General features: G+C 45.1%; 45 protein-coding genes and 1 pseudogene. 7 read left to right on the forward strand and 39 right to left on the reverse strand.

The genetic code is table 11. The annotated features are described in order from the left end of the window. Positions 1-246: 246 nt before the first annotated feature. The 13 genes from rpsR to G5B12_RS12875 all read right to left on the reverse strand — a co-directional run bounded on the left by rpsR (position 247) and on the right by G5B12_RS12875 (position 9,531). On the reverse strand, positions 247-510 hold the full coding sequence (gene rpsR, locus G5B12_RS12815; RefSeq protein WP_021651398.1) for a 30S ribosomal protein S18: 264 nt from the start codon (positions 508-510) through the stop codon (positions 247-249). A 48-nt stretch (positions 511-558) separates the two neighbouring features. Continuing rightward, positions 559-1,017, reverse strand: a complete 459-nt coding sequence (locus G5B12_RS12820) for a single-stranded DNA-binding protein (RefSeq protein WP_021977098.1) — start codon at positions 1,015-1,017, stop codon at positions 559-561. An 80-nt stretch (positions 1,018-1,097) separates the two neighbouring features. Continuing rightward, entirely contained in the window at positions 1,098-1,385 is a 288-nt protein-coding gene (rpsF, locus tag G5B12_RS12825; protein ID WP_021977097.1) for a 30S ribosomal protein S6, read from the reverse strand. A 115-nt stretch (positions 1,386-1,500) separates the two neighbouring features. Continuing rightward, complete coding sequence (locus G5B12_RS12830) at positions 1,501-1,695, reverse strand: DUF951 domain-containing protein (protein WP_021977096.1); 195 nt, start codon at positions 1,693-1,695, stop codon at positions 1,501-1,503. 103 nt (positions 1,696-1,798) lie between these two features. Continuing rightward, a complete protein-coding gene (locus G5B12_RS12835) occupies positions 1,799-2,521 on the reverse strand; it encodes an NAD-dependent protein deacylase (RefSeq protein WP_021977095.1) in 723 nt (240 codons plus the stop codon). A gap of 37 nt (positions 2,522-2,558) precedes the next feature. After that, positions 2,559-3,380: a class B sortase gene (srtB, locus tag G5B12_RS12840; protein ID WP_021977094.1), complete on the reverse strand. Its 822-nt coding sequence runs from the start codon at positions 3,378-3,380 to the stop codon at positions 2,559-2,561. Positions 3,381-3,555: 175 nt separating this feature from the next. Beyond that, on the reverse strand, positions 3,556-4,428 hold the full coding sequence (locus G5B12_RS12845; RefSeq protein WP_021977093.1) for a phosphoribosylaminoimidazolesuccinocarboxamide synthase: 873 nt from the start codon (positions 4,426-4,428) through the stop codon (positions 3,556-3,558). A 124-nt stretch (positions 4,429-4,552) separates the two neighbouring features. Further along, entirely contained in the window at positions 4,553-6,073 is a 1,521-nt protein-coding gene (locus G5B12_RS12850) for an ATP-binding protein (RefSeq protein ID WP_021977092.1), read from the reverse strand. Next, entirely contained in the window at positions 6,070-7,356 is a 1,287-nt protein-coding gene (locus G5B12_RS12855; protein ID WP_242996937.1) for a vWA domain-containing protein, read from the reverse strand. The genes G5B12_RS12850 and G5B12_RS12855 overlap by 4 nt, the downstream gene beginning before the upstream one ends. Before the next feature lie 144 nt (positions 7,357-7,500). Next, entirely contained in the window at positions 7,501-7,932 is a 432-nt protein-coding gene (locus tag G5B12_RS12860; RefSeq protein ID WP_021977090.1) for a hypothetical protein, read from the reverse strand. Between the two features lie 156 nt (positions 7,933-8,088). Then, a complete protein-coding gene (locus tag G5B12_RS12865; protein ID WP_021977089.1) occupies positions 8,089-8,745 on the reverse strand; it encodes an SdpI family protein in 657 nt (218 codons plus the stop codon). Next, a complete protein-coding gene (locus G5B12_RS12870) occupies positions 8,735-9,013 on the reverse strand; it encodes an autorepressor SdpR family transcription factor (protein ID WP_021977088.1) in 279 nt (92 codons plus the stop codon). Before G5B12_RS12870 ends, G5B12_RS12865 begins: the two co-directional genes overlap by 11 nt. Before the next feature lie 287 nt (positions 9,014-9,300). Beyond that, on the reverse strand, positions 9,301-9,531 hold the full coding sequence (locus G5B12_RS12875) for an HPr family phosphocarrier protein (protein WP_021977087.1): 231 nt from the start codon (positions 9,529-9,531) through the stop codon (positions 9,301-9,303). Positions 9,532-9,687: 156 nt separating this feature from the next. Between G5B12_RS12875 and G5B12_RS12880 the strand changes: the two genes are divergently transcribed. After that, the gene (locus G5B12_RS12880) at positions 9,688-10,914 is read left to right on the forward strand and encodes a 6-phosphofructokinase (protein ID WP_174088449.1); all 1,227 of its coding nucleotides are present in this window, start codon (positions 9,688-9,690) and stop codon (positions 10,912-10,914) included. Positions 10,915-11,060: 146 nt separating this feature from the next. Here the strand turns inward: G5B12_RS12880 and G5B12_RS12885 are convergent, their stop codons facing one another. The 13 genes and pseudogenes from G5B12_RS12885 to G5B12_RS12945 all read right to left on the reverse strand — a co-directional run bounded on the left by G5B12_RS12885 (position 11,061) and on the right by G5B12_RS12945 (position 20,906). Continuing rightward, complete coding sequence (locus G5B12_RS12885; RefSeq protein ID WP_118062763.1) at positions 11,061-12,149, reverse strand: class II aldolase/adducin family protein; 1,089 nt, start codon at positions 12,147-12,149, stop codon at positions 11,061-11,063. 142 nt (positions 12,150-12,291) lie between these two features. Next, positions 12,292-12,888: a GIY-YIG nuclease family protein gene (locus G5B12_RS12890; RefSeq protein WP_118062762.1), complete on the reverse strand. Its 597-nt coding sequence runs from the start codon at positions 12,886-12,888 to the stop codon at positions 12,292-12,294. A gap of 18 nt (positions 12,889-12,906) precedes the next feature. Beyond that, a complete protein-coding gene (locus G5B12_RS12895; protein WP_021977083.1) occupies positions 12,907-13,101 on the reverse strand; it encodes a hypothetical protein in 195 nt (64 codons plus the stop codon). An 8-nt stretch (positions 13,102-13,109) separates the two neighbouring features. Then, positions 13,110-13,333: pseudogene (locus G5B12_RS18370) on the reverse strand (hypothetical protein). A 182-nt stretch (positions 13,334-13,515) separates the two neighbouring features. Next, a complete protein-coding gene (locus tag G5B12_RS12905; RefSeq protein ID WP_174088450.1) occupies positions 13,516-15,354 on the reverse strand; it encodes a S8 family peptidase in 1,839 nt (612 codons plus the stop codon). Positions 15,355-15,516: 162 nt separating this feature from the next. Further along, positions 15,517-16,281, reverse strand: a complete 765-nt coding sequence (locus G5B12_RS12910; protein ID WP_021977080.1) for a prolipoprotein diacylglyceryl transferase — start codon at positions 16,279-16,281, stop codon at positions 15,517-15,519. After that, positions 16,278-17,105 (reverse strand): arginase family protein, encoded by an 828-nt coding sequence (locus G5B12_RS12915; RefSeq protein WP_118062760.1) that lies wholly within the window; start codon positions 17,103-17,105, stop codon positions 16,278-16,280. Before G5B12_RS12915 ends, G5B12_RS12910 begins: the two co-directional genes overlap by 4 nt. 43 nt (positions 17,106-17,148) lie before the next feature. Further along, positions 17,149-18,255, reverse strand: a complete 1,107-nt coding sequence (locus tag G5B12_RS12920; RefSeq protein WP_174088451.1) for a DUF308 domain-containing protein — start codon at positions 18,253-18,255, stop codon at positions 17,149-17,151. 164 nt (positions 18,256-18,419) lie between these two features. Then, on the reverse strand, positions 18,420-18,611 hold the full coding sequence (locus G5B12_RS12925) for a small, acid-soluble spore protein, alpha/beta type (RefSeq protein WP_015527205.1): 192 nt from the start codon (positions 18,609-18,611) through the stop codon (positions 18,420-18,422). Between the two features lie 97 nt (positions 18,612-18,708). Continuing rightward, a complete protein-coding gene (locus tag G5B12_RS12930) occupies positions 18,709-18,891 on the reverse strand; it encodes a PspC domain-containing protein (protein ID WP_021977077.1) in 183 nt (60 codons plus the stop codon). 13 nt (positions 18,892-18,904) lie between these two features. Next, positions 18,905-19,822: a GIN domain-containing protein gene (locus G5B12_RS12935; RefSeq protein WP_174088452.1), complete on the reverse strand. Its 918-nt coding sequence runs from the start codon at positions 19,820-19,822 to the stop codon at positions 18,905-18,907. After that, a complete protein-coding gene (locus tag G5B12_RS12940; RefSeq protein ID WP_118062757.1) occupies positions 19,819-20,586 on the reverse strand; it encodes a DUF1700 domain-containing protein in 768 nt (255 codons plus the stop codon). Before G5B12_RS12940 ends, G5B12_RS12935 begins: the two co-directional genes overlap by 4 nt. Before the next feature lie 2 nt (positions 20,587-20,588). After that, complete coding sequence (locus G5B12_RS12945; RefSeq protein WP_015527209.1) at positions 20,589-20,906, reverse strand: PadR family transcriptional regulator; 318 nt, start codon at positions 20,904-20,906, stop codon at positions 20,589-20,591. Positions 20,907-21,129: 223 nt separating this feature from the next. Between G5B12_RS12945 and G5B12_RS12950 the strand changes: the two genes are divergently transcribed. Beyond that, positions 21,130-22,590, forward strand: coding sequence for an RsmF rRNA methyltransferase first C-terminal domain-containing protein (locus tag G5B12_RS12950; RefSeq protein ID WP_174088453.1), 1,461 nt, complete (start codon positions 21,130-21,132; stop codon positions 22,588-22,590). A gap of 120 nt (positions 22,591-22,710) precedes the next feature. Here G5B12_RS12950 and addA read toward each other — a convergent pair whose 3' ends face one another. Together addA and addB are read right to left on the reverse strand one after the other, a co-directional pair. Next, positions 22,711-26,433 (reverse strand): helicase-exonuclease AddAB subunit AddA, encoded by a 3,723-nt coding sequence (gene addA / locus G5B12_RS12955; protein ID WP_174088454.1) that lies wholly within the window; start codon positions 26,431-26,433, stop codon positions 22,711-22,713. Further along, on the reverse strand, positions 26,434-29,763 hold the full coding sequence (gene addB, locus G5B12_RS12960) for a helicase-exonuclease AddAB subunit AddB (RefSeq protein ID WP_174088455.1): 3,330 nt from the start codon (positions 29,761-29,763) through the stop codon (positions 26,434-26,436). Positions 29,764-29,928: 165 nt separating this feature from the next. Between addB and G5B12_RS12965 the strand changes: the two genes are divergently transcribed. After that, positions 29,929-30,366 carry an FMN-binding protein gene (locus G5B12_RS12965; RefSeq protein WP_118071226.1) on the forward strand — a complete coding sequence of 146 codons (438 nt, stop codon included), beginning with the start codon at positions 29,929-29,931 and terminating at the stop codon, positions 30,364-30,366. Between the two features lie 75 nt (positions 30,367-30,441). Here G5B12_RS12965 and G5B12_RS12970 read toward each other — a convergent pair whose 3' ends face one another. The 4 genes from G5B12_RS12970 to G5B12_RS12985 form a co-directional block, all read right to left on the reverse strand. Beyond that, on the reverse strand, positions 30,442-32,391 hold the full coding sequence (locus G5B12_RS12970; RefSeq protein WP_174088456.1) for an NAD(+) synthase: 1,950 nt from the start codon (positions 32,389-32,391) through the stop codon (positions 30,442-30,444). A 19-nt stretch (positions 32,392-32,410) separates the two neighbouring features. Continuing rightward, positions 32,411-33,292: an Hsp33 family molecular chaperone HslO gene (hslO, locus tag G5B12_RS12975; protein WP_021977069.1), complete on the reverse strand. Its 882-nt coding sequence runs from the start codon at positions 33,290-33,292 to the stop codon at positions 32,411-32,413. 18 nt (positions 33,293-33,310) lie between these two features. Further along, entirely contained in the window at positions 33,311-34,084 is a 774-nt protein-coding gene (locus G5B12_RS12980; protein WP_021977068.1) for a class I SAM-dependent DNA methyltransferase, read from the reverse strand. A gap of 176 nt (positions 34,085-34,260) precedes the next feature. After that, positions 34,261-35,394 (reverse strand): hypothetical protein, encoded by a 1,134-nt coding sequence (locus G5B12_RS12985; protein ID WP_244096093.1) that lies wholly within the window; start codon positions 35,392-35,394, stop codon positions 34,261-34,263. Between the two features lie 401 nt (positions 35,395-35,795). Between G5B12_RS12985 and G5B12_RS12990 the strand changes: the two genes are divergently transcribed. After that, positions 35,796-36,353, forward strand: coding sequence for an ECF transporter S component (locus tag G5B12_RS12990; protein WP_118169179.1), 558 nt, complete (start codon positions 35,796-35,798; stop codon positions 36,351-36,353). Between the two features lie 28 nt (positions 36,354-36,381). Next, positions 36,382-37,512 (forward strand): pyridoxal-phosphate-dependent aminotransferase family protein, encoded by a 1,131-nt coding sequence (locus G5B12_RS12995; protein ID WP_174088457.1) that lies wholly within the window; start codon positions 36,382-36,384, stop codon positions 37,510-37,512. 105 nt (positions 37,513-37,617) lie between these two features. Here the strand turns inward: G5B12_RS12995 and G5B12_RS13000 are convergent, their stop codons facing one another. The 5 genes from G5B12_RS13000 to G5B12_RS13020 form a co-directional block, all read right to left on the reverse strand. Next, on the reverse strand, positions 37,618-39,753 hold the full coding sequence (locus G5B12_RS13000) for a HelD family protein (protein WP_174088458.1): 2,136 nt from the start codon (positions 39,751-39,753) through the stop codon (positions 37,618-37,620). Positions 39,754-39,758: 5 nt separating this feature from the next. Further along, a complete protein-coding gene (locus G5B12_RS13005; RefSeq protein WP_021977063.1) occupies positions 39,759-40,079 on the reverse strand; it encodes a putative heavy metal-binding protein in 321 nt (106 codons plus the stop codon). A gap of 190 nt (positions 40,080-40,269) precedes the next feature. Beyond that, entirely contained in the window at positions 40,270-42,111 is a 1,842-nt protein-coding gene (locus G5B12_RS13010; RefSeq protein WP_118071230.1) for an ABC transporter ATP-binding protein, read from the reverse strand. After that, the gene (locus G5B12_RS13015) at positions 42,108-44,270 is read right to left on the reverse strand and encodes an ABC transporter ATP-binding protein (protein ID WP_021976919.1); all 2,163 of its coding nucleotides are present in this window, start codon (positions 44,268-44,270) and stop codon (positions 42,108-42,110) included. The genes G5B12_RS13010 and G5B12_RS13015 overlap by 4 nt, the downstream gene beginning before the upstream one ends. After that, positions 44,263-44,781 (reverse strand): MarR family winged helix-turn-helix transcriptional regulator, encoded by a 519-nt coding sequence (locus G5B12_RS13020; RefSeq protein ID WP_242996935.1) that lies wholly within the window; start codon positions 44,779-44,781, stop codon positions 44,263-44,265. The genes G5B12_RS13015 and G5B12_RS13020 overlap by 8 nt, the downstream gene beginning before the upstream one ends. A gap of 514 nt (positions 44,782-45,295) precedes the next feature. Between G5B12_RS13020 and G5B12_RS13025 the strand changes: the two genes are divergently transcribed. Together G5B12_RS13025 and G5B12_RS13030 are read left to right on the forward strand one after the other, a co-directional pair. Further along, positions 45,296-46,723, forward strand: coding sequence for a helix-turn-helix domain-containing protein (locus G5B12_RS13025; protein ID WP_174088459.1), 1,428 nt, complete (start codon positions 45,296-45,298; stop codon positions 46,721-46,723). 33 nt (positions 46,724-46,756) lie between these two features. Next, positions 46,757-52,153 (forward strand): leucine-rich repeat protein, encoded by a 5,397-nt coding sequence (locus G5B12_RS13030; RefSeq protein WP_174088460.1) that lies wholly within the window; start codon positions 46,757-46,759, stop codon positions 52,151-52,153. A 92-nt stretch (positions 52,154-52,245) separates the two neighbouring features. On the opposite strand, the gene G5B12_RS13035 is transcribed toward G5B12_RS13030, so the two are convergent. Next, positions 52,246-52,419 carry a DUF4250 domain-containing protein gene (locus G5B12_RS13035; protein ID WP_118064036.1) on the reverse strand — a complete coding sequence of 58 codons (174 nt, stop codon included), beginning with the start codon at positions 52,417-52,419 and terminating at the stop codon, positions 52,246-52,248. 101 nt (positions 52,420-52,520) lie between these two features. Then, positions 52,521-53,159, reverse strand: coding sequence for a type I phosphodiesterase/nucleotide pyrophosphatase (locus G5B12_RS13040; protein WP_021976924.1), 639 nt, complete (start codon positions 53,157-53,159; stop codon positions 52,521-52,523). Between the last annotated feature and the right edge of the window lie 82 nt (positions 53,160-53,241).

Below are 53,241 nucleotides of genomic sequence, written 5' to 3' on the forward strand. Positions count from 1 at the left end.
TAATAATTCCTGCATAAATAACACCCCTTTTTCTTTTATTTTACTAGAAAAGGGGTGTGTTCACAATTTATTTACTCATGCGTTTGTCGTGTAAAATCTGTTACAGCCGGAAAACGCTGCCATACACTGCATGACTGGAAACGTCTGTTTTATAGCTTTATGTCGTCACAGAAAATAAAAAAACAGGACCGCTGCCATCCAGATGACTGCTCATCTGTCTGACAACGATCCTGTGGATGATCGGAATTAGTCCTGAACGTATGGCATCAGGGACATATGACGTGCTCTCTTAACAGCAACTGTCAGTGCTCTCTGATGTTTTGCACAGTTACCTGTAATTCTTCTCGGGAGAATTTTACCTCTCTCGGAAACATACTTTCTTAACTTTGCTACATCCTTGTAATCGATCTCGTTATTCTCTTTACCGCAGAATACACAAACTTTTTTTCTTCTGCGTCCGCCTCTTCTCTTCATCGGAGAATCTGGTCTCTCGCCTCTATTGTAAGCCATGATTGTTTCCTCCTATCTTATTCGTCTCATCTGTCTTGATCAGATGTTCTAGTTGAACGGCAGCTCCTCATCAATTCCATCTGGAATATTCATGAAGCCGTCGGCGCTTGCTGCGCTCGGACTTGGCATAGACGGTGCAGGTGCTGCTTCTGTTCTCGGATGAGATGCTGCATAGCTGTCGCTTGACGCTTTGCTCTCAGCAAATTCCTGATCCTCAACAACAACCTCTGTCGTATAAACCTTCTGTCCCTCACGGTTCGTATAACTTCCTGTCTGAATACGTCCCGTAACTGCAATTTTCAGTCCCTGTCTGAAATACTTTTCCGCAAACTCTGCTGTCCGTCCGAAAGAAACACAGTTGATAAAATCAGCATTTGCTTCTCCGTCACGACGGAATCTGCGGTCAACTGCCAGTGTATATCTGGCGATTGCCAGGGCATTTTCTCCTGCGGAATATCTTACCTCAGGATCTCTTGTCAAGCGTCCCATTAATATTACTTTGTTCATCGTTCTACCTCTCTTATGATCTCAGATTTCACTTAACTGAACAGGTTCTTAATGGTGTTTTCGAAAATCCGCTGCAAAAATTATGCCTCTTTCTTGACAACCAGGTATCTTAATACATTGTCCATGATGCGGACATGTCTCTCGATCTCCGCCGGGCACTGAGAATCTGCTTCAAACTGAATAAAATAGTAGAAGCCTTCATGCATTTTCTGAATCTCGTAAGCTAATTTCTTCTTACCCCATTCTTCAACTTCTGTGATCACGCCGTTGTAACGTGTAATATAGCTTTTTGCTTTCTCAACTACAGCGTCACGTGCTTCGTCCTCAAGCTTAGCGCTCACAACTAATGCTAACTCGTACTTGTTCATGCTTGTCTTAACCTCCTTATGGTCTTTTGGCCCTTTGCCTGTCAAAGAGCAAGGATATGAAATATATCACGATTGTTGATTCTAGCATATCTTTCCCGTGATGTAAAGCATAAATTTAATTTTTTTCGAATTTTTTCAAATCTCGTGTATTTTTCTCCACAAGCTTGCGCGCTACCATGATCTGGTGTCCACAGCCCATGCATTTCAGACGAAAATCCGCTCCTACACGAAGGATCTCCCATTCTTTGCTGCCACAGGGGTGCGCCTTCTTCAGTGTGACAATATCTCCTACTTCATAATTTAATCCCATTTGATACTCCTCATTTTTCTTTTTTCCGGATATTTTAGTCAAACGGATAAAAATATCCGCATTCACTACGTAGCCCTGCACCGGATAACTGCTATGCAGTTTATCAGATCCGTATCTGAGAGAACACCTTTCCGATCGGTTCTTTAATAAGAAGATCCGCATATTTGTCTCTCGGTGTCGGCGCCTTGTTGATCACCACCAGATGATTTCCCCGGAAATAATCGATCAGTCCTGCTGCCGGATACACAGCCAGGGAAGTTCCTCCGATGATCAGGACCTCCGCCTCTGAAATTGCTCTTACAGATTCCTGGATCGTATAGTCATCCAGACCTTCCTCATAGAGAACCACATCCGGTTTGATCATACCACCACAGGTACATTTCGGAACTCCTTCTGACTCCTTCATATACTTAAAATCATAGAATTTCCCACACTTCATACAATGATTGCGGTAAACACTTCCGTGAAGTTCCAGAACTTTTTTGCTTCCTGCCATCTGATGAAGATTGTCAATATTCTGAGTGATCACCGCTTTCAGCTTGCCTGCCTGCTCCATCTCTGCCAGTTTCAGATGTGCCGCATTGGGTTTTGCAGTATCACAAAGCATCTTATCTCTGTAAAATTTAAAAAATTCTTCAGGCCTGCGCATAAAAAATGTATGGCTTAAGATCGTCTCCGGCGGATAATCATACTTCTGGTTATACAGCCCGTCCTGGCTTCGAAAATCCGGGATCCCGCTTTCCGTGGAAACTCCTGCTCCGCCGAAAAATACAATATTATTGCTCTCATCAATGATCTTCTGTAATTTTCCTATTTCATTTTCCATATGAATCTTCCTCCCTTATTTTTCACATAAAAAATGGCTACTGTGGATCCACTGCGTTTACTCTTTTTCCCTGCACAACAAAACGTGTTGCCTGATTACCGGTGCATGTAGACAATGTAACGATCTTATCTTTCACATTCGCCTCACCCTCACCTGCTTCTGTTTTAATCTCGGAATTCTTGAACATTTTTTTCTCATATTCCAGGAATTCCTTACCAGGCCCTTTAAACAGGGTATACGTATCACTGTTCACCGAAGTTGTGTATGCGGCAATGATCTCATAGCGGTAGTTCTTCTTCGGGGTAAGTATCCAGAAATATTTGCTGGTATTGTAAAGCGTTTCATCTGCCCTGTATTTTTTCAGCATTCCAAACATGGAGCCATTCTTCATATTATGTCCGTACACCAGCGTGTTGCAGTCACTGAAATCCCTCTTATTCTCATAATCAATAAAGATTGTTCCTGCAAAATTATAATTTTTCTCATAAGTCTGGTGAAGATACATATTATTATCCTTGCCCTGTACCATCGGATAACTGATCTGCGGAAGTGCCTCCATATAAATCCAGCCGATCACATCATCATTAATACTTTTAAGAGATGCAAAATCAACATTTATAGGAGCCACCGGCTGTTGTTCCTCCGGCTGTCCCAGATCTTCCGATGCATCCGGATCACGCTCCGTCACTGCCATTTCTGAAATGCTGTTATACTCATCTGTGCCTTTTTTATACTCTGTATAAATATGATAAAGGTTAAAGGCAGCATAGCAGAACACCACAACTGCCACGATCAGCACCAGAGTCAGAACATAATCTCCTGCCGTTTTTTTCTTTTTCGCCTTGTCTTTCCTGCTCATAATCACACTCCTTTGATCTGTCAGGATTTTCTGGTTTCTGTATTTATTATAAATACCCCTCTGTTTTCTTGCAACTGTTTTGTTTTTATCACATTTTATATAGAAAGAAACCGCCTCGGAATGGGCGTCCGGGGCGGTTTGTAAGGTATGTTCTATTTCAGAGCTGCTGTTATTTTCAGTCCAGTTCTTTGCCTGTGAGCATTTTGTATGCCTGGAGATATTTCTCGATGGTCTTGTCCACGATTTCCTGCGGAAGTGTCCAGTCATTGTCCGGATTGGCTTTCAGCCAGTCACGTGCAAACTGTTTGTCAAAAGATGGCTGGCCATGTCCTGGTTCATAGCCTTCTGCCGGCCAGAAACGGGAGCTGTCCGGTGTCAGCATCTCATCACCGATGACCATGTTGCCGTCCTCATCAAGACCAAACTCGAATTTTGTATCTGCAATGATGATTCCCTTGCTGAGTGCATACTCTGCACATTTTTTGTAAAGAGCGATGGTGTTGTCACGAAGTTTTTCTGCGTACTCGCGTCCTTTTCCAGGGAAGTATTTCTCAAGATGATCGATACTCTGCTCAAAAGAAATATTCTCATCGTGATCACCGATCTCAGCCTTGGTAGATGGTGTGTAGATCGGCTCAGGCAGCTTGTCGGATTCTTTCAGACCTTCCGGAAGCTTGATGCCGCATACAGTACCGTTCTCCTTGTAGCTTGCCCAGCCGCTTCCTGTGATGTATCCACGTACGATACACTCGATCGGCAGCATGTTCAGCTTACGGCACATCATGGATTTTCCTTCAAATTTCTCCTGCTGGAAAAACTCCGGCATATCCTTGGTATCTACAGAAATCATGTGGTTTGGAAGAATGTCCTCAGTCATGTCAAACCAGAATTTGGACATCTGGGTCAGTACAGCACCTTTCTTTGTAACTTCATTATTCAGAATTACGTCAAAGCAGCTGATACGGTCTGTTGCAACCATGATCAGACTGTCGCCATTGTCATAGATCTCACGTACTTTACCTTCTTTGATTGGTTTTAATTCCTGCATGTTCTCACACCTCATCATTCGGTTATTTGGTTTTTGTTTTCGACACCGTTACCGTATCACCACTCAAGCCCTCCTGTCAAGATGCCAGGCCCTTTTCAGTCATAAGTATTCGTTAAGGGATCATTCATATTTTTAATAGCGACTCACATTCCTCCTGAAGTTTTTTCTCCTGTTTCCGGTAAAGAAGCTTCTCACTGCAGGCAAAATAAGGGTCACATCCATACTCCCGGATAAAAGCAGCTGCATGACTGTTCCTGGTCAGTCCGGTGACAAAAAGCACCGTTTCCTGTCCGTCTCCGAAACATGCTTTCATAAAGGCAAATGCCCGTTCCAGCTCTCTGCTGATCTTTTTAGCACAGTCTTTTCTCTTCTCTACCATTTCCGTAAACAGCTGCCGGATCCGTTCAAAACCAGTCTCTGTATCTGTGATATGTTCCTTTCGGATAGTAAGGCTGAATTCCTCCAGAGTACGGATCACAAACTCTTCCGTGGTCTGCTGTTCCAGGTTAAGAAGCTCCGCCTCCAGACGGACAGCCAGACTTTTCTTCTTCACATCTGTAAATTCATCCAGCGCCGTCATGTCCTTTTTATCATGAAGAAAAGCTTTCAGATGCAGGAGTTCCTGATAAACAGCGCCTGTCTCTTTATCCAGCTTTTCATAATCCAGAAAACTTCCGTTGAGTCCGCTAAGCAGAAGGCCAGTTACCAGAAAACGTTCCTCAAACGAAGCACCTTCCGCCATTTTTACTTTTTTCTGCTGTTCTTCCTCCGCCATTTCTCCGGAAAGCAGGCGTTTCAGCCCATAGTCCTCTCCGTACTTCCGATACAGCTGATAACTGGCAAAAAAGCTCCTTGCGATCTCATCCCGACAAAGATACTCCCCGATCAGATTCTCCGTGATCTCAACGCCTAGTTCCTCATAAGCTTTCAGAATTTCGGACAGATCTTCCCATCCTCTTGCCGTCACAAAGAACTTCCCGTCCACTGTATTCTCCACGGAATAAAAATGATCTTTTTTCATGCCAAGATAAGCAAGGATCGATCCGTGGATCTCCTTTTTCCAGGCATACTCCATCCACACATCAAGATCTGCCTCGATATCCATCCTACGCACACGGTCCAGGGTTACGATATCAAATTCCCGGACCGACTTATTATATTCCGGAGGGTTTCCCGCTGCAGCGATCAGCCATCCCTCCGGTACGCTGTGGCTTCCGAACGTCTTATTCTGAAGAAATTGCAACATGGTCGGCGCAAGTGTCTCGGAAACGCAGTTGATCTCATCGATAAACAGGATCCCCTCTTTTTTTCCGGTACGTTCCATACAGTCATACACAGAGGCAATGATCTCACTTAAGGTATACTCTGTGATACTGACCTCTTTTCCGTTATAGCACCGGGTCACGATCCTGGGCAGTCCTACCGCACTCTGTCTTGTATGGTGGGTGATGGTATAGGCTACCAGCCCTACTCCGCATTCCTCTGCCACCTGCTCCATGACGGCGGTTTTTCCGATTCCCGGAGGGCCCATAAGCAGAATGGGACGCTGCCGGAGTCTGGGAAATGTATAACGTCCGGCTGCATCTTTCCGGTTGTAAGCCAGTAAGGTATGTTTAATCTCTTCTTTTGCCTCTTTTATATTCATATGTTATGACGCACTCCTTCCTGCTCTGCCACAAGCCGGATCGCCCAGGGCGGAACAAGCTCCATTTTTTCTGTTTTATGCAAAAATACAAAGGCCGTCTCGTAATCCGGCTTACTTCCCGGATAGATCCCGTCTCCGTCTGTAAAATAGATCAGGGCTTTAAGACGGCGGATTTCCTTCTTCTCCTGCTGCTCCTTCACATACCGGAACACCGGTCGGAAGTCTGTTCCTCCCCGCCCCTGTATGGTGATATCTTTGCTGTATTCTTTCCATTCTTCTTCCGAATGGATCACTTTTACATCCTGGATACAGCAGTCACACTGGATCAGATAGACTTTCATCTTATGGAAAAAATTCTCTTTTTCACTGAGAATGGAATAGGTTTCTTCCAGGAATCTCCGCACAGTCTCTCCATCACAGGAACCGGAAGTATCAATGGCGATCACCAACTCCTCAAGACGGTTCACTTCCTTATATTCCAGCGGCTCGATCAGCGGAAGATTTCCATAATGTTCCATTCCGTAATTATAAAAAATATAATCAAAACTCTCCGTATCCAGTTCCACTTCCTCCCGCAGTACGGAAAACTGGCGGAGAAATTTTTTGTAATCGTATCTTCCGGATCTTATGGGGCCTGCATCTTCTCTCTGGTCCCCTTTCTGGCTTCCCCGTCGTTTCCGGTGATCCTGGCGGTTTGCGGCAGTATAGGAAAGAAGTCTGTTCCATTTTTCTCTTGTCTTTTTCCCTTTTTCTCCTGTGCAATTATCCCAGAGTGTGTGATCATCAAAATGAAAAGTTTCTTCCAGCTCTTCCAGATGAAATGGAAAGGTCTGTTCTTTCAGTTTCCGACAGATCTTTTCTGCGGAATCCGCGCCGTTTCCAAGAATATGAAAGACTTTTTCCCGGATTTTTTTTGCATTTCCACCGGTCTCCAGAACCGGGATCTTTTCTCTGGAAATGATCTGTTCCACAGCAATATCACAGGCCAGGTTCCATAAACGTCTGTCCTCCTGATTTTCCAGGAAAAGGTGCAGATACAGGCAGTGCAGCAGCATATGTAAATACCCTCGTCGCACTGCCTCCGGCTTTTTCACATAAAGTTCCAGCAGATATTCCGGTGAAAAAAGGAAGAATTCTCCATCTGTTCCGATGGTTCTGGTCTCTTCCGAGCCTTTCCCGGAAATGCAGGCAAAAGCACCGTCCAGATATGGAAAATAGTAGTACAGTTCGTTCCTTACATTTTCCAGGATATGTGTCCCCAGTTCTTCCTGCTTCCGATTCACCGGATCTGCCCCCTTTCCTTCTGACCAAACCAGTTTTTATTCCTTTCCATCCCATGTTCCTGAATATCTCTTTATTGTCATTTACATTCTGTACGTCTGTACGTGCCAAAATACATCTGGTATTACATTTTTCACCAGGTTTGTTCACAGTTCAAATTTTTTCTCTTTAAATCCATACTTTTCTTTTTTTAAATGGAGAAGTCCCATCAATGCCGCAGGTCTCCTCCACTCTTCGGCCAGTTTCAGGAACACTTCCAGCTCCTGTTCCCCAAACCACTCATTCTCATAAAGCTTCCCGATCTTTTCCCAGTCATCTTCCAGGATCAGGCGTTCCACTGCCGGGCGGATCCGTTTCTTCAGGTACGCTCCGTAATCCGCACGCTCCGCTTCCTCCACACCTTCCTCCAGAAAATATCCCCGCAGTGCAACTGCCAGCCGCAGCGGTTCCTGTTTTGTACTTCCGAATTTCCGGTAAAGGTGGATAGCCTCCTCCCTGGCATCCTCGTTCTCTGCCCGCATTTCAAGGGCACTGGCAGCAACTTCCACATCTTTTTGAAAACGGCTTAATTCTGTCATAATGATCCCTCCTGTCCGATGTCTGTTTATAGTGTTTGAGGAAATATTTTTGTATGACATTATCATATCACGGACCGCTTTGTTTGAACATTATTTTTTGGTAAAAAAGAGGCCGTCACTGCCTTTTTCTGACAATGACGGCCCGGGAATATCTTCTCAGATTCCCTTCTTATAAAGAATAAATGAATAGATCATTGGAACAAACACTGCTGCCAGAATTATGATCAGGACAATTTCCGTTTTCAGAAGCAGCGAATTCATAAGAAAAAGCACTCCTGACAGGATCAGCACCCAGCCAGCCATACGGTTGGTACGGTTCCAGTTCTCCTCGCTGTTTAACGTCCAGGGAAGCTTCATTCCCACCGTGTAATTCTGTTTCACCTTGTGGATATAATTTCCGAGAATGATAAACATGATACCAACCATGATGTTCACGATCATTCCCATATCAATGTCCATTCCCAGAGCAAGGCCATAGATTGACATGCAGGTGATCACAGATACCACCGGAACCAGCCACAGGATCATGGTAAAAATGCGCTTGTTGATATTTTTTCTCTTTGGATCATTGGCTGTAAAAAAAACACAGAACAGATGAACCAGCAGAAGCAGAAACGGGATCCCAAAAACTGCCACAGGCTTGCTGCTCCAGCCGTTGGCCAGATTATGCTGGTCAAAATGTGTGGCGATCTTCTCCGGCAGACGGTTCCACAGAAGGATTCCTGCCAGTGACGGCGAGATCGTAAGGATACTTCCGGAGATCAGGGACATTTTATACTCTTTCAGAAATTCTTTCTTTTCTTCATCTTTCATCACTATTTCCTCCTTTCAGATCACTGAGCCACAAAAGCAGTTCCTCCACTACTGTGGTATTCAGTTCATAATACACGAAATTCTTCACCTTCGTCTCCCACACAAGATCTGCCTTCTTCAGAATTTTCAGATGATAGGATATGGTTGCACCTGTCATGTCAAAATGTCCTCCGATCTCTCCGGCTGACATTTTCCCGTTTTTCAGAAGCTGCAGGATCTCTCTCCGCACAGGGTCCGAAAGTGCCTTGAAGGTTTCCGCGAACGCCATCGTGTACCTCCTTTCGGATAGTATTTAGAAATATTTCTAAATAGAATATACCATCACTGTTTTCCCCGGTCAATAACTATTTAGATTTTTTTCTAAATAATTACATTTGTCATATTTCCCTGTACAACAAAATTCATCTGTCAAACGGATATTCACAATCAAACCATGGGACTTCCCTGATTCGGTTAAAAATAAATAAAACGAGGATACCGACCATCGCCTCTGCGACTTTACGATACCCTCGTTCACCATTGATCAACCATTATTCATTTTTCCCCTCTTCAAACCTACCTCATGCAAAAATCAAGACTGGACATAATCTCCGGCGCAATCTCCGGCACATATGCACAAAAATCCATTTCTCTGCCAAGGCCGATGGATGCAACTCCGAGAATAGATTTTCCATTGACAGTCCTGTGACCTCTCTTCAGATCCACTGCAAATGGAAAATGCTCTGTTACATTCAGAAAACGATTCACATCATCCATAGTTTCAAACTGTACTTTTCTTACTGTCATCTGTATTTCACCTCTTTTCTCTATCTATACTACTATTTTACTATGAAATATTTGTGTGTATAGAGTAAATTTTTTATAAAAAAGGTGGATTTTTTAGATGTTATCTTTTTCTATTTCTGTTACAATATAAAAAAACAACACCCAGGAGGTATCAAAATGTCAAAAAAGAACCTTATCGCAGGACAGTCCGGCGGACCGACCGCAGCGATCAACAGCAGTCTTTACGGTGTGGTATCTGAAGCACTTAAACATACAGAAGAGATCGACCACGTTTATGGCATGGTCAACGGTATTGAGGGATTTTTAAACGGAACAGTCCTTGATTTTCAGGAAGCACTTCCGGGCGAACAGCTTCGCGCTCTTACCTGGACACCTGGCGCCTATCTTGGCTCCTGCCGTTACAAACTTCCGGAATCTCTGGAAGATCCGGTTTATCCGAAGCTGTTCCGGAAATTCGAGGAGATGAACATCGGCTGGTTCTTTTATATCGGAGGAAATGATTCCATGGATACCGTCAGCAAGCTTTCCCGCTATGCCGAAAAGATCGGCAGCGACATCCGTATCCTCGGCGAGCCGAAGACCATTGATAACGATCTTGTAAACACAGACCATACCCCGGGCTTCGGAAGCGCTGCCCGTTACGTAGCTTCCACTGTCCGTGAGATCACCCTGGACGCCTGTGTTTATGAGAAAAAATCTGTCACCATTATCGAGATCATGGGACGTCACGCAGGCTGGCTCACCGGAGCCGCTGCCCTTGCCCGGAAATACACCGGAGACAACCCACTTCTCATTTATCTTCCGGAAACGTATTTCGATGTAGAAGAATTTCTCCGGAAAGTTAATGCTGCCTTTGAGAAAAACTGCAACGTTGTCGTCTGTGTATCCGAGGGAATCCATGACAAAGACGGCACTTTCATCTGCGAATACGACAGTGCTGCCGGTACCGACGCTTTCGGCCACAAAATGCTTGCTGGCTGTGGTAAATACCTTGAGAATCTTGTCCGCAGCCGCCTCGGTGTCAAAGCCCGCTCTGTAGAACTCAACGTAAGCCAGCGCTGCTCCGCATCCATGCTCTCCGAGACAGACCAGCAGGAAGGTATCCTTGCCGGTGAATTTGGTGTACAGGCTGCCCTGAACGGTGAAACCGGAAAGATGATCGCTTTTAAACGTCAGAGTGATTCCCCGTACTCCATGAAATGCACTTTGGAAGACGTCAACCTTATCTGCAACGAAGAAAAGACCGTCCCTGTGGAATGGATCACCAAAGACGGCTCCGATGTCACTGAAGACTTTATCCGCTACGCCCGCCCGCTGATCCAGGGAACTGTAGATGTTCCGGTTGGAGAAGACGGACTGCCGGCGTTTGTGTACCGGAAATAAGATTTGCAGTAAAATGGATAAGTACACCCACATTTGTAACGTAACTCTGCCCTGAATAATTTTTTATCAGGTATTTATCCCAAAAATGCACCGGGAATTTTTCAATAGTTCCCGATGCATTTTCTTAATTTCTCTATATTTTCTTTTTATTTCTTACTGCGGTACGCTTCTGCTTCCCAGTGTGTGATGAAATATGTGATCTCATCCGTCATCTGCAGCGGACCGCCAAAGCTTTCCGCATATACTGCAAGCTTGATCGCATCTTTTACCAGTAACTGTGCTTTTGCAGCCTTTCCTTTGTCATCTTCCATGATAAATGCACCAACGCCCTGTACCAGGATCAGTCTCGGTTCTTTATCATTTTCTGCCATAAATGCATCCAGCGCACTTTTCGCCTCATCGATATTTTCCACAAATAACGGATATGGTCCGCAATATACGATGTGATCCGGAGTGAACGGTTTCAGAAGCGGTGCTGCAGCAGTTTTATCCTTTACAAAATTATCAGCCTCCGCAGCCGGTACAACTTCCACCCTATGACCAAGCAGCCTGGAAAGTTTCTCTGCTGCCTGCTCTTTTTCCGGTGTAACTGCATTGCTTACATCCGCAGTTCTTTTTACCTGTTTTTCCAGCTTTTCAATAACACTATCAAATAAAACACCGATTTCTTCTACGGTATCTGCCGCAACAAAAATTCCGTGATTCTGAAGAAGAAGGACCTGAACGTCTTTTCCGGTTTCTTCTTTATAGGCATTCATCTTCTCAAAACAGATACGTGCAAGTGTGTATCCCGGTTTGCAGATATCGATCCAGAGCACATCTTTTCCAAGAAGCTGTTCGCTGAGAGCTTTTGCGCCTTTTCCGCAGGTCAGTCCATTGATAAGTGTAGGATGAACATGCAGCACATATGTATAGGCGAATAAATTGTGGAGAAGCGCTTCCACGCTGGGGCGCTTGGTCTTATCCTCGTCGGTTACTGCTGCCATTACATCCGCAAGATATGCAGACTCACGTTTCACGTCATCTGCCGGATATTCCGTTTTCATGATCTTATTCAGACGCGCCCGGTCCATTTTGACAAATTCCTCTGCCTTAATGGTGGCAAGCTGTGTGCCGGAACCCTTTACATACAGTGTTGTATCGTCTTTCACAGAAGTATTGCCGCCTCCTGCCAGAACATAAGCCGGATTGCTTCCGTAAGTATTTGACATTTTAACCAAAGTTGAAAGATCCATAAGTAAAATTCCTCCCTGTTGTGTCATGATATAGTTTTTTCTCTATGTTTATAGTACACGATGCAGAGTGATTTATCTATATGAATATTTTTTCCAAAATTAGTACTTTCGTATCTTTTTATTACTTTTCCAAATGTAAGATCTACGCATCTTTCCACTGAGTTTCTTCTGCGATCTGGGAAATTGTTTTTCCTTTGTATGTAAATAAAGACGGGCCGGATGTAGAATATCCCTTTATCCTGTCTGAAATTGCTGATAATGATGTAATTTCATCCTTATACTGCACTTTACGCTCATCAACCACAACAGCCACAACCGATGGATCATCAGAAAACACCAGTTCCGCTCCAACTGGAATGTTGCACTTAAAAAAATTAACAGGTGGTCTCTTGGTCTTCTGTTTTTTAGCCGGTACTGTTTTTACTTTTTTTAGTTTATCTTTTGTTCCGCTTATTGTGGCTATGGACTCCAGCAGCTCATATGCATCTTCCGGGGAAAGAATAAAAAATTCCCGATTCTTTGATATTCTCAGATCCGGATTCAAATTATCGATCATCTTATGAAGTTTTTTATCTTCCAGTTTTCCGGAAGTTTCATATGTTGCATATATCTCATATTCGTATGGAAGAGCTGTCGTACTCAGCTGTTTACGCCTGCTTTCCACATCCGTTGCATATCCGATCTTGACCATATCTTTTAAGGCCGGGTTTGTCATGATATAAATATATCCTTTTGCCATAAATCTCCATTTCCCAACTCATCTGTAATCTTTCGATACATCCAGATAATCCCTTTTGCCGCTGATGTAATCTACATAGGCAACTTCCGGATCTTTTCCGTGGAATACGGTACATAATCCACACATGTCACAATCTGCGATGCATCGGAAAGTATTCTTAATGTATTGTCTTCGTTCCTCTTCTGTAGAATTCCCGATTTCCGGTGGTCTCATATCCTCACCTACTTTACAAGCCCTGTGTTGCTTCTGTATTCCTCATTGAGCTCACGCAGTTCCTTTTCACCGTTAATATAAGGCTCATAAAAAGCATCCACAGATCCTCCGCCCAGATTATCACATCCATTACAGAAATCACAGGCACCCCCGCACTGGTTCAGCCCTCCTGGACAATGCGGATCCTGTCCTCTTTCGTTGTGTCTTTGATCAGTATGCTTTTTGTTTTCATAGATGTATTCCTTCTTTTCCTTTTTGAATCATTCAGACAATGTCTGACCAATTTGAATTGTTTCTCTTAATCACATGTAAACTGAATATTCACATTGCGCTTTGCGTTCAATTGATTATAGTATATCACAGATTTCCAACATATTGGGATACTTTTATACCACAAAGCAGAATTACAATTTTTCACGTCAGCAGCTCAAACGTATGATACAGATTCACCTTCCCATACCCCCACTCCGGGTTCGGGTACTGCATATTTTCTTCTCTTCTTGCGCCTCTCTGCAGATAATATTTCACGCCGCTTCCTGTAAAAAACGGCTGGTTATCCCGTATGATGGCCCATTCAAACAGAAGTGCCGCGATGCCGGCGGTCTGTGCGGCGGAAATGCTGGTTCCGGAGCGGGTTCCAAAGCCGCCTCGTACCAGGGGCACTTTTACATTGACTCCAGGGGCTGCCAGATGTGGGGTTATCATTCCATCTGGCGTATAGCCTCTGCCTGCGGCAATGTAGATACTTCCGTCACGGTGCTGGTAGGCGGTTGTCGTGATGCTGTTTCTGGCGTCCCCCGGAGCTGTCACGGTTGTATAGGGCGATGGTTCCAGAAAATAAGTATCCTGGGATATCAATCCTTCTACCGGAAGCCACATATGGAACTGTACGTTCTGTCTGTTCTTTCCCCGGGTAAAAATCTTCCAGATTCCGGAGGCGGGATGAAAAAATCGGATATATACCAGCGAATATCCGGTCTGGCGCTCGATCAGGATATAATTCACATACACCTTCGTTTCTACAAAAACAAAGGACAGTTCCTGAGTTCTTGAACCAATAGAACTGCTGACTTCCAGTATCTCCCCAGTAGGTGACTGGATGGAAAGCCCGTAGATCTCCGGCGGCTCTCCCCAGAATTCCATGGTAAACCCCTGCTCTCTTTCCGCTACACGGAGTTCTGTCACGATCTGCTCCCTTCCCTGAGAAAAAATTCCCGTACTGTGGTTTCTTGTATTTCCTTCGTTTCCGGCAGCTGCTGACACAGATACCTGGGAAAAATTCGCCACATAATCCACATACTGGCTTAATGCATTGGTCCCCAGATGAGCGCCCTGGCTGCTTCCGATCCCCAGGCAGATAGAAAGTGGCATCTCCAGTTTTTTTGCCCAGGAAATCGCATAAGCAATGGCCATCATCACATCATTTTCCTGAAAAACTTCTGCATCCGGAGGATAGAGATAAAAATTCCGGAGATATTGTTTTGCCGGTTTTACCTTGATGATGATCAATGTCGCTTCCGGTGCCGCTCCGGTGAAATTTTCTCCAGGTACCATATTTCCTGCCGCAATACCGGAAAGTGCCGTTCCATGACCATTAGTGTCCCTGGATGGCACAATAGAAAACGGATCCTCGGAAGCCAGTGCCAGATCGATATCTTTTTTACGGAATAACTTGCCATATGGAACTTCTGTATCTGCCATATCAGCCCCATTTTCCAACAGATTACCTACATCTCCATTTTCAGATTCCAACTCCCGTCCAGACTCATTTTGCTCTTTGTCTTTGCCCATCCCCTCCTCATCTTCCAGCGACTGATCCCATAAATAAGCGATCCTGGAACCGCCTGCATTTCGAAACACTGCATTCTGATAATCAATTCCCGAATCGATTACTGCCACCGCCGTCCCTTTTCCCCGAAGTTTGAGATACGGATGATCATGCAGCCGGGTGATCCCAGATGCCCCTGTTGCTTCCATATCCATATAGGTATAACATTTCGGGATAGAATTATAAGATGTCCCTGTAACTTCAAGTTCTCCCATATTTTCCAGAGGAACATAGAGAACCCCGAAAATCTCATTGATCGCCTGAAAAGATGTCCCCGGAAAAAGTTCCATGGTATTCTGGACATTCTGCATATATTTCACGATAAAATCCCCGAAGCGCTGACTCTGTGCCGGGTTTTCCGGCTGCGCTCCGGGGATCTTATCCTCTGTTTCCATATTTGGTTCAAAATCTTCTTTTCTGAGCATGGCAGGCCTGCTTTCGCCTTTTTCATAGATTTATGCAGGGCGGGCCCGTCTTTATGCCACTACTGCCCGACACATTCTCCTGATACATATAACTGCCATATCACTACACCATTGCATATCGCTTTTCGCAACCCGCAGGAAAATTTCCTGATTCGGTTAAATTTACTCTTGCGGACTCCTTTTTTTCGCCACCAGTACCAGCAGCACAATCCCCGCAATCCCGGTAAAAATACTGATAAACTGGGAAGTTGACAAAATCCCCACACTTCCCCGGATAATATCTCCCCGGAAAAACTCGATCACAAAACGTCCGACGCTGTAAAAAATCAGATAGCAGGCAGTCACCTGGCCATCTGCTTTTTTGTTCCGCGCGATCAGCAACAGCAGAAGAAAATGCAGGAAATCCAGGCCGCTGGAATACAGCTGCGTCGGGATCAGCGCCACGTGATTGGGCGCATATTCCGAATTCTGAAATATCACAGAAAAAAAACTCTCCGTCTCTTTTCCATAACAGCACCCTGCCAGAAAACATCCGATCCGGCCAAATCCCTGGGCCAATGCCACGGACGGCAGGATCACATCCGCATATTTAAAAAATATAAGACCTTTGATCCTGCAGTACAAAAATCCTGTCAGTATCCCGCCGATAATTCCGCCGAACACCACAAAACCGGAACTTAAGGTTTCCATCATAAATCCCGGATCCTGAGCAATTGATTTCCACTCTGTGATCCAGAAAAGAAGCTTTGCACAGAGAAATCCACCGACCAGACACCACAGAATCATGGGAAAGATCTGTTCGCTGTCAAGTCCCTGTTTTCTGGCTCTGTATTCTGCTGTCAGACAACCTGCCACAATTCCAATGGCAATCATCAGGCCATAACCATATATCGTAAATGGTCCGATGGTAAGAAGTTCATTTTTCATCCGTTTCCTCCTGTTGTCCCGTTTTTGTTTTCCTCAATATCCTCACCCACATCTGTAGATGTAAAAAATTCCAGAAGCGCAGCATTGGCCATGTCATTCAAAGCACTGTTTCCAGGTTCTGTCACATCACATTCCCCGCAGATATCCACGCCCAGGATCCTCGAAATTCTCTCTGCACATTTCTCTTTGACAGCACCCAGACATTCCAGCATGGTACTTAACCGCATATCGCCCTGACTCCAGTTTGTATCTGCGTCCGTCTCACAGAGAACATCTTTGTCTATGGAAATATACAATGGATATTCTCCCACCTGATTCTTTACAAATGCAGACACTTCCGTTTCTTCCATTTCCAGAAGCCTCTCCCTGCTCAAAAACTCCACCTTTTCCTTAAACTCCGGTTCCACTCTGGAAAAAGCCTCCTCATCCGGGCCGATCAGGATCACCTTTTTAAGCAGTGGCAGCTCCATAATGGAATCATAGATCCATCCTCCGCAGGAAAGCAGGCCGCCAAAAGCAGGCGGCTGCATATCTGTATGGTTATCAAACACCAGAAGCTCAAATGGCTCCGATATTTTTTCCAGCCAGATCCTTGTCATATAGTGATAGTTTCCGGAATCAATAAAATGGATCTCTCCGGAAGAATAAGGTGCAATACGGCTGCGTATGGCATTCATCGCATCCTCATCACAGTAGCAGTTGGTTCCGGGAATGTCCCTGGCCTCCACCCGGGATACTTCTTTTCCCCTCCAGAACTGCTGGTCCTCATATATTCCGGAAAAATCCATCATCAGTATCTTAATATTTTTATCTGTATTTTTCATGTGCACATCTTACCACGGAATGGCAGATGATGCAAGAGAATGGTCAGTCTTTCCACTCTTCCAGATCTTCATCCGAACCGTCCAGAAGATCTTTCAGACTGCCGGTTTCCACCTGGTCTTTACCCACATCCCAGAGTTTCATCTCCACATTCTCCGGTTCTTTTTCCCAGCGGGAATTCTCCTGTTTTGGTTTTTCTGCTGGTTCCGTGACTTCCTCTGTCACTTTTCTGTTTGTAGAACCTTCTGTATCCTGCGTTGGTTCCCCTGTGCTCTCTGTTGCATTTTCAGAACTAAAATCTGAAGCCGAACTGTCTTTCAATGCATTTTCCTGCTCATTCTGTTCTGTTATCGAATTACCGGTCCTCTCCTGAACTTTCTCTTTTTTTCGTAAGATCCCACGTCTGGATTTTTTCTCCGGTTCCGTTGTTGCCGTTTCGACAGCCATATTCTCTGTCGCAGTATTTGCTGAATATTTCGGCGCATTTCCGCTCTGCGGATCATTTCCATCCTGCGTCTTTGTATCACTCTGTGTATCCATATCTACCTTATCATCTACAGCCTCTGAACTGTCCGCACCAGCCTCTTCCTTCTCTGCCTCTGCCTTTTTGGCGATCTTTCGAAGTCCCAGCTTCATGATAATAAAGAATACGATATCCGCAGCTCCGTCACACACCAGCACCCAGCCGGAAAAGATCAGCAGAGTCATGATCTTCGGAAATCTTCCAAACAGCATCACAATTCCAAGTGCAATAAAAACAAGACTGCCGATCAGAAGCACGCTCCATGCACCGTGTCCGCCTTTTTTCAGAAGAAAAGCACCTTTAAATTTCCACAGACTGTCAACCAGTACAAATGCGCTGAGCATCCATGGAAGCAGTTTGATCACGATGGAAGGTGTCATAAAAAGGAACACGCCCAGCACGAAAACAACCACACCGCTTAAAAGATCCATGATCGTAGCGGTTGCTTTTCCACGTATGTAAATATAAATGTGATAAATGCCAACTCCGATGAGGATCAGTCCGAATACCACTTTACAGATCACATCCACCGTCTGTGTGGGGATCAGAATCAGGCAAAGTCCCAACAGTATGTAAAATACTGAAGAGATGATCTCACCCTTCAGAACGTTATTGATTTTTTCACCCATGTTCATTCCTCCTCTTTTATTCCAACAGTATAGCTCTTTTCCACTGGTCAGTCCACCCTGAACCGTCAAAAAAAATTCTTTTTTTCAGAAAAATTTTCTTATAATTCAATACAGCCTGAAGGATTTTTCCGGCGGCATTTCACCCCGTTCCTTCAGGCTGCATTTTACTTTTTATGTTTCTTCTTTTTTGTCATAAGACCGCCGATCCGTCCGGTTTCTTTTGCAGAGAGGCTTTTCCACCCGTCTTTGATCACTTTATCCAGGACTCCCATCTCATCGGCAATCTCGTATTTCAGTTTTTCTGCCTGGGAAAGTTTCCCCTCCAGGTATGCCTTTACTTCTTTCTCCCTGTTCATCTTCCACACTCCTCATCTTTTTTATGGAGTATGGACGTTTTCCGGAGAAATTATGCATTCTGAAAAATATGTCCGTTCTTTACGGATGCTGTCATTTTTAATCCGGGATAATGATGGCCGCAATGATATACGCCAGGATTCCGGCTCCGCCCATCAGCGTGATGATCACCCATACCAGCCGTACAAGAGTCGGGTCAATATCAAAATACTCTGCGATCCCGCCGCAGACACCACACAACATACGGTTTACTGATGATTTGTAAAGTTTTTTGTTGCTCATAATGCTTCCTCCTTTAATCTTCTTCAAATTCCACCTGAACGTTTCCCATTCCACAATCCAGTTTTATATTTTTCGTGGCACCTTCATTTGTGATCTGTTTATTTCCGGAAGTGATGGATGTTTCCTGAGAATCATCCACCTCCAGATTTCCAAGGCCACATTTCAGCTCATAATTATAATCCTCTGCTTTTCCTGCAAGTGTAAGATCCATATTTCCCATGCCACAGCTGCCATTTAATTTCTCTGTCTGAATTTCACTGATGTCAGCAGTTCCCACGCCAACTGTAAAATTTGCCTCTTTTACATCCAGACTGCCGGAATTCTCAAGGGTTCCTGCCCCCACATTCACTTCCATCTGATCCGCTTTAAAATCGCCATCCAGTTCGATGGTTCCGGCTCCCATCTGAAGTTTTATCTTCTGAAGGCTTAAGTTTTCCGGGCAAAAAATTTCTACGGAACGGTTTCTTACCTTCTGGCTGCTGGCGATTGTCAGACTGCCGTTGTCATTGCTGATCTTAACACGATTGTGATTCTTCCCTGTAACTTTCACCTGGACTTTAGCCTCATTCCATGTTTTCAGAACCAGTTCTTCGTATTTCAGATCACAGGAAAGATCTGATACACCGGAAGCTTCATATGCTTTCGTATAAGCAGAACCGTCTGCATTGTCTGTCAGAACACCTTTTTCATTTACTGCCTTCTCTGCATCTGCCACAAGATCCTCATCCTGCCCATCCATAGCTGCTTCGGAATTCTCTTCATCCCAGCCGTCTTTATGATCCAGGATATGAAGTATCTGGGTGATTCCGTTATCCAGAGCACCTATATCTCCCATAGTCGCTCCCATGGCAGCTCCGCCTGCAGTAAGTCCCAGGCCTGTCGCACCGAATACTGCCGCAAGGATCAGAATTACCTTCAGAAAACGTTTCATACTTTTTCCGCCTTTCTTCCATTCAGGAGATTGCTGCAGAATCCCGTAAATTTCCGCAGGATCGCCGGCAATATCTTACCTGTGAACCACACCGTCAGTGCCAGTAACAAAAGTCCAAGTGCCATCATCAGAAATCCGATACCGATAGTCAGGATCCCGGCCGACGGAAGAGATACCACCATGGCAATTCCAACAGCAATACACGCAACTGCACCGATTACAAGAATGATCGATCCCGCTCCCGCAAAAAATGTCAGCAGGAAGGGCAGTAACGCCAGTGTCACCAGAATTCCCAGTGCTCCGCCAAACAGTCCTTTAATCAGTGGAGCCGCAAAAACAAGAACGATCAGCGCAAGGATAATCCCTGCCTTATTCTGCTTCTTCTCTGCATGATAGCCACGCTGGGCCCGACTTTTCCTGCGGTTTTCGGCACTTCCTGTATCATGAGGCTCTTCTTCCTGTCCATCTCCGCGTACTGTTATTTCTGTGTACTGATCTGGCATCTCCCCGTTCTCTTTCACACGGGTGTCCTGATATCCGTTCTCTGTGTATTCCCCGTAATCTTCACTGTTCTCCTGAAGATCTGCCTTGATGATCGCGGCAACCTTCCCCGGATTTCCCAGTTCCCGGATCACTTCTCCTTCATTCTCCGGACCTGCATCATCAAAATATCCTTCATAATATTCCAGTGCCTCCTGTCTCTCCGCCTCTGAAATATCGGAAAGCAGCCGTTCAAGCTGTTCCATAAACTGCTTTCTGTTCATAATTATACTCCCTCCTCAAACATCCTGGTAATCTTGGATGAATAGATCTCCCATTCACTTCTGTAAAGATTCAGCTGCGCTGCGCCCTTATCTGTCAGCTTGTAATATTTCCGGTTTCTGCCTGCATATTCCATATTGTAGGCTTCCAGGCATTCATCCTTCTGAAGCCTCCGAAGAACCGGATACAGCGTGGATTCTGAAACTTCCAGAACACTTCGCACATCCTGGGTGATCTTATACCCGTAGGTACCGTCCTTCTCCCTGGAAATAACAGCCAGGACGATCGCATCCAGGAGGGCTGCTCCTGTATTAAATACCATCTGCTCACCTCTCTATGACCTGTAAAATGGACATTCAACTTCCACCTTACTACATGCTCATGAAACGCGATGGCGTTTTTCATTCACATGATAAGTCATGTAATATTGTTCTGTGAATAATACTATATATCGTATAATATAGTTTTGTCAATAGTATTTAGAAAAATCCTTTCATCCTTTATAATATTTTCAGCAGTTTGAGATTGATATTATGGAGGAAATTATGACAGATTCAGATAAAATACAGACATTACCGCTTCCTTTTCTGGAGCGTATGAAAGAAATGCTTGGAGATGATTATGACGCTTTCCTTGAAAGCTACGAAAATCCCCGCACCTACGGTCTCCGTGTAAACACCGCAAAGCTCTCCTGCCAGGACTTTCAGGAACTTTCCCCTTTCCCAATCCGGCCGATCCCGTGGATCAGCACCGGATACTTCTATGATGAGGAAAGCCGCCCCGCCCGATGTCCTTACTACCAGGCAGGACTTTATTATCTTCAGGAACCAAGTGCCATGACACCGGCTTCCCGACTTGCCATCGAACCGGGAGACTTTGTCCTGGATCTCTGTGCGGCTCCCGGAGGAAAAGCAACGGCACTTGGAGCTGCCTTAAATGATACCGGATTCCTTCTTGCCAACGATATCAGTACTTCCAGGGCCAGAGCCCTTCTTCGGAACCTGGAACTTTTTGGCATGAAAAATATGCTCGTCACCGACGAAAAACCCGCCAAACTTGCCCAGCGTTTCCCGGCTTTCTTTAACAAGATACTTCTGGATGCCCCATGCTCCGGGGAAGGCATGTTCCGAAAAGAGGAGGCACTTGCCCGTGACTGGACACCGGAAAAATCCGCGGAACTTTCCGATATCCAGAAAGACCTGATCTTAAAAGCTGCCGATATGCTTCGTCCAGGCGGAATGATGCTTTACTCCACCTGCACCTTCTCCCCCTGCGAAGATGAAGAGGTTGTGGCTTATCTTCTCCATGAGCGTCCGGATATGGAACTTATGGAAATGCAGGGATACGAAGGATTCTCTCAGGGCCGCCCGGAATATGCCGGTATAGCCGATGATTCCGATTCCGAAATCACATTAAACTTAAATACATTTGATCCGGAAGAACTTCAAAAATGCGTTCGAATCTTTCCACACAAAATGGATGGCGAAGGTCATTTTCTCGCCCTGTTCCACAAAAAAGGCGATTCTCTTCCACCTGTTTTCCGTTTCTCCGCAAAAGGGCCGGACAAAAACACTCGGAAATGGCTGGAGGAATTTTTCTCGGAGATCGGCCTGAAAACCATTGGCGGCCAGGAATTTGACTGGAACCGTGTGGAAGTCCGCAAAGATAAAGTGTACTACCAGCTGCCTTTCCCGCTGGATCTCCGTGGGATCTCCTTCCTTCGAAACGGTCTCTATCTGGGTGATCTGAAGAAAAACCGATTTGAACCGTCTCAGCCACTGGCGCTGGCTCTTCATAAAGGAGATGTGGAAGCCGTTATCTCTCTGCCGGTTTCTGATGAGCGGCTTACCCGTTATCTGAAAGGCGAAACTCTTATGATCGAGCCGGAAGAGGCCGCTCACAAAAAAGGCTGGCATCTTCTCTGCGTGGACGGTTATCCTCTCGGCTTCGGAAAACTTGTAAACGGAATCCTTAAAAACAAATATCCTGCAGGCTGGAGAGTATAAGCGCTCCGCCGCAGGATATTTCCCCACATCAATATAATATCGCATTTGCCAGTCAGAGACCGAACCTTTCTGCAAAGTAAGTATTCGGTCTCTGACTTTTATTTTTCACAACAATATTTCTTACAACAGAATTTCTTTTCCCAGAGTAAACGAATAAATATACCGTTCCTTCACTTTCCGGCCCGTCATCCTCTCCAGTGCCTGGGCATAATCTTCCAGCTGGACATGATAACGGTCGATCAGTTTCTGTTCTTCTCCACGTCTCACAAAGTCCGTTTTATAGTCCACCAGAACGATTTCTTCATCCTCAATAAAATATCCGTCAATGATTCCCTGCACCAGAACATCTTCCTCGCACTGCCACTCCGGTTCCAGCTCCGAAGCTTTTCTTGCGATCACAAACGGCTGCTCCCTAAACAGCAGCTTCTTCTCTGAAGCCGCTTTCATCCTCTGGCCGAGAGATGATTCCACAAAGTTCCAGATGTCTCTTACCCGGACAGACTCAGCCTCTTTTCTTTCCATCTTCTTATTATCAACCCATTCTCTCAGCTGACTGCGGATTTCCTCCTGGCTTCCGGCATGTCCGTAATCCAGGCACTCCATCACCCGATGATAAGCCGTTCCGCGAAGTGCTCCTGCATAACCTTCCTCTTTTTTCTCCTCGATAAACCGAGGAACTATCGGCTGAATTTCTTCTTCCGTCTCATAATCCACCGTCTCTTCAAGATCCTGTTCACTGTGGTAACTTCTCTTTTTCAGTTCTGATACACTGACTTTCACAGGAAGATCTTCCAGATATTGATATGGATATATGAAAGAAAACCGTCTCTCGATCTCTTCCCGGATCTCACTGTCAAAAACTCTGCCCGGATTCCAGTTTTCCAGAGTTTCTTTCTTCATTTCCCGCTCTGCCTGTTCCACAATCTCATTTTCTGTAAGATCCTGTGCTGTGATCTTCGTCACCACAAATTCCGAAGGATCCCCATACAGTGGATTCATCCGGTTCATAAATATTCCATATTCATGGAAAAGTGACGACATACACCTGTGCCTTGCAAGAGATGGAAGTACATAATCCCAGTAAGTTTTTCCACGCATACGCAGTCCCAGAGAAAGCAGCTCTTCTTTACTGTCCCTTAATACGGACAGTGATGTCAATTTTTGTTCCAGATCTCCCACTGTTCCACAGAGAATCAGTTTTTCTTTTGCTCTGGTAAGTGCTACATACAGCACACGGAGTTCCTCCCCCAGACTTTCTTTAAGAAGTTCCCGGCGGATGATCTGTTTGCACAGGGATGATGCGATGATCCTCTTTTCCGGCAGTATGGCGTCCGCACCGATGCCAAGATCCGGATGGATCAGAATACTTGCATTCATATCCCGGAAATTAAACCTTTTCCCCATTCCTGCCGCAAACACAACAGGAAACTCCAGACCCTTGCTCTTATGAATGGTCATGATCTGCACAGCACTTTCTCCTGCTCCGGAAAGATTCACCTCTCCGTAATCCACCTGATACTGCTGCAGTTTCTGGATATACCGTACAAAATTAAACAGACCACGATAACTTGTCTTCTCGTATTCCATGGCTTTTTCCACCAGCATGTTCAGGTTTGCACTTCTCTGTGCGCCATCTGGCATAGCCTTTGCATGGTTTCCATATCCGGTACGTTCCAACACTTCCAGGATCAGCTGGTGGACCGGCGTATATGCAGCCATATCCCGGAGTCCGTTCATTGTGTCCCAAAAACGGGACAGTTTCTCTCCCAGAGTTTTTTTCTTCTCCTCAAAAATCCGGTGTTCCCGATAATCCTCCACAAATGCCCGCACACATTCACAGATCATTCCCTCCGGATATGCGATCCGAAGCTCTGCCAGCTCCTCTGTGGTGCATCCCACAATGGGAGAACGAAGCACACCGGTCAGAGGAATATCCTGAAGAGGATTATCCAGCACCCGGAGATAATTCAGAAGTGTAACAACCTCTGTTGTGGAAAAATATCCGGTTCGGGACGCCGTATAGGACGGAATCCCTCTTGCAGCCAGCACTTCCCCAAAAGTCTCTGCCCATCCGGTGGCAGAGCGGAGCAGGATCACAATATCTCCATACCGTACAGGACGGTACTCCCCGGTTTCCTTGTCAAGCACAAGGTCATGTCCCACCATGGAACGGATTTTTCCTGCAATGGCCAGAGCCTCCAGCTCCCTTTCATTTTCCGGTGCGTCCACATCGGAATCCTCCAGGATCTCCCCGTCTTTTTCCACAAGAAGAACCTCAGTCTTTACGAATTCGCTATCCTGTCCCTCCGGAAAAGAGGCTCCCGGATACAGAGCAGCCGCCTCATCATAATCAATTCCACCCAGATCCGCTCCCATGATCTGTCGGAAAATAAAGTTGACACTTTCCAGAACTTCCTGTCTGCTTCGGAAATTTTTGTGAAGATCGATCCTCTGCTCCAGGCTGTCTGTCAGAGAATAGCTTTTGTACTTCTCCATAAACAGCTCCGGACGAGCCAGTCGGAACCGGTAAATACTTTGCTTCACATCTCCTACCATAAAGATATTTTTACGGTCATTCACCCAGCCGGAAACATTCTGCATCAGGATTTCCTGAACCAGGTTGCTGTCCTGATATTCATCCAGAAGAACCTCATCGTATTTCTCGGAAAGTTCCCTTGCTGCCTGGCTTGGCGTACAGATATCTCCTTCTTTTTTCAGAAGGATCTCCAGGGCAAAATGTTCCATGTCTGAGAAATCCAGGACATTTTTTTCCCTCTTCTTGTCACTGAAACGCTGTGCAAAATCTTTGGTGAGTTTTACCAGCATCTTTAATGGTCCTGCAGATGCCAGCGTCAGCTCCGTCAGTTCCTCAAGACTGCACTGAAAATACCGGCTTCCCAGATCTTTCAGGATATCCTTTGCATCTTCCCGGATATCTTTTACCAGACTTTTCAGCTGGCCGGATACCCCTTCCATCTTTTTTGTGGAAAGCCTTGCAAATGAAAGATTCTGCAGAGTCTGTACCATCTGATCATAGTCCTGTTTATCGGACAGTTCCTGCAACTGCCGGATCAGCACAAGATCTTTCTGCAGGGCATCCAGATACAGTTCCGGTCCCTCACTTTCTCCACAGATCTCCATGGCACTCCGGTTCAGTTCTTCTGCTTCCTTCAGCGCACTGTCCACAATTTCCCACAGAGACTGGTACCACTTTGTTTCCACAATTCCTTTTTCCGGGTCCAGGCAATAATTCTCCACACAGCCATCCAGCCACTCTTCGGGCCAGGGATTACTCATGGACGCATCATACAGATCCAGAACATGCTCTTTCAGGCTTTCATCGGATTTCCCTGCCGCATAGCATTCCACAAAAGTGGTAAAATCCTCATCGCCCTCTGCATAATAATCTTCAAAAAGCTCCTTGAGCACGTCTTCCTGCAAAAGCTTCAGTTCTCCTTCATCTGCTGTCCTGTAACCCGGGTCCAGTCCGATCAGATGAAAATAATTCCGGATCACATAGGAGCAGAATCCGTCAATGGTCGTGATCTGTGCAGTATGGATCAGTGTCATCTGTCTCTGTAGATGCTCATTATCCGGATCTTCGGCCAGTGCCTGATCCAGGGCACGTTCAATACGTTCCCGCATCTCTCCGGCTGCCGCCCTTGTAAATGTCATGATCAGAAGGCGGTCAATATCCACCGGTTTCACAGAATCCATGATCTTACTTAAGATCCTCTGTACCAGTACTGCGGTTTTACCGGAACCGGCTGCCGCACTGACCAGAATATTCCTGTCCCGGAGCGTGATGACTTTTTCCTGTTCTTCCGTCCATTTCACAGCCATTTATTCGTCCTCCTTCATGATTTTTTTCCACAGGTCACTTTCTGAGAACGATGGTAATCTGTGAAACTCATATCCCGGTACCTTTCTGTCAAATCCGCACACTGTAATATACGGACAATAGGTACAGGCGTTCTTTTTTCCAAGCTCATAAGGCGCCACTGCCGCGTTTCCGTCCAGAATAGACTCCCGGATGTCGCAGATCTTACGGCGCACATATTCCCCCAGTGCATTAAACTGCTGCCTGGATGCCACCGAAGACCGCCTGCTGAAACTTCCGTCCTTATTTCTGGACACCGGTATGGATGCAAGGGTTTCATCAATCTTTATGCTTACATCATCATCCGCCTGGACCAGACCGTTCATTTTCAGTTTTTTCATCACCTGGTCCTGAACCCGCTCTACATCCGCATGGATCTTCTCCTGGATCATGGGATCTTTCACATTATAATAAAAAATTCCTGCAGGAACGATCTCCCGTTCCGGATATTTTCTCTGTTCCACCTTCAGCGCACCATCCAGATAGATCATCAGCTGAAGCTGCAGTCCATGATACAGTGCAAGCATATCAAAGGAAGTATTTCCTGTCTTATAATCAATGACCTTTACATAGACCCGGTTCTTCTCCGGCTCCTCCATAATATCCACACGGTCGATCCGGCCACCCTCAAACTTCACTTCAAAGCCTTCCGGCCGGAATTCTCCATGTTTCAGCTGTTCCTGCAGTGCCCACACCGTACGCCTTAAGATCCGTCTGGTACGCTCGATCATATATTCATTCCTTGCACTGCTTTTGAGAACTGTATTTCCGTAATCTGCGGAAACCTGATCCAGACAGTCATCTATGATACGGTTTCTCTCTTCCTCTGTAAGATCCGCCCAGTCCAGTCCCTCTTTTCGGACTTCCGCCGCAAATTTTTCCAGTGCCATGTGCATCACATTTCCCATATCCATAGCACGGAATTCATATTCCGCCCGTTCTGTCACTTTCAGGCCATACTGCAGAAAATGTGCAAATGCACAGGCCGCAAACCGCTCCAGCCGGGTAGCACTGTATGGAGAAACTTCCCCGTAAAGAATCCCTGCCACAGTTTTTCCGATCATATCCGATGGACGTTCCGAAAAAGATACTTCTGTCAGCCGTTTCACAAGTGTCCTATATTCCGGACTCTGAAGGTACCAGCTGTACAATTCCTGGAACACTGCATCATCCCGATACTCTTCTCCCGCAAGACCTTTCAGCAGATAATCCAGACTGATTCCCGGAAGTTCCAGAAGCTCCATGGAGTCCTGCACTTCTCCACACTGCCGGATTTCCATTTCCGGAAACATTTCCCGGATATTATTAATAAGAAAGGCCGGGCTTAAAGCTTTTCCCTGACTGTCTGACTGACAGAAAGAAAGACAGAGCAGTTCTCTTGGCTTGGTCATGTTCAGATAGAGATAAAATCTCTGCGTATTCATCAGTTCTTTCGGACCAGGTGCCAGCTGTATCCCCTGATCCTGAAAAAACTCCCTGTCAAGCTCTGTTAAAATCCCCCCACCGGAAGTATTCTTGGGGATATTTCCCTCATTGACTCCAACAAAAAACAGCGCCCGGATATCTTTCAGCCTGGTTCTCTCCATATCTCCCACAAGTACCTGATCCATGCTTGGCGGGATCAACGCCACCTTGGCCTGGTTAAGACCGGTCTCCAGAAGCTGCCGGAAATCCTGGCGGCTCACTGTCTCCTTACCCAGGATCTCCACCATGTTGTCCAGAAGTTCCATAACGATCCCGTATATCTGAGCATACTCCTTCTCCATGGCCTTGTCGCCCTGTTCCTTAAATTTCAGTTCCTGATGTTTCAGTTTCTGCTGCACCTGGCTCTTCAGGGCAAACTCATAGAGAATGGTACAGTATTCCCGTACCGTCTTCTTCCCGCCTTTAAAACTTAACGCCAGCTCCCTGGTCTCATCTGCAAACCGCTCCCGGATCTCATTAAGCCTCTGAATATTTTCCGGAGGCATCCCCCGATAGATGCGCACCCATACTTCATCCCATTTCTTAAATCCCCGGATTCCAAGTGCCAGCACATAATTCTCCAGAAGATCTGCTTCTTCCCTGGTCACACAGGACATTCCACATCGGAGATAACGAAATACACTTTCATAGGAAAAATCCTGTACTGCCATCTCAAGAGCTGCCCGGAAATATTCCACAAAAGGATTCATAAGAACCGTATGTTTCTCATCAATAAAATACGGGATCCCGGCTGCCGCAAATACCTGCTTTGCAAGATTTCCATACTCCTCCAGGTTACCGGTGATCACTGCGATCTCACCGTAGCGGCAGTCTTTTTCACGGATAAGTCTGGCGATCCGCCGGGCAGTTTCTTCCATCTCTTTCAGGGGACTTGTCGCGGAAAACATACAAATCTCATCCTGTTTCTTTTTATATACGTTTTTCCGGTAACGGAAGATATTTTTTTCCAGGAAATGTAGTGCAGGCGCCTGGGAAAACCGGGATTTTTTCACATCTTTCAAAAGGACCGGCTCCTCAATCTCCCTGGTCAGTTCCGAAAGTCTGTGGATCATCTGACGGCTCATGTAAAAAAGCTGATAGGGCTTCCCTCTGGTACTTAAATTCTCAGCCGCATCCATGGTCACCGTTACCATCACTTTTTCACAGACAGCAAGCAATTCTCCCACCACCCGCATCTGGATGGGAGTAAAACCGGTGTATCCATCCAGAAGAAGAACGCTGTTTTTCATCTTTCTGGAAAAAGGAAGAGCTTTTTCCAGAGCGTCCATCACTTCTTCTCCCGTCATATAATGATCCTTCAGATACCCGGTAAATGCCTGGTAAAGAACAGATACATCTTTCAGTTTCATCTGAAGTAATGCCCTGTCACTGGAATCCTCGATCATCTCCTGAATTTCACTGTCCCGGATATCGTACTGCATAAATTCTGACAAAATGGACTTCACTTCATCCAGATATCCCGCCTTACGCATCTGGCCTCCCAGGTAGGAAAGCTCCTTTCCATGCTGCTGGACCATCTTCTGGAGCACCATGCTCTTACCGGTTTCTTCCAGAAGCGTACGGCTGTCTCCGCCAACTTCCTCCAGCACGCGGTATGCCAGACGCTCAAAACTTAAAATATCAATATTCAGGATTCCTTTTCCCGGACTCATCTCCACCAGTGTCTTCTGGGTCTGCATGGTAAACTGTTCCGGCACGATCACAAAGAAAAGCTTCTCCGGATGCAGTCCGGCCTGTTCTATGATATTCTGATATGCATAACAGGACTTTCCACTTCCGGAACTTCCTATAATAAACTGTAGTGACATTCTTTTCCTCCTGATTTTCCTGCAGATTTTCGGTCGCTCTGGCGCATTTTACACCTGAAGTATCTCTATCATACCACAAATCCTGTTCCCATAGAACGGGCGCTCTGGCATAAATTCTCTTCTCTTTTAATAAACTATATAAAAAAGCTTCGGGAGGCGTGCGCCATGAGTTCCAAAACCAGGATCATCGTCCTACATATGAAAGAGATCATCTACACAGCCGTCTTTCTGGCTCTGGCTGTTGTTCTGGCTGTCATCCTTTTCTTCATGTTCGGTCCCGGAAAAGCTGCCAGCCATACAGCCGGCGAAAAATCCCGCTACAAACCGGGTGTATACACCTCTTCCATTACCCTGAATGATAATACCTTTGATGTGGAAGTCACCGTAAACGCTGACAAAATCAAAGCCATTCGTCTGGTAAACTTAAGCGAAACAACAAAAGCTTCCTACCCTCTCATGGAGCCGGTTCTGAATTCCCTGGCAAGCCAGATTTATTCCAGCCAGTCCCTGGAGGACATTCAGTATGCAGGAGACCGGAAATATACCTCCCAGGTACTCCTTTCGGCCATCACAGACGCAGTAAAAAAAGCGGAGAACACATAAGCTCTCCGCTTTTTTATCATGTCAGGTAAATCCGATCATAAATCGTACCTTTCCATTACACTCTGTGATCTATCTTCAGATTTCAATCTTCTCCAGCACATCCTGCCAGATCCTTGCACTTGCATCACTTGGCATTCTTAAATCTCCCCTTGGAGAAAGTGCCACACTACCTACCTTCGGTCCATCCGGCAGGCAGGAACGCTTGAACTGCTGGGCAAAAAATCTCCGGTAGAAGGTTTTCAGCCATTTCAGGATCGTCTCTTTATCATAAATTCCGTCAAAAGTCAGGCAGGCAAGCCGATAGATCTTATCCGGTGTAAATCCTGCACGCAGCATGTAATACAGATAGAAATCATGGAGTTCATAAGGTCCTACCAGATCTTCGGTCTTCTGGGCGATCTTGCCATCCTTCGGCGGCAGAAGCTCAGGGCTGACCGGCGTATCCAGAATATCCAGAAGAACTTCTTTCAACTCCTCATCCCCGCAGGTATCCGCATAATAACGTACCAGATGACGTACCAGTGTCTTCGGGACAGAAGCATTCACGCCATACATGGACATATGGTCACCATTGTAGGTTGCCCATCCAAGAGCCAGCTCGGAAAGATCTCCCGTTCCCACAAGAACTCCACCCTCCTTGTTTGCCGTATCCATCAGGATCTGGGTACGCTCACGTGCCTGACTGTTCTCATAAGTCACATCGTGGATGTCCGGATCATGTCCGATATCCCGGAAGTGTACATTTACCGCCTCTTTAATATTCACCTCAGTAAGTTTTGCACCAAGGCAGCGGCTTAACTTGCAGGCATTCTGATAGGTTCTGTCTGTGGTTCCAAAACACGGCATGGTCACACAGTGGATCTGATCTCTCGGCATTCCCATCCGGTCAAAAGCACGCGCCATTACAAGAAGCGCCAGTGTGGAATCCAGCCCGCCGGAAAGTCCTACCACCGCACTCCTGCTGTGGATATGTTCCATACGTTTCTTAAGTCCCATAGCCTGGATATTCAGGATCTCCTCACAGCGCTCATCACGTTCTTCCTTCACAGACGGAACGAACGGATACTGCGGATACTTTCTGGTAAGTCTGGTTTCTTCCTCTGCTACGGAAAAACCAACTCTTGTATGGCTACAGATGGAAACTGCCGGATATGTGGACATTCTTCTTCTCTCATCAGCCAGTCTCTGTACATCGATCTCACTGTAAATAATGCCGTTCTCAAAACGTCTGCTTTCCGCAAGCATGGAGCCATTTTCCGCGATCATATTCTGTCCGCCGAACACAAGATCCTGGGTGGACTCGCCCTCTCCTGCGCTTGCGTAAATATATCCGCAGATCAGCCGTGCGGACTGCCCGCTTACCAGAGTTCTCCGGTAGGAATCCTTTCCTACCATCTCATCGCTGGCAGAAAGATTGACGATAATATGGGCACCGTTGATGGCATGACGGATACTTGGCGGTGCCGGAACCCAGAGATCCTCACAGAGCTCTGCCGCAACAGTAAATTCCGGGAATTCCTCACACTCAAAGATCAGCTCTGTTCCAAAAGGAATTTCATCCCAGAACTCATCTTCCTCATTTTTCACGCCTTTCAGGAAGTCCACAAATTCCACATCTTCTTCCTCTGCACCGGCGAACTGCCTCTGTTCATAAAACTCGTTATAATTAGGAATATGAGTCTTCGGCACAAATCCCACGATACGGCCATGATTCAGGGCAGCTGCCACATTATAAAGTTTGCCTCTGTGACGCAGTGGAAGTCCCACAAAAATCAGGGCATCTGTCTCTTTTGTCTCATCTGCAATATGGAGAAGTTCATCCCACGCACTGTCCAGAAGGCATCTCTGAAGAAAAAGATCGTGACAGGTATATCCTGTGATACAGAATTCCGGAAATACCATCAGCTTGACATGCTCTTTTTCCATTTCATGAATGGCCTTCAGGATTTCCTCCCCGTTTGCCTTGCAGTCTGCAACGGTAACTCTCGGCGTTGCTGCTGCCACCTTGATAAAACCATGCTTCATTTTTTCTTCCTCCTGCGGCTTATCGCTTGCACTCTTTTATGATTCTCTTAAGATCTTCCACGCTGAATTTATAATTTTTATTGCAGAAATGGCAGTTCATCTCAATGTCCTTGCCTTCCTGGACCATCTCGTTGAGTTCTTTTCTTCCAATGCTGATCAGCGCTTTTTCCACACGTTCTCTGCAGCAGTTGCAGTGGAACTGTGTGGGCAGTGTATCATTGATCTCGATATCAAAACCTTCCAGTACTTTCTCAAGAAGGCTTTCCGGTGTATGGCCCTGCTCCAGAAGGCTGGTAACAGAATCGATCTTTGATACGTTTTCCTCAAGCTTTGCGATCACTTCTTCCTCTGCAAACGGCATCAGCTGCACAATAAAGCCGCCGGCCTGACGAACCGTATTATCCTTATTCATCAGCACACCCAGTCCTACTGCAGACGGAACCTGCTCACTGGTGGCAAAATAATAGGTAAGGTCTTCTGCAATCTCACTGGTCTGAAGTGCAACCTGACCCACATATGGCTCTTTCAAGCCCATATCCTTGATCACATCCATAAACCCTACACCGACAGCTCCCGCAACATCCAGTTTGCCTTTGCTGTTTGCCGGAATACATACATCCGGATTTCCTACATAACCTTTTACATTTCCGTGAGAATCCGCAGTTACCGTAATCCCCTGCAGCGGTCCGCCTGCGTGGATACGAAGTGTAAGAAGATCTTTTTCCCCTTTCATCATCGCTCCCATCATGGCACCACCGGTAAGGAGACGTCCCAGTGCCGCTGTTGCCACCGGGCTGGTATTATGATTCTGTCTCGCTGTCTCCACCATATCTGTTGTCACAGCCGCAAACGCACGGATCTGGCTGTTTGCCGCTGTTGCTCTTACAATATAATCACTCATATAAAAAAATTTCCTCCTTTATTTCTCTTCTGCCGAAATTCCTTTGCCATGTTCTCTTGCCACAAAAGTCAGTCTTCCACTGTCCGGTTTCGGTGCATCCTTGGTGTATGCATCATAAACTGCCAGAGGGATAAGGCCTGCCTTTTCAAGCAATTCCCGGATTTTCTCCGGCTCATAGGCCTTCTGGTAATGGATTTCTTCATCTCTCTCATAAAGTCCGTCTTCTCTTGGAAGGAACAGAGTCAGATCATAAACGTTAATTCCTGTCTCTTCGTCAAATTCATTTTCCCAGATAAAACTGCCCTCTTCCCGATTCTCCGCAATAGTCGTATTTCCAAGTATTTCCCGGTATTTATACGGCGTATTCATATCAAATATAAAAATTCCATCCGGATCAAGATAATTATTCACCAGTTTAAATACAGTAAGAAGATCTTCTTCCTCTGTAATATAATTCATACAGTCACAGACGCTGACGATAGCCCGCACTGTTCCGTAAAGTTCAAACTCCCGCATATCCTGCTCCAGATAAAGGATCTCATGGCCGGACTCTGCCCGTTTTTCCATGGCCTCGCCCAGCATTTCCTCGGAATTATCCACACCGATCATATCATAACCGGACTCTGCCAGAAGTTCCGTCATCACTCCGGTCCCGCAGCCAAGTTCCAGCACGATCCCGTCTTCAATTCCGTATTCCTTAAGGCTTCCGATCAGATATTCCGCCCATTTTTCATATTCCACATTGTCCATGAAGATATCATAAACTCTGGCAAAATCGCTGTATGCTTCCATAAAAACCTCCAAATATTTTCCGGGCGTTCCATCGCCCGCAGCGTTCACATTATACCATGTCTTCCTGTATAAGTATACGCCTCTGACATAATATGACACAAAAAATCCGGGACCGCAGCCACAAAAGCTGTGATCCCGGATTTCTTATCTAACCGAATCTCCTGCTGCTCCAGGCTTTACTGTACAGGCATATAGTATACGTCTGCAGCCTCACCGTGCCAGTAGAAGCTTGTTCCATCCTCTTCATATACATCACAGTCATACTGAGAAGAGAAGGTGAAACGGTTTCCTTCGTTATCCATCCATGCACCGTTTCCGTCCGGAACGATAACACGTGGTTTACCATCGGAGTTTCTGTAAATAGTTCTTGTCTCATCTGTGTTGCCAAGCTGCTCATCTGTAAATCCGCCATTTACAATAGCACCGGAGGAGCTGCTGTCAGTGGATGCAGTTCCATCGGAAGAACCGTCAGATGTACTGCTTCCGTCTGTAGATGTTCCGTCAGATGCTGCACTTCCGTCTGTAGATGTGCTTCCGTCGGCAGCTGCAGTTCCATCTGCTGCTGTTCCGTTAGAAGAAGCTGCTGCATTACCATCTGCAGATGCACTTCCGTCAGAGGAAGCTGCTGCATTACCTTTACCGGCAGTCTTGGCTGCGGAACCATTTGCCGCACTCTTCAGAGTGGAATCACCAAGGATTGCAAAGCTGTCGACAGACTCCTGAACCTTTTTCAGAGCATCCTCTTTTTTAACAGATGCCACAAGGCTGTAATACTCGCTGTCATTTACAAAATATTTATTGATGGCATATACATAGCCGTCACTCTTGGTTGTGTCCTTATATTTTACAGTGTAGGAATAGATATTAACTCCGTCTTTCTGGTCTGACTTATAATCCTGGATCTCAAAGTCCGTTCCATTTACCATGTTCTCTGCCTGTGTCATGGAAACGGCCATATCCTGTGAATTCGGAATTACTGCAGACTCCAGATCCGCACCAGAACCGTGAAGGATCAGGATCTTACCCTGATCCGGAGACTCAAAACTTAACATATCCGTCTCATCGGATTTATTGGCCCAGGTTGCATCCGGAAGCTTGATCGCTACGGATTTATCTTTGGATGTATAAGTTGTATTCTGTGCATCTGCTGCAACAGTCGGTGTCACCTTCGCTTTCTTCGCCGGTGCAGGAGTAGGAGTAGCCTCCACAACCACGCTGTCATTTTTATCTCCTCCGAAGCCACATGCAGTCATGACACCAGAAAGAGCAACAGTCATAGCTAAAAGTGCGATAAATTTTTTATTCTTCATAGTATCCTCCTCATAATCATCATCAGTCACAAAGTGTGTCCGGAATATTCGCTCCTGAACACACTCTTTGCTACATTTTACGATTTTATTACAACTTTGTCAATTGATTTCTCCCTGTACTTTATGAATATCCTGTAAACAAATATCCCATTCCGTACAGAATTTTTCCTATATTATAATCTCCCCAGATGTGCCTATCTTATTCCATTCTGCTTCTGATCCTGTATTTCCGATTTTACACTGCCTCTGCGGAATTTCTGTTTTGTTTTAATCTGTCCCCTTTTTTTTTTCGATAATTGTGTCTTTATTCGTATACACTCATGTTGTAAAGTATACCCAACCAAAAACATATGAAAAGAGGACATCCATATATTGATGTTTTCGGGAAAGGATTCATAACTATGGAAAAAGCAATTCAGACATCTCAGAAAACTGATCAGGAACTTTCATCTGTTCAGTTTCTCACCATCACAGCCGTATTTGTTGCGCTGACTTATATCTTCACCGCATTTATTAACGTCAAGCTTCCAATTGCAGCCAACGGCGGACTGATCCATCTTGGAAATGTACCGCTCTTCATCGGTGCCATTCTATTCGGAAAGAAAACCGGAGCCATCGCAGGTGGAATCGGAATGGGCTTATTCGACCTTCTCTCCGGCTGGACTCTTTGGGCACCATTTACCCTTATCATCGTAGGCATCATGGGATTCACCGTAGGTAAGATCACGGAAGACCATAAACATCAGAACATGAAATGGTATGTGATCGCCATCGCCGCAGCCTGCGTGATCAAGGTTGTCGGTTATTATATCGCAGAAGTTATCATCTACGGAAACCCTCTGGCACCGGTATCTTCCATTCCCGGAAACCTGGTACAGATTGGAGTTGCAGCAGTTATCGTTCTCGTAGTGATCACACCATTAAACCTTGCAGCAAGAAAAACCGGATTAAAAAAATAAATAACCAAAGAAAACAAGAGGTGAGTTTATGTATAAGATCATGACACCGGGACCTACACAGGTCGCAGAAAATGTCCGTCTGGCAAGAAGCCTGGAATGCACCAACCCGGATCTGGACGAAGATTTTGTCGAATTTTATAAAGAAACCTGTGAGAAGATCAGCGCTCTTCTCCACACCTCCAATGAAACCCTCATCTTAAGTGGTGAAGGTATTCTTGGTCTGGAGGCTGCCATCGCTTCCATGACTGAGCCTGGAGATAAGGTTCTCGTTCTCGACAATGGTATCTATGGAAAAGGCTTTGCCGATTTTGTTTCCATGTACGGAGGCAAACCGGAACTTTATACCCGAGATTACCGCAATACCCTCGATGTGAAGGAACTGGAAGATTTTCTTGCAGATAACCATGACTACAAATATGCAACCGTAGTTCACGGCGATACTCCAAGTGGTATGCTCAACGATGTCGCTGCCATCGGTCCCCTTCTTAAAAAATATGGAATCCTTACCGTTGTAGATTCTGTCTCTGCTTCCTTCGGCGAACCACTGAACATTGATGCATGTCAGATTGATATCATGTGCGGCGGATCACAGAAGGTGGTATCCGCACCTCCGGGACTTACCTTTGTTGTAGTCAGCAGCGATGCAAAGAAGGCAATGACTGAAAGAAAGACACCCATTGCTTCTTTCTACGCAAATCTCACAACCTTTGCACATTATTATGAAGAAAAATGGTTTCCATATACCATGCCGATCAGCGATATCTATGGCCTGCGTGCTGCTATTGACAACATTGCCGATGATCCCGGGATTCTTACACGCCATGCCAAAATCGCCGCAGCCTCCCGAAAGGCCATTACAGGAGCCGGACTTAAGCTGTATCTCCACAGCGGCTATTCCAGCACTGTAACTGTTTTTGAAGTTCCGGAATGCACCACAGCCGCTGCGATCCTAGACGGAGTCAAAAAAGACTACAACATCATGCTTGCAGGTTCTTTCGACGTTCTCGCAGGCAAGGTCATCCGCATCGGCCACATGGGAAACAATGCAACTTTCTACAATGTACGCGACGTTTTCCACGCTCTGGACGGAACCTTACGGAAACTTGGTGTTCCGCTTACCGGATCTATGGAAGAAATCTTCTGTGAAAACATGAAATAGAACAACTCTATTATATCTTTTAATTCTTTATCAAAAAATCATCCAAAAACGCTGTAAAAGGAATTTTGTACCACGATTTCCTTTTACAGCGTTTTGTATTATTTTTTATTCTGTTATTTCATACATATACAATTCATGAAGCGCTCTGGTTGCCGCAATATATCTGGCTCTCTGCACGATAGGGCTTCGGTCTGCTCCCGGAAATACCGAAAATACCTGGTCAAATTCCAGGCCTTTTGCCATATAAAAGGTGGTAACCGTAAGACCTTTTTTGAAGTTTGTACTGTCTCTGTGAAGCAGGGACAGCCGCTCCTTTGTATCAAATCCTTCTGCTTCCAGTTTTTTCTGAAGGATATAGTATGCTTCTCTTGCCTCATCTGCAGTTCTCGTTATCACCGCTGCTGTCTCGTAAGAAAATTCTTCCTGGCCTTCCGCACCGGCTGTCTCCATATCTGCCATTTTCATTCTGTCTGCTTCAGCTTCCGTCACTGCCTGCTTCTCCAGTTTCAGTTCCTTCACCACGCGCTCCAATGCCTCGATAAGCCCCGGAAATTCTTTTTCCTCCACCGGTTTTCCATGACGCTCAAACAGTTCCACTTCTGTGATCCCGGCAAGCTGATTTGCATAAGAAGCGATCTCAATAGTGTTACGGTAGCTCTTGTTCATCACGATCCTGCGGATATCTTTTCCAAAGATCTTCGGAAGGAATGTGAGTACATCCTGCTGATCCCCGTCCATGGTCTGCTCCCGGTCTCCAAGGATCGTCATCTTACATTTAAAAAGCTTCTGGATGATCAGATACTGGATCCTGGAATAATCCTGCATCTCATCTACGATCAGGTGACGGACACCACTGTCCTCCTGCTGGGTTTCCAACCGGTATTTCAGATACAGAACCGGATACACATCCTCATAACGAAGCTTTCTTTTTTCGTACTGTACCTGTGGAAGCGCCGGAAATCCCTCCTGCCTCAGGAAACGATTGTATAACACATAAAGATCTCTTGTCTCATACATCCGGTAAAAACGGCTCTTCACTGCCTCCCGCTCTTCCTCCGGAAGGTCAAATCCCTTCAGCGTTTCCACCTCATCAATGAAATACTCCGCCACTGCATCCATTCTGGAAAGCAGCGGGATATCCATAAATTTAAAGTAAAAGAGCTCGATGATCTCCTGTTCTTTTTTGACTACACCACGATGTTCCACATCCCGGAAATTCATAAGGCTGTCTTCCAGTTCTACCAGATACCCTTCCATGCGGTCCAGAAAATCCCGGGACTGTTTTTCCTTCAGAAGTTTCTCATCGCACGATCCTGCAATCTGTCGCTCGATCAGATCGTAGCGGTCTTCGCAGTCTGACACTGTATTTTTCAGTCTCTTATAGGCAAAAAGATCAAAGCTCATCTCCCGGATATTCTCTTCTCCAAGCTCCGGCAGAATATGGGAAATATAATCCGAGAACACTCCGTTGGGTGAAAGCACCAGCACAGAAGAAGATTTCAGATTTTTCCTGTCATGATAGAGAAGATAGGCGATCCTGTGCAGGGCGATGGATGTCTTGCCGCTTCCTGCAGCTCCCTGGATCACCATGATCCGGTCCGAAGTGTTTCGGATAATGGCATTCTGCTCTTTCTGAATGGTGCGGATAATGTTTTTCAGCTGTACATCTCCGTTACTTCCAAGCTCTGCCTTCAGGATCTCATCATCGATCTTCACATCACTTTCAAACTCATAGATCATTTTTCCACCACGGATCTTATACTGCCACTTGGCAGCAATGTCTCCATGGATTTCCCCCAGAGGTGCCTGATAGGATGCCGGCCCTTTGTCAAAATCATAGAACAGTCCGGACACCGGTGCTCTCCAGTCATAGATCAGTGGAAGGCCACCGTTTTCCTCCGCAAGGTTTGCAATTCCGATATAAAAGATCTCAGGCTCATCGTCGCCCTCATAACAGAAATCTACTCTTCCAAAAAATGGAGAATCCATCATTTTCCGGAACCTGCGCCGCAGCTCGATCTTCTCATTGCTTGCATTAATCTCATGGAGAAGTGCCTGCTGGTTATCAAAGTTCTCATAGCCGTACTGATCCATCTCTGTGTAGTTTTCCCAGTAGTACTCGTGCATCCCTTCGATTTCTTTCTGACCTGCTTCTATGGAATCATTCAGCTGAGTGATCCGGTGACGCAGAGTTTCTGTCACATGTGTAAGATATTCCCGTCCGTTTTTTACTGCTGCCATACGCCTTAATCCACCACTACCGCTGTTCCGCTTGCTGTAACCATCAGCATGCCATTGTCTGCGCCAAGCACCTCATAATCGATATCCACACCGATCACTGCGTTGGCTCCCATTGCTGCCGCGCGCTGCTCCAGCTCTTTCAGTGCCTCTTCTCTGGCTTTCTGAAGCTCTTCCTCATATCCGGCACTTCTTCCGCCGAAAAAATTCCGAAGACCTGCGCCAAGGTCCTTGATAACATTCACTCCTGTGATCACTTCTCCGAATGCGATTCCTTTATATTCACGGATTGCTCTTCCCTCTACCGATGGTGTTGTTGTTATGATCATGGTAAAATCCTCCCGTTTCTTTCATTTTTTATGGATACTCCGGAGCCTTTTTTGAAAGCCCTGTTTCAGAGTCCTTACTACAGAATTATACCTGAAAGCGGAACGGATGTATAGAGTAAAAAAGCGAAGCGGACGTTCGGAATCCGCTTCGCTCTTTTTTTATATAATAACACTTTGTCTTTCTATCAGCTTATGCCTGTGCCTCTTTTTTCTCGAACTGACTATTATAAAGATCTGCATAAAATCCTTTTCGTGCCAGCAGTTCTTCATGATTGCCCTGCTCGATAATATCTCCGTCTTTCATAACCAGGATCAGATCTGCATCTCTAATGGTGGAAAGCCTATGGGCAATGACAAAGCTGGTTCTGCCCTTCATCAGGTTATCCATGGCCTTCTGGATCTGCATCTCGGTTCTGGTATCTACGGAAGATGTGGCCTCATCCAAGATCAGAATCTTATTGTCCGCCAGGATCGCCCTTGCAATGGTGAGCAGCTGCTTCTGGCCCTGGGAAACGTTGCTGGTCTCCTCATCCAGAACCATCTGATAGCCGCCAGGCTGCTGCATGATAAAGTTGTGGATATGAGCCGCTTTTGCAGCTGCGATCACCTCTTCATCGGTTGCATCCAGTCTTCCGTACCGGATATTTTCCATAATGGTTCCGGAGAACAGCCAGGTATCCTGCAGTACCATTCCAAACATCTCACGGAGATTACTGCGGTTGAAATTACGGACATCATGACCGTCAACCTTGATACTTCCGCCGTTTACATCATAGAAACGCATCAGAAGTTTGACCATGGTTGTCTTTCCGGCACCGGTCGGTCCTACGATAGCGATCTTCTGACCGTCATGCACATCCGCGGAAAAATCATTTACAATGATCTTATCCGGGTTGTAGCCGAATTTTACATGCTCAAACTGTACATTTCCTTCCAGTCCCTCAATAGAATCCGGATTCTCCGGCTGAAGTTCTTCCTCCGGCTCCTCCAGGAATTCAAATACACGCTCGGAGGCTGCCGCGGAAGACTGCAGAAGGTTTGTAACCTGAGCGATCTGCTGGATCGGCTGTGTAAAGTTACGGATGTACTGGAAGAAAGACTGGATATCACCAACCTCGATCCTGCCTTTGATCACAAAAATACCACCTAAAAGCGCAACCATTACATATCCCAGGTTTCCCACAAACTGCATGATCGGCATCATCATTCCGGAAAAGAACTGAGATTTCCATGCAGACTCATACAGCTTTCCGTTATCACGTTCAAACTCGGTGAGAACATCCTGCTCTTTGTTAAATACACGTACAACATCATGTCCGCCGAAGTTTTCCTCGATCTGGCCGTTAACTCTTCCCAGATAATCCTGCTGTGCCTGGAAGTATTTCTGGGAATGCTTCATTACCTTGTTGATGATAAGCATGGAAACCGGCAGGATCAAAAGTGCTGCCAGTGTCATCCATACATTGATAGACAGCATCATGATAAAGACACCGATCAGTGTTGTCACAGATGTGATCAGCTGTGTCATACTCTGGTTCAGGCTCATCTGCAGCGTATCCACATCATTGGTCACTCTGGAAAGGATCTCACCGTTGGTACGGCTCTCAAAATAATTCATAGGAAGACGGTTGATCTTCTTTGAAATATCTTTTCTCAGATTATATGTGACATCGTTGGAGATACCGGTCATTACAAATCCCTGTATAAAAGAAAACAGTGCACTTGCCAGATATAATCCAAGTGTCCACAGAAGGATCATTCCGATCTTCTCAAAATCAATTCCGCCGGTTCCGTTAACCTTGGCAACCAGTCCTTTATAAAGCTCTGTGGTTGCTTTTCCAAGGATCTTCGGACCTACGATATTAAATACCGTACCTGCTACCGCAAATACGAACATCAGCATAAAACGGAATTTGTAGCGTCCCATATAACGGAACAGTTTGGCCATTGCCCCTTTAAAGTCCTTGGCCTTTTCGGTGGGCTGCATTCCACGGCCTCCCATAGGCCCTTTTCGTCTTCTCTGCTCACTCATGCCAATTCCTCCTCTGAAAGCTGACTCATGGCAATCTGACGATATACCTCACAGTTCTTCATAAGCTCTTTATGTGTTCCGATTCCTGCCATACGGCCATCATCCAGTACAATGATCTTATCTGCATTGAGAATGGTACTGATACGCTGTGCAACGATGATCGTTGTTGTATCTTTTGTATGCTCCTTCAGTGCTTTACGTAATGTACTGTCTGTCTTGAAATCCAGTGCTGAGAAGCTGTCATCAAAGATAAAGATCTCCGGTTTCTTGGCAATGGCTCTCGCAATGGAAAGTCTCTGCTTCTGACCACCGGAAACATTGCTTCCGCCCTGGGCGATCGGTGACTCATAGCCCTCCGGCTTTGTAACGATAAATTCTTCTGCCTGTGCTACCTGGGCAGCTTCCTTTACTTCTTCCTCTGAAATATCCGTTTTTCCATAACGGATGTTAGAATCGATGGTTCCTGAGAACAGGATTCCCTTCTGCGGAACATATCCCAGTCTCTCACGTACATCCTTCTGCGTCATTTCACGGACATCCACACCGTCAATCTTAACAGCACCTTCTGTTGCATCATAAAATCTCGGGATCAGATTTACCAGAGTACTCTTTCCGCTTCCGGTACTTCCGATTACGGCAACGGTCTCACCTTTTTCTGCCTTAAAGGAAATGTCAGTCAGGACATTCTCTCCGGCTTCCGGATAAGCAAAGCTTACATGATCGAATTCTACGGTTCCTTTTGTCTGTGCCTCTGGTTTCACCGGATTCTCCGGATCATGGACACTGACCTCTGTTTTCAGGACCTCATCAATACGAAGTGCTGCAACATTGGCTCTTGGAAGCATAATGGACATGGCGGTGATCATCAAAAATGACATAATGATCTGCATTGCATACTGGATAAACGCCATAACATTTCCAACCTGCATGGTTCCGTTGTCAACTGCATGTGCGCCACTGTAGATGATAAGAACCGACACTCCGTTCATGATCAGCATCATGGTCGGCATCATAAAAGTCATACATCTGTTTACAAACAGGTTTGTTCTGGTAAGTGTGGCATTGGCCTCCTCAAAACGCTCTTCCTCATGTTTCTCACGACTGAACGCACGGATTACCGGGATACCGGTAAGGATCTCTCTGGTAACCAGATTCAGCTTGTCGATCAGAGTCTGCAGGATCGTAAATTTGGGCATTGCCACCTGGAACAGCACAAAGATCACAAGCAGGATCAGTGCCACTGCTACGCCAAGGATCCATGTCATGGATGCATCCGTATTCAGCACACGGAGCACACCGCCAACACCAAGGATCGGCGCGTACAGAACGATTCGAAACAGCATGGCCATTACCTGCTGCACCTGCTGGATATCATTGGTACATCTTGTGATCAGGGAAGCGGTTGAAAATTTATGGTATTCTCTGCTGGAAAATCCGATTACTTTATTGTAAACACTGTTTCTCAGATCATGTCCAAGAGAAGCAGCAACCCTGGAGGAAAGAAATACCACACAGACCGCTGCCATCATAGTGATCAGCGCCATCAGGATCATCCGCAGGCCGGTGGATTTCATATAATCCATCTGAATGGCATCCACATCCTCACCCATTGCTTCATACTCTGCACGGACATAAGAAACACCTGCCTGTGTGATAATGGAATCCTGCATCTTGTCGATCTTTTCACTGACCTGTTCCTTCATTGCAGCAAGTGCCTCTGGCGGCATCTGGGAAAGTGCTTCCATGGGGTCCGTTCCTTCCGGAATGTCCATTTTTGCAAGAGCTGCTTTGGTTTCCTTACTATCCGAGGTCAGAGTGGAAACGATCACCATCGGTTTGCCGAAAATATCATTCAGCTTATCTCTGTCTTCTTCGGAAACCTTATCTTTTAATACCAGATTGTCTCCATCTTCCTCATAAAATTTATCAACGGTTTTCACATCGGCTTCATCCATAAACAATTTCAGGTTGTCCATGGATGTTTTTCTGATCTTCTCAGGGACACTGTCCTCAATACCGTTCTGCTGGATTCCTACATTAATGATCTTGGATGTATAATCCGGCAGCGACAGATCACAGTATGCCTGAAGAAAAAGAAGCGCAATGATGAGCACGATATAGCCCGCTGAACGTTTCAGATATTTCATCAGTTTAATCACGTTTCTGTTCCTCCTTTTCTGTTATTTCCTCCATCGGAGTCTTTCCTGTAAATTCCTCCGGCTGGATCTTTTCAATATTTGCAAGGATCTGCTCCAGAAATCTCCGAAGCAGGCACTGTTCTGCCTCACTGAAGCCTTCCAGCATCACTGCTTCATTTTTATGGATCCGCTCCAGTGCCTTTGCCTTGGTCTCTTTTCCTTTTTCTGTCAGGTAGATCCTGGTCACACGCTGGTCTTTTTCATCCGGCTTTTTATAAAGAAAGCCTGCCTTCTCCAGTCTCTGTACGGAAACATTTACCGTGGGCGGCTTGATATTCAGGATCTTCGCAAGCTCCCTCTGACTTAAGCCATCCTTCTTGGCAACAAGTCCCAGGACCGGGATCTGTCCCGGATAAATGCCAAGCTCCTGCATCTGTCCAAAACATTTCGTCATAAAATGTCGGTCTACCTTCATAAATAAAGTTAAAAAGCTGCTCTGCTTTTCTTTCCCATCTTCCTTCTCACAAAACACACTGTCACCCCTTTCATAAACAAAACAGCTGTTCTGACTCCGTTCTGCTGCCTGTTCATAAATATATTCGCCATATATTTTAATTAGTCGGCTAACTATACATAATATACATCTGCACAAAAAATGCAACTATTTTTTGTGAATTTTACACTTTTTTTAGATTTACAAGCATTTTTAACCGGAAACAAAATCTTATAATTGTTTTGTCTGGCTAATCTATTTAAAAAGAATAATTGTCAAGCGGATATTCGCAATCCGCTTCGCTACGTAGCTCTACACCAAATAACTGCTCCGCAGTTTATCAGGAGGCTCTTGCACTCTTCCTGATACAAGCAAGTCCCCACCCACTGCTTATTGCTTTTCGCAACCCCGCAGGGGACTTACTTGATTTGGTTAAACTTTCATATTTGTGCTCAAATATAAGATTCATCTGTCACAGTTTCCGTCACAAATTGAAAATCCTTTTTTCCAGCTTTATAATACGATTAACAACTCGATAAACAGGAGGATCCTTATGTCAAAATTCAGCAACTACCTCAGAAAACTTATCGATCAAAGTGGAGAATCCATTGCTTCAATTTCACGCAATGCAGGAATTGAAAGGACATCAATCCACAAAGCCCTGAAAGATGAACGGATTCTTTCTTATAAAGCCATGCAGATACTGGCCCGTTATTTTGGTCTGTGCACAGAAGAACGTCAGGAATTTTTCCGCCTGCATGACATCAGTCTACAGGGTGAGGATGCCTATGAAAATCGTCAGGCTGTCTGTGATTTTCTGAATACTTTGGCATCTGTTGATTTCTCCATGTTTCCGCCCCCAAAAGTAAACTCGCTTCCTCTGACCGATTCTCTGATCAACGGAGAATACGCTGTTCGCAGTATTATCCGTTCAGTATTAATCTACGAAGTATCTCATCACACAGATGTAGAAATCCAGATGTTCCTTCCAGAGAAACTTGATCTTACTATGGAATTTATGGAATTATGGTTGAATGAGAATCATTTTTCAGTCAGTGAACTTCTTTATCTGCACCGTGTCAGCACTCTGTCTCCAAATCCGGCTCGCAGAAATCTAAAGAAGCTCGGTTCCATAATTCCTCTGTGTCTTGCTTCCCGGGACAGTTATAAACCTTATTACTTTACAGAAAACCAGCACGCAGTTACAGCTTCTCCTCTGATCTACTATATCATTACCCCATCCTGCCTGCTTCAGATTTCTGAAGATCTGAGTACTGCCAGGATCAGTGACAACACAGAATTAATTTCTTATTATCGCAATTTTTTTCAAACGAAACTGCAAAACTGCGATCTCCTCATCCAGTGCAGTTCTAATATTATGGAAGTCCTTCAGGAATACATTGCCGGCACTTCACCGGATACCATGCAGGTTTTTATGTCACAGCCCTGTCCCGGACGCTATATAACACCTGCAATCATCAAAAAATATCTGAACAGCAACGATATGCCCTATCATCCTATGTACGAGCTTGTGGAACAGCATTTTTCCGTACTACGTCAGGATCAGATCACTTACCTTACTGTTTTTACAGAAAAAGGTCTGTCTGATCTTACACAAACCTGCGTTCTGCAGGATATGCCACCTCAGTATGTTCCACCACTGGATCCTGATGATATCCGTCAAATGCTAAAAACCCTGTATAAAGAAATTTCCGATGAAACTATTTCCGGACTGATTCTTCGCCCCACTCACCTGCAGTTGCCAGACTACTTAACCATATATGTCACATCCACCGGAATTCATATTTATACAACCAACGCTTTTGTTTTTGGAGCATATTGCTGCAATATCCATATTCAGGAACATTCCCTGTGCAAGATTTTCAGCGAATTTATTAAAAATCTGCCGGGAAGCCCTCTTGTCTACACAAAAGAAGAAACTCTGAATCTGCTGAAACAGTATATTGCGCTGATGCCCTGATCACAAAAAATTATCATAAGGAGGACCAACACTATGAAAAAGAAGTTCCTTGCCTGTACACTTGCGGCACTGATGTGTCTGCAGCCTGCGTCGGCTGTTCTGGCTGAAGATCTGGATTTTGGAGAAGACTCCACCGGAATCACCGAGGAATCCCATCTCCTCACAGAAGAAAACACCGAAGATATTTCTGACTTTATAAGTTCTGATGAAGAACAGGATTCTTCTGTATCTGATGCAGAACCTGACCTTGCAAATACAGACATTCCTGAAGCAGATACGGAATATCCTGCTGATGAAATCTCGCCGGAATTTTCTGATAATTTTTTAGATAGTCTGCCGATGGAACCCGATTCTGATGTTGTATCAGAACCGGTTACCGATAATGACTTTGATGACGGAAGTGTACTTTCAGCCGGCAGCAATGTAACTGATGATGGATTCCAGTATACTACTTCCGGACTTTACGCCACGATCACAAAATATACAGGTGGTGATTCAGAAGTAACGATACCTTCCAAAATTGATAACTATACTGTCACAAAAATCTCTGACAGTGCCTTTGCCTACAACCCTGTAATTACCAGTGTAGTCATTTCCAACACAGTTACGGAAATCGGTAATTTTGTATTCTATGGATGTGATGAACTGAAATCTGTGAAGCTTCCTTCCAGATTAAAAAAACTGGGCTACTCTTTTATTGCAAATACACAGATCTCCAGTCTTACCATTCCGGCAGGACTTACTTACTGTGCGACAGGTGGTTCCAGTTCGGACACTATGTTTGGTCCTCTTGGCGATGCCAATACTTTGAAAGAGCTAATTCTGGAGCCCGGAATGGAATGTATTCCCGACAACCTGGCTCTGGTAAAAAGTGTTTCCAATACGCATCTGACTTCCGTATCTATCCCGGATTCTGTCACTTCCATCGGTAAATATGCATTTAAAAACTGTGTAAAGTTAGTAAACATTTCCATTCCCGATTCTGTCACGGTCATTTCCGACGGTGCTTTTTATGGTTGCAAAAAACTGATCTCCATTCATTGGTCCGAAAGTCTTGAACAAATTAATTATGAAGCTTTTGAAAATTGTGTTTCCCTTGAAGCGATCACCTTTCCAAAAACAATCAATACCATTGGGCCTTCCGCATTTTCAGACTGTACTTCCCTCTCTTCCATTTCTTTTACGGACAACAATAAAGGTGGTGCCTATGTCGATATTCAGTCCAGTGCGTTCAGCAACTGTACTGCTCTGGAAAATATTTCTTTTTCCAAAAATGTACGATATCTGGGTGATTCTTCTTTTTCCGGATGCTCCTCTCTGACTAATGTCGAGCTTGACGACGCTATTACCACCATTGAACGCTTTGCTTTTTGCAACTGTTCCTCACTGAAATCTATCACCCTTCCTTCCAAACTGAAAAAACTGGGATACTCTTTTATTGCAAATACACAGATCACCAGTCTCACCATTCCGGCAGGGCTTACTACCTGTACAACAGGCGGCTCCAGTACTTACGAGAGTCAATACGGACCTCTTGGCGGTGCTAACACTCTAAAAGAACTTATTCTGGAACCCGGCATGGAATATATTCCCGATAATCTGGCAAGAGTGGAAAGTACTTCCGGCACACATTTGACCTCCATCTCTATACCTGACTCTGTCACCACCATAGGTCAATATGCATTTAAAAACAATGCAAAATTAACAAATATTTCCTTTCCGGATTCTGTCACTGTCATTTCTGACAATGCTTTTTCCGGCTGCAAAAAACTGATTTCCATTCGCTGGTCAGAAAATCTTGAACAAATCAATTATGAAGCTTTTCAAAACTGTATTTCCCTTGAAGAGATTACTTTTCCAAAAACGGTTAATACAATCGGAAACCTCGCGTTTTCAAACTGTACTTCCCTCTCTTCCATTTCTTTTACGGACAACAATAAGGGGGGTGCTTATGTCGATATTCAGTCCAGTGCGTTCAGCAACTGTACTGCTCTGAAAAATATCTCTTTTTCCAAAAACGTAAGATACCTGGGTGATTCCTCTTTTTCCGGATGTTCTTCTCTGGTTAGTATAGAGCTTGACGATGCTATTACCACCATTGAACGACTTGCTTTTTGTAACTGTTCTTCACTGAAATCTATCACCCTTCCTTCCAAACTGAAAAAACTGGGATACTCTTTCATTGCAAATACACAGGTTAACAGTCTCACCATTCCGGCTAATCTTACTTCCTGTGAAACTGGTGGCTCCAGTACTTATGACAGTAAATACGGACCTCTTGGCGGTGCCAGTGCTCTGAGCGAACTGATTCTGGAACCTGGTATGGAAAATATTCCCGATAATCTGGCAAGGGTAGAAAGTACTTCCAACACTCATATGGCTTCTGTATCCATTCCGGATTCTGTGACTTCCATCGGAAACTACGCATTTTACAACTGCAAGGCTCTGGAAGAAACCTTCATCCCTGGTTCCGTAACTTCCATTGCAGATACAGCTTTCCAGGGTTGGAAAAATCTTGTGATCAAAGGTTATTCCTGCTCTGCGGCCGAAACCTACGCAAATGCCAACAACATTCCATTTCATGAAATTATCCAGGAAGGAACCACTTATATCAGTGGACATCTTGACGGTGTAAATGCAGAAAAAGGCACAATTAATATAGAAGGAAAAAATTATACTGTTGCTTCTGATTTCAATCTTACCCAGGCAACCTCAATCCTTGTTAACAGCAAGGACAAAATCGTTGTTTTCACCTACAAAAACAGCAGAGTTACTCATATGGAAGAAGCGGCAAACCTTGTCACTCCTTATATAATCGTAAACTTTATACCAAGTGCAAACACCTTTACGTATGAAAATGGCCAATACGACCATTCTTCCCAATCAGGTACATTAAAAATCGCATGCAAATTCAGCCAAAATTCTGCTTATTCTGAGGCTGAACTAAAAAAGCTGCTTGCTGATTATACAGTCTCTGTTAAGGGAATAAAAATGAATACCAATTCCCCATTAAAAGCTCATTTTAAAGAAACAGGATTTACTTCATTCATAGAATATCCAACTCCTTTAAGAATCAAAGCACCCGAAACCAAAACTATCTTAACGCCTGAATTCAGCATTACATCCAATTTTGTTCCAGAAAAATCCACCACAAAATTAACTGCTGAATTCTCCATATGTTATGGGGACTCTGACTCATATGTGCATTCCACAAACAGCACACTGTATATTTATAACCAGGATTACACCCGTCAACAAGCAGAAAAACGTAAAGAAAAGACAGAACGCGTCCAGAACATGACCAAAGCCCAGCAAATGCTTAAAAACAAAAATATTCTCACCAGAGATCCGAAACTGGGCGAATATTTTACTACTAAGCAGCAAAATGAACTGTATGATTTCTTATCCGGATATATGGCTGTGGCCATCAATTCCTCTTCATTCTCCTACACTGGAGATCGGAATAATCCTGTCAGTCAAAAAATTCTGGAAAAACTTTTTGACAAAATGGGAATCAGTAAAAAGGCCACAATAACTGGCCAAACTTTAACTGCCTCCTTCTCCATATCCGCTGCTACCAAAAAAGGAGCCCGTACGATCAACTTCACCTATTCCGTATCAAACTATGGCTGGGGTGACATCAGCTTCGGGGCCTTCGGAACATTGAATTACACTATCAGTCAGGATAACTGTTCAGGAATCATCGGTATAGCCAGTGCAGATATGGAAGCTTTTGCAAAACAGGTAAAATCTGTGGCCGAGGCTTCAGTAAAAAATGTCTATGATGAAACCTGGGGCAAACACGTTGATGAAGTAGCTGAAATTCTCTTTACCAAAACCGTAACAGACCTTATGAGCCGTACAAAGTTTGGATCTTTTTCCAATTGTGTTTATACTATGTACACCAAAGCAGTCGAATCCTCCAGTTCTTCCAGAAGAAACACCAATGCAAAGATCCACTGCCCGGTAGATGTATACGTATACGACGGCAGCCATAATTTATGCGGTTCCATTGTAAACAACATTGTAGATACCTCTTACAACGACATATTTATGTATGTAGATGGCGACTCCAAATATGTTTCCTTCTGCGGAGATGATTATTATCTGAAACTGACAGGAAACGATACCGGCTCCATGACCTACGAAGTAGAAGAGTACGACGGAGATACTCTCACCAGAAAGATTGTTTACAATGATATTCCTCTGACTTCCGGAAAAACCTACAATACCTACATTCCAGAAAGCCAGAACCTTGATACAGGAATCTACTCTCCTGTAGATGAATCCGGAGAAAAAACAGTAGCTTCTTCCGACACCAGGGAAACAGCTCCGGAACGTATTTACGTAGAAAACATCCAGTTGGATCAGCCTGAAAAATCTCTGATGACCGGAGAAACTTTTTCCCTGATTCCATCCGTATCACCGGAAAATGCCACGATCAAAGATGTTCTCTGGGCATCCGACAATGAAACTGTTGCCACGGTTGACGATATCGGTACTGTCAAAGCAGTTTCCGCTGGTACAGCCATTATCACAGTCAAAACTTTTGACGGCGGTTTTCTGGCCACCTGCACAGTAACTGTCACATCACCTGAAATCTCTGTAGATACACTTACTGTCACAGTTGATGATGTTTATTGCGATGGCAGGGAACAGACTCCTGAAGTAACTGTAAAAAATGGCGACACACTTCTGTCATTGGATAAAGATTACAAACTGACATACTCCAATAACATCAAACCAGGAACTGCCTCCGTTACGGTTACAGGCATGGGTTCCTATACAGGCTCCCGCAAGATCAGTTTTCAGATCCTGGAGAAATCTCATAAATGGAGTTCCTGGAAAACTGTAAAATCCGCCACAGTTTTTCAGCCAGGCCAGAAACAGCGTACCTGTGCATACTGTGGAAAAACAGAAAAAGCTGCTATAGCACAGCTCAAAGCAACCATTAAACTCAACATGACCTCGATTCTTCTGCAAACAGATCAGACTACTACTGCATTCAAAGTAACCGGACTAGCCAAAGGTGACAAAGTAAAATCTTACAGCTCTGCGAACAAAAAAATTGCCACCATTGATTCCCACGGAAAGATCAAAGGAATCCGTCCAGGCAGCACAAAAATCACCGTCACGCTTGCCAGCGGCAAAAAGGCTACTGCCAAAATAAAAGTCCAGCAAAAAACAGTCGCAACTCAGAAACTTACTGTTTCCCCATCCCGTCTTTCTCTGAAACTGAAAAAGACCTACAAATTAAAAATATCCCGCACTCCACTGACCACAGTTGAAAAAATAACTTATAAATCTTCCAACTCAAAAATTGCATCTGTGAATTCTCAGGGAATGATCACTGCACGAAAAAAAGGCACGGCCACCATTACCATTCTCTCCGGCAAAAAGAAAGCAACTGTTAAAGTAACTGTTAAATAAAATCAAAGATAGCCGCATCGTAGAATCGATATCAGATCAATATCTCTACACTGCGGCTATCTTTATAACATCGTTTTCCTGTTCCTGATTTTTTATACAAACTGGTTCACTGCCGGATCATAAGCATAATCAATCATATCGAGCTTATCCTCCAGCTCTTTTCGCACAAGGCCTCTGTCCTCGCAGAAATCATCCAGAGATTTATAAAAATCCCTCAGCTGTGTATTTACATAACTTAAAAGCATTACCGGGTCCTTTGGTATCATGATCTGTTTCCATCCTTTTTCTCTGATATTTGTCTGAAGTTTACTATCTTACCAATTTTGTCTTTTGTCAAGAGCCAGGAAGGAAAATTTTTCAGGATCTTTTATTTCTTCAGTATCTGATAAACCGGGGCCCCCTCACACTGCTCAGGCTTTCTCACATCGAGGATCTCCGCGATGGTAGGCGCCACATCCACCTGCCGGATCACCCTGTCTGTGATCTTTCCCTCTTTAATATCCTCCCCTGCAGCCAGGAAAACAGGGGTAACCGATGTCTGTGCATATCCTTCCGCCGTGGATAACCCATCTCCATGAAGCCTGTTAAAGCCTTCATTGATCGTAAAGATAATATCCCCGCATTCTGCTCCCCCAAGTCCCAGAACAACGCTGTCCTTATTTCGCATGGCAATTCCCACCACACGCTTTCCGGTTGCCTTATCCCTGTAAGAATAGAGATCCGAAATGATCTGTTCCTCCAGATCATACTTGTCCTTCGCCTCTACAATTCCGTATTTATCTCTTCCCTTCAGGTTGATATAAATATAATTGCTTCGTATCTGAACCGCTCTGGTCTTTTCCCAGTCGATCTCATCTACCGGATCTCCGTTTTCATCCTTCTTTCTCACGGTGTATCCAAGTTCTTCCATCACGCCCAGATTCAGGCCGCCATACTCACCCAGGATCGGAGGAACATTTTCTCCCACAAGAAGTCCATGATCCGATACAGTGACATCCTCCCCCACCTATAGAGGTGGGGGCTTCCCAACCTCGGCAAGTTTGGTTCTCGTTCGATAGCACTACTGTGCTAAGCATAAGCGAGCTATC

Origin of the sequence: Blautia sp. MSK.20.85, assembly GCF_013317245.1 — a bacterium.
In the GTDB taxonomy this organism is placed as follows: domain Bacteria; phylum Bacillota; class Clostridia; order Lachnospirales; family Lachnospiraceae; genus Blautia_A.

What these genes read in the sequence shown, in the direction of transcription:
- G5B12_RS13035 (WP_118064036.1), bottom strand. Translation starts at nt 52,419, where the DNA reads ATGATACCAAAGGACCCGGTAATGCTTTTAAGTTATGTAAATACACAG.
- G5B12_RS12830 (WP_021977096.1), bottom strand. Translation starts at nt 1,695, where the DNA reads ATGGGATTAAATTATGAAGTAGGAGATATTGTCACACTGAAGAAGGCG.
- G5B12_RS12885 (WP_118062763.1), bottom strand. Translation starts at nt 12,149, where the DNA reads ATGGATCTTTCAACTTTGGTTAAAATGTCAAATACTTACGGAAGCAAT.
- G5B12_RS12860 (WP_021977090.1), bottom strand. Translation starts at nt 7,932, where the DNA reads ATGACAGAATTAAGCCGTTTTCAAAAAGATGTGGAAGTTGCTGCCAGT.
- G5B12_RS12925 (WP_015527205.1), bottom strand. Translation starts at nt 18,611, where the DNA reads ATGAACAGGGAGAAAGAAGTAAAGGCATACCTGGAGGGGAAACTTTCC.
- hslO (WP_021977069.1), bottom strand. Translation starts at nt 33,292, where the DNA reads ATGAGTGATTATATTGTAAGAGCAACAGCGGCAAACAGCCAGATCCGT.
- rpsF (WP_021977097.1), bottom strand. Translation starts at nt 1,385, where the DNA reads ATGAACAAGTACGAGTTAGCATTAGTTGTGAGCGCTAAGCTTGAGGAC.
- G5B12_RS12910 (WP_021977080.1), bottom strand. Translation starts at nt 16,281, where the DNA reads ATGAAAAATGAACTTCTTACCATCGGACCATTTACGATATATGGTTAT.
- G5B12_RS12920 (WP_174088451.1), bottom strand. Translation starts at nt 18,255, where the DNA reads ATGGGTGAAAAAATCAATAACGTTCTGAAGGGTGAGATCATCTCTTCA.
- G5B12_RS12970 (WP_174088456.1), bottom strand. Translation starts at nt 32,391, where the DNA reads ATGAAGCATGGTTTTATCAAGGTGGCAGCAGCAACGCCGAGAGTTACC.
- G5B12_RS12845 (WP_021977093.1), bottom strand. Translation starts at nt 4,428, where the DNA reads ATGCAGGAATTAAAACCAATCAAAGAAGGTAAAGTACGTGAGATCTAT.
- G5B12_RS12850 (WP_021977092.1), bottom strand. Translation starts at nt 6,073, where the DNA reads ATGAATATAAAAGAGGCAAAAGAAGAGATTAAACATACCTTACTGGCT.
- rpsR (WP_021651398.1), bottom strand. Translation starts at nt 510, where the DNA reads ATGGCTTACAATAGAGGCGAGAGACCAGATTCTCCGATGAAGAGAAGA.
- srtB (WP_021977094.1), bottom strand. Translation starts at nt 3,380, where the DNA reads ATGAGCAGGAAAGACAAGGCGAAAAAGAAAAAAACGGCAGGAGATTAT.
- G5B12_RS12945 (WP_015527209.1), bottom strand. Translation starts at nt 20,906, where the DNA reads ATGGTATTTAATACAGGAGCAGCCCTCCTGGATGCGATCGTCCTGGCT.
- G5B12_RS12875 (WP_021977087.1), bottom strand. Translation starts at nt 9,531, where the DNA reads ATGACAGTAAGAAAAGTACAGTTTGAAACTATGGATGATGTGAATCGT.
- G5B12_RS12895 (WP_021977083.1), bottom strand. Translation starts at nt 13,101, where the DNA reads ATGAGACCACCGGAAATCGGGAATTCTACAGAAGAGGAACGAAGACAA.
- G5B12_RS12865 (WP_021977089.1), bottom strand. Translation starts at nt 8,745, where the DNA reads ATGAAAGATGAAGAAAAGAAAGAATTTCTGAAAGAGTATAAAATGTCC.
- G5B12_RS12935 (WP_174088452.1), bottom strand. Translation starts at nt 19,822, where the DNA reads ATGAAACGTTTTCTGAAGGTAATTCTGATCCTTGCGGCAGTATTCGGT.
- G5B12_RS12980 (WP_021977068.1), bottom strand. Translation starts at nt 34,084, where the DNA reads ATGGAAGCATACAGCGATTTTGCCAGAGTTTATGATATCTTCATGGAC.
- G5B12_RS13025 (WP_174088459.1), top strand. Translation starts at nt 45,296, where the DNA reads ATGTCAAAATTCAGCAACTACCTCAGAAAACTTATCGATCAAAGTGGA.
- G5B12_RS12965 (WP_118071226.1), top strand. Translation starts at nt 29,929, where the DNA reads ATGAGTTCCAAAACCAGGATCATCGTCCTACATATGAAAGAGATCATC.
- G5B12_RS12990 (WP_118169179.1), top strand. Translation starts at nt 35,796, where the DNA reads ATGGAAAAAGCAATTCAGACATCTCAGAAAACTGATCAGGAACTTTCA.
- G5B12_RS13010 (WP_118071230.1), bottom strand. Translation starts at nt 42,111, where the DNA reads ATGAGTGAGCAGAGAAGACGAAAAGGGCCTATGGGAGGCCGTGGAATG.
- G5B12_RS12915 (WP_118062760.1), bottom strand. Translation starts at nt 17,105, where the DNA reads ATGAAAAATACAGATAAAAATATTAAGATACTGATGATGGATTTTTCC.
- G5B12_RS12940 (WP_118062757.1), bottom strand. Translation starts at nt 20,586, where the DNA reads ATGAACAGAAAGCAGTTTATGGAACAGCTTGAACGGCTGCTTTCCGAT.
- G5B12_RS12835 (WP_021977095.1), bottom strand. Translation starts at nt 2,521, where the DNA reads ATGGAAAATGAAATAGGAAAATTACAGAAGATCATTGATGAGAGCAAT.
- G5B12_RS12880 (WP_174088449.1), top strand. Translation starts at nt 9,688, where the DNA reads ATGTCAAAAAAGAACCTTATCGCAGGACAGTCCGGCGGACCGACCGCA.
- G5B12_RS12890 (WP_118062762.1), bottom strand. Translation starts at nt 12,888, where the DNA reads ATGGCAAAAGGATATATTTATATCATGACAAACCCGGCCTTAAAAGAT.
- G5B12_RS13030 (WP_174088460.1), top strand. Translation starts at nt 46,757, where the DNA reads ATGAAAAAGAAGTTCCTTGCCTGTACACTTGCGGCACTGATGTGTCTG.
- G5B12_RS12905 (WP_174088450.1), bottom strand. Translation starts at nt 15,354, where the DNA reads ATGCTCAGAAAAGAAGATTTTGAACCAAATATGGAAACAGAGGATAAG.
- G5B12_RS12930 (WP_021977077.1), bottom strand. Translation starts at nt 18,891, where the DNA reads ATGAGCAACAAAAAACTTTACAAATCATCAGTAAACCGTATGTTGTGT.
- G5B12_RS12995 (WP_174088457.1), top strand. Translation starts at nt 36,382, where the DNA reads ATGTATAAGATCATGACACCGGGACCTACACAGGTCGCAGAAAATGTC.
- G5B12_RS13000 (WP_174088458.1), bottom strand. Translation starts at nt 39,753, where the DNA reads ATGGCAGCAGTAAAAAACGGACGGGAATATCTTACACATGTGACAGAA.
- G5B12_RS12950 (WP_174088453.1), top strand. Translation starts at nt 21,130, where the DNA reads ATGACAGATTCAGATAAAATACAGACATTACCGCTTCCTTTTCTGGAG.
- G5B12_RS12985 (WP_244096093.1), bottom strand. Translation starts at nt 35,394, where the DNA reads ATGAAGAATAAAAAATTTATCGCACTTTTAGCTATGACTGTTGCTCTT.
- addA (WP_174088454.1), bottom strand. Translation starts at nt 26,433, where the DNA reads ATGGCTGTGAAATGGACGGAAGAACAGGAAAAAGTCATCACGCTCCGG.
- G5B12_RS12870 (WP_021977088.1), bottom strand. Translation starts at nt 9,013, where the DNA reads ATGGCGTTCGCGGAAACCTTCAAGGCACTTTCGGACCCTGTGCGGAGA.
- G5B12_RS13005 (WP_021977063.1), bottom strand. Translation starts at nt 40,079, where the DNA reads ATGATCATAACAACAACACCATCGGTAGAGGGAAGAGCAATCCGTGAA.
- G5B12_RS12820 (WP_021977098.1), bottom strand. Translation starts at nt 1,017, where the DNA reads ATGAACAAAGTAATATTAATGGGACGCTTGACAAGAGATCCTGAGGTA.
- addB (WP_174088455.1), bottom strand. Translation starts at nt 29,763, where the DNA reads ATGTCACTACAGTTTATTATAGGAAGTTCCGGAAGTGGAAAGTCCTGT.